This window comes from Ancylobacter defluvii (assembly GCF_018390605.1).
GTDB lineage: Bacteria > Pseudomonadota > Alphaproteobacteria > Rhizobiales > Xanthobacteraceae > Ancylobacter > Ancylobacter defluvii.
Map to the genome: position 1 here is coordinate 111,418 of NZ_JAHBGD010000028.1, position 40,511 is coordinate 151,928.

Sequence of the window (40,511 nt, forward strand, 5' to 3'; positions counted from 1 at the left end):
TCGGGGTGTTCGACGCCGCCATGCTGGTCGCGCTGCCGCAATTCGAGACCGAGCCGCTGCTCGGGGCGCTGCTGCTGCTGCGCCTGCTCTACTATGTCACGCCGTTCGCCATCGCATTGGTCACCATGGGTGTTCGCGAACTGCTGGTCAGTCGTCGGCGACGCTTCGCGCCTCCGGCCTCGCTCGATGCGGCGCTGGCCGCCGCCGCGGTGCCGGCGCTCATCGAGGATGTGCAGCCGCAGTTGCGCGACGCCCCCCAGTTGGCCGCGGCGTCGGCCGATGGCGAGGCCGAGGCGCCGCGTCGCGCCGTCGGCTGACAACCGGCGGGGCGTTTCCGGTCGTATCCGGCAGACCGTCTTGGTGGAATAGCGCTCCGGGTGACGAGCCCGGGCGTGGGCGGCCCTGGCCGCCGTACTCAGCGGGTCAGGCTCGGCACCATGCTCTCGAGAGCGCCGGGCAGGCGGGTGACCTTCACCCCCTTGGGCAGCGCCACCGCGTCGGCGCCGAGCGGTGCGCGCGAAATCTCCACGGCCTCGAACATCACCTTCTTGCCGGTGTCGGTGTAGCTCAGCGAGCGCAACGGCACGCCGTCCAGGGTGATGCAGGCCTCGATCGGCGCCGAGCTGATGGGGTCGAGGCTGCGCCAGATGTCGCAGGGTTCGCCGGCCACCGTATCCGTGCCCCAGTACCGGCTGTCGGCCGGCATGTCGATCGCCACATATTCCTGCGGCAGCTTCATTTCCACCGCCACCCGGCCGAGGCCGGGAAGATTGGACAGCACCGCCAGCTTGCGCGTCTTCAGGTCGATGAAACCGGTTAGCGTCGTCGTCACCGCAGCGACGCGGACATCAACGCGCAGCCGTCCTTGACGATGCACGATGCGCACGTCGCCGCCTTCCGGCAGAGTGCGCCCGCGCAGCGTGAAGTCGACGGTGGGGCGCGGCGGCAGCGGTCCCAGCGCCGGCGGACCGAACGGCATGAGACCGAAGGGCGTGGGCGCGAAGGGCGGCGGCGTGAACGATTCCGATGGCGGGCCGGGCGGCGGACCGAAGGCGGGCGGCGGGGCCGGCGGCGACCGGTAGGGTGCGGGCTCCGTGGCCGCGGCCGCGCTCGCGCACAGGCCGAACAGGCCCGTGGTCAGCAAGCGCCGCATCGGCCGAAGGAAGATCATGGCTCGGTTACGGTCCTGGGTCGGACGGAATCGGGTCGGGTGGAAACGCGGTGCGGGTGTTGCCGCTGGCGTTCCAGGCACCGGACGGCACGGCATGGTATCTCGATCCGCCCGGCATTGGCCGGCCGTCCTGGTACCTGTCGTGCATCCGCCCCCTGTGACCGACGCAGCGTCATGCTCTTACGTCGATGAGCACTGGCAGGCAATCTGGGCGCCAGCGCGGCTCACGCATCGGTCCGATGCAGAAAGTTGCGCCCGCCGAGCACAATTTGCGGATCGGGCACGCCGATGACCCGGTCGTCGCGCTCGGCATAGGGAAGCTGGGCCAGTACCTCGCGGATCACGCCGAGCCGCGCCCGCATCTTGTCATTGGCGAGCACCGCCGTCCACGGCGCCGCCGGCTGGTCGGTGGCGGCGATCATCGCGTCGCGCGCCGCCGAGATCGCCTCCCAGCGGGAGGGGGCGGCGAGGTCGACGGGAGAGAGCTTCCAGTGCTTCAGCGGATCCTTCTTGCGGGCAAACAGCCGCTTCAGCTGCATTTCGCGGCCGATGTCGAGCCAGATCTTGAACAGGCGGATGCCGTCATCGGCCAGCATCTTCTCGAAGGTCGGCGCCTGTTCGAGGAAATGCGCCGTCTCCTGCGGCGTGCAGAAGCCCATGACAGGCTCGACCACGGCGCGGTTGTACCAGGAGCGATCGAACAGCACGATCTCGCCGCGGCGGGGCAGATGCGCGATGTAGCGCTGGAAATACCACTGGCCGGCCTCGGCTTCGGTCGGTTTGGTCAGCGCCACCACCCGCACCGAGCGCGGGTTGAGATGCTGCACCAGGCGGTGGATGGTGCCGCCCTTGCCGGCGGCGTCGCGGCCCTCGAACACGATGACGATGCGCTCTCCGGTGTCGCTCACCCAGCGCTGCAGCTTCAAAAGCTCGATCTGCAGCGCGCGGAGTTCCTTCTGGTAGTGCTTGCGCTTGGGCCGGTCGGCATAGGGATAGTTGCCGCTGCGATAGGCCCGCTCGTCGATGACCGCCGGCAGCGCCGGCAAATCCATCGAGAAGGTGGCGAGAGCCGCGGCGAGGCGGTCGGAACCTCCGCCGTTCTTGCGCGTGGAATCCTTGGCGGCGGCCTTCTTGCCGCCGGTGGCGCCCTTGCGGATGGCGGCGGGCGGAAGGGCGGCGTCCGGCCCATCCTGCGGGGCGCCGGTGGCGGCGGCCTGCGCCATGGTGGCGTCGGTAGCGGAAGATTTGGCCGCTGCGGGCTTGACCGTGGGTCGGTTCGGCTTCTTCGTCATATGGAAGCCTCTCGATGAGACCATAAGGAGACGGTGAATCGTTCCCTTGCCGCCGGACCTGATTCCGGCGAATCCATCCGGGAAGTCGAGGACAACATAGCGAATTTCGGGCGTACCGGGGAGGAAACCGCCATGAGCATCGACGAATCCGGCCCGTTCGCCCGCGAGACGCTCGGCGAGCGGCTCGCTGCGGCGCGCTGGATTTTGCTCGCCGGCGGTCTCGGCCTGGCGGTGGCGGTGGTGCAGGAGGTGCTCGCGGCCGGGCCGGCGCTGATCCTCGGCGCCGTCATCTTTGTCGCCGCCTGCCTGCCGGCGGGGCGCTGGCGGCTGCGCCGGCCGGTCGCCGCGGCGCTGTCGCGCTTCCGCGAGCCGCCGGCCCCGCCGCCGGATCGACTCGCCTCGCTGGTGGGGGCGCTGCCGGAGGCGGCGCTGCTGCTCGATCACCGCGGCACGGTGCGCGCCACCAACAGCCGCGCCTCCGGCATGCTCGCCGCCGTGCGGGTCGGCGATCCCGTCTCTTTCGCGGTACGGGTGCCCGAGGTGCTGGAGGCGATCCGCGCCGCCAGCGCCGATGGCCAGGCCCGCCGCGTCGAGTTCAGCCAGCGGGTGCCGGTGGATCGCTGGCTGCGCGCCGACATCGTCCCGGTGACCGGGCCGGGCGGCAATGGCGTCCGGACGGAGAGGGTGGAATCGCTGTTGCTCACCTTCACCGATCTCACACCGCAGCGCCGTGTCGAGCAGATGCGGGTCGATTTCATCGCCAATGCCAGCCACGAGCTGCGCACCCCGCTCGCCTCGCTCTCCGGCTTCATCGAGACCTTGCAGGGCCCGGCCCGCAACGACGTCACCGCCCGCGAGCGCTTCCTCAAGATCATGGCCGAGCAGGCCAAGCGGATGTCGCGGCTGATCGACGACCTGCTGTCGCTGTCGCGCATCGAGCTCAACGCACATCTGCGGCCGCAGTCGCGGATCGATCTCGTCGCGGTGGTCGGCCATGTGCGCGAGGCGCTCGCCCCGCTCGGCGCCGAGCGGCAGGTGGAGATCGTGTTCCAGCCCGCCGATGCCTCGGTGATGGTGCAGGGCGACCGCGACGAGCTGATCCGCGTCTTCGAGAACCTGGTCGAGAATGCCCTGAAATATGGGGCCTCCGGCGGGCAGGTGGACATCACCCTGTCGCGCGACGGCGACGACGCGCTGGTCGCGATACGCGATTACGGGCCCGGCATCGCCCCGGAGCACGTGCCGCGGCTTACCGAGCGATTCTACCGCGTCGATACCGCCCATTCGCGCGAGCAGGGAGGCACCGGGCTGGGGCTCGCCATCGTCAAGCACATCGTCGCCCGCCATCGCGGCCGGCTCGGCATAGACAGCACGCCGGGCGAGGGCTCGACATTCTCGGTACGTTTGGCGGCGCTCCCGGCCGAAGCGAGGAAAATGTCTGTTAAATCAGTAGCTTGAAGTGTCATGCAGATGTCATCGCATGGTCATAGAACGGTGGCGTCCGGTCGTTAAGAGTCCGGTGTGATCTCTTTCACCGCCTACGGGCAAACACCTCCGGCCCGGTTCGTGCGCCGCGCGGATCGCTGAAGCACTGGGAGAAGACCCTTGAAATTCAACCGCCTCCTCGGCGTCGCCGTGGTCTCGTTCGCCACCTTTACCGGCGCTGCTTTCGCCGCCGACATCAACGGCGCTGGCGCCTCGTTCCCCGCCCCGGTCTACCAGGCCTGGGCTGCGGCATATAAGGCGAAGTCCGGCACCGGCCTCAACTATCAGTCGATCGGCTCCGGCGGCGGTCAGAACCAGATCGTCAACCGCACCGTCGATTTCGGCGCCTCCGACGCGCCGATGAAGGACGACAAGCTCGAGCAGGCCAGCCTGCTGCAGTTCCCGACCGTGATCGGCTCGGTGGTCGCCATCGTCAACATCGACGGCATCGCCGATGGCCAACTGACCCTCGACGGCGCCACCCTGGCCGATATCTACCAGGGCAAGATCACCAAGTGGAACGACCCGAAGATCGCGGCGCTGAACAAGGGCGCGACCCTGCCGGATCTGGCCATCGTCCCGGTCTACCGTTCGGATTCGTCGGGCACCTCCTTCGTGTTCACTTCCTACCTCACCTCGGTGAGCGCGGACTGGAAGTCCAATGTCGGCGCCGCCACCTCGGTGCAGTGGCCGGCCGGCGCGGGCGCCAAGGGCAATGAAGGCATTGCCGGCACCGTGAAGAACACCAAGGGTGCGGTCGGCTATGTCGAGTTCGTCTATGCCGCGGCGAACTCGCTGACCTCGACCAACCTCGTCAACAAGGCCGGCAAGGTCGTGAAGCCCACCACCGAGGCCTTCATGGACGCCGCCGCCGCCGCCGACTGGAAGGGCGCGAAGAACTTCGCCGCCTCGATGATCAACACCCCCGGCGACAAGGCGTGGCCGATCACCAGCGCCACCTATATCCTGCTGCCGAAGAACCCCGCCAACGGCGCGCAGTCGGCCGAGGCGATCAAGTTCTTCGACTGGGCCTATGGCGCGGAAGGCGACGCCATCGCCGAGAAGCTGCACTACATCCCGCTGCCGGACGCGGTGGTGACCACCATCCGCGACGCCTGGAAGGCCGAGATCAAGGCTGACGGCAAGTCGGTCTGGACCAACTGAGCCTGGTAGTCCCGATCGGCGAGGGGGTGCCGCCACGCGGCCGCCCCCTCGCCTTTCGCTCGCCTGAACCTCCGTGCCGTGCCTTCCGCGTCCTGCCTGCCGCCTGGGAGCGCTAGCGTCTTTTACAGATGCGGCCCGCGACCGCCGGTGACAGGCTGATCCCGTTTCAAGCGCATCAGCGGCGACAGCGCTCAAGGAAATTCGACATGGCTGCCTCCATCAGCGGAACCGAGGCCGACACGGCCCTGATCGCCGCGCATAAGCCGACCGGGCGCATCAGCGATCCCATCTTCGTCGGCCTGCTCTGGGCCAGCGGCATTTTCGTGCTGGTTCTGCTCGGGCTCATCATCGCGATGCTGTTCGAGGGCGGGCTGCCGGCGCTGCGCGAATTCGGCATTTCCTTCCTCTGGTCCACCACCTGGAACCCGGTCACCGAGCGCTTCGGCGCCGGCGTCATGGTGTTCGGCACGGTGGCGAGCGCGGTGATCGCCGTCATCGTGGCGCTTCCGCTCTCCTTCGGCATTGCCTTCTTCCTCACCGAGATCGCCCCCGGTCCGCTACGCCGGCCGATCGGCGTCGCGGTCCAGTTGCTCGCCGCCATCCCGTCGATCATCTACGGCATGTGGGGCTTCTTCATCGTCGTGCCGCTGATCGCCGCCTATGTGCAGCCGCCGCTGATCGAGTGGCTCGGGCCGATCCCGCTGCTCGGGGCGCTGTTCCAGGGGCCGCCGCTGGGTGCCGGCATGCTCACCGCCGGCCTGATCCTGGCGCTGATGATCCTGCCCTTCATCACCGCCATGTTCGTCGAGGTGCTGGAATCGGTGCCGCCGATGATCAAGGAATCCGCCTATGGCGTCGGCGCCACCACCTACGAGGTCTACCGCAACGTCTCGGTGCCCTATGGCCGCACGGCGATGGTCGGCGCGGTGATGCTCGGCCTCGGCCGCGCGCTGGGCGAGACCATGGCGGTGACCTTCGTGATCGGCAACGCAACCCGCATGTCGGCCTCGCTGTTCGCGCCGGGCGCCACCATCGCCTCGACCATCGCTAACGAGTTTCCGGAGGCATCGATCGGCTCGCTGAAGCTGCAGGCACTGCTGCAACTCGGCTTCATCCTGTTCGTCATCTCCTTCATCGTGCTGGCGTTGTCCCGCCTGCTCGTCCGCTCGAAGCTCAAGGGCTGAGGGAGAGGAAACCATGTCATCGCTCGCCCGCCGTCGCACCACCGATTACGCCGTCAAGGCGATCTCGACCGGCTTCGCCGCCCTTTCGCTTGTCCTGCTCGCCTGGATCCTGTGGACGCTGCTCTCCCGCGGCCTGCCGGCGCTCGGTCCGCACGTCTTCACCAATATCACCGCGCCGCCTGGCGCCGGCGGCGGCCTGCTCAACGCCATTGTCGGCTCGCTGATCCAGATCGGCGTCGCGCTGGTGATCGGCACGCCGATCGGCCTGATGTGCGGTACCTTCCTCGCAGAAAACGGCCGCGGCACCCAGATCGGCAATGTGGTGCGCTTCGTCAACGACGTGCTGCTGTCGGCGCCGTCGATCCTGATCGGTCTGTTCGTCTACCAGCTGCTTGTGGTGCCGTTCGGCGGCTTCTCCGGCTGGGCGGGGTCGATCGCCCTGGCGATCCTGGTGATCCCGGTGGTGGTGCGCACCACCGAGGACATGCTGGCGCTGGTGCCGATCGGCCTGCGCGAAGCGGCCTTCGCGCTTGGCGCGCCGCAGTGGAAGGTTGTGACCTTCATCACCTGGCGCGCTGCCCGCGCCGGCATCGTCACCGGCATCCTGCTGGCGCTGGCGCGCGCCGCTGGCGAGACGGCGCCGCTGCTGTTCACCTCGCTTGGCAATAATGGCTGGTCGCTGAACATGTCGGCGCCCATGGCGTCGCTGCCGATCGCCATCTATCAATACGCCGCCAGCCCCTTCGAGGATTGGGTCGCCCTTGCCTGGGCCGGCGCCCTCATCATCACCGTCGGGGTGCTGACCCTGAACGTCCTGTCCCGCCTGGTTCTGGCGAAGATGAAGTGAGACGGCCATGAATTTCGCACCCGATACCTCCATCGACATCGCTTCCGCCGTCAACCGCGCCACCGCGCCGTCCGCACAGCCGAAGCTCAAGGTCGAGAAGCTGAATTTCTACTACGGCGACAATCATGCGCTGAAGAACATCAATTTCGAAATTCCCGAGAAGCGCGTCACCGCGATGATCGGGCCCTCGGGCTGCGGCAAGTCCACGCTGCTGCGCATCTTCAACCGCATGTACCAGCTCTATCCGGGCCAGCGCGCGGAAGGGAAGATCCTGTTCGACGGCGGCGACCTGCTGTCGAAGGATCTCGACTCCACCGTCGTGCGCTCGCGCATCGGCATGGTGTTCCAGAAGCCCACGCCGTTCCCGATGTCGATCTACGACAACATCGCCTTCGGCGTGAAGCTGCATGAGAGCCTCAGCAAGGCGCAGATGGACGAGCGGGTGGAGTGGTGCCTGCGCAAGGCCGCCATCTGGGAGGAGACCAAGGACCGCCTGCACACCTCGGCGCTCGGCATGTCCGGCGGCCAGCAGCAGCGCCTGTGCATCGCCCGCACCATCGCGGTACGTCCGGAGGTGATCCTGCTCGACGAGCCCACCTCGGCGCTCGATCCGATCTCGACCTCGAAGATCGAGGACCTGATCGACGAACTGAAGCAGGAATTCACCATCGTCATCGTGACGCACAACATGCAGCAGGCCGCCCGCTGCGCCGACATCACCTCGTTCTTCTATCTAGGCGAGCTGATCGAGGTGAATGCGTCCAACGAGATCTTCACCAATCCGCGCGAGGCGCGCACCCGCGACTACATCACCGGCCGCTTCGGCTGAGTGGCGACGGGAAAGAGGACCAGTCCATGCCCTCCGAACATATCGTCTCGTCCTTCGATACCGATCTCAAGGAGATCAGCCGCCGCGTGGTGGAGATGGGTGGCCAGGCCGAGCAGTTGGTCGCCGATTCCGTGCAGTCGCTGGTCAAGCGCGACACCGAGCTGGCGCAGAAGGTGATCGTGCTGGACGGGCCCATCGACCTGCTCCAGCGCGAGATCGAGGAAAAGTCGGTGCTCACCATCGCCCGTCGCCAGCCGCTGGCCGGCGATCTGCGCGAGATCGTGGCGGCGATGCGCGTCGCCAACGATCTGGAGCGCATCGGCGACCTCGCCAAGAATACCTCCAAGCGGGTGCTGGCGCTCACCGGCGAGTTCCATCCGCAGAAGCTGGTGCGCGGCGTCGAGCATATGTCGAGCATGGTGCTGGAGCAGCTGAAGGAGGTGCTCGACGCCTATGCCAGCCGCGAGGACGCCCGCGCCATCGAGGTGTGGAAGCGCGACGGCGAGATCGACGTGCTCTACACCTCGCTGTTCCGCGAACTCCTCACCTATATGATGGAGGATCCGCGCAACATCTCGCTGTGCACGCATCTGTTGTTCTGCGCCAAGAACATCGAACGCATCGGCGACCACGCCACCAATATCGCCGAGACCGTGCATTACCTCGCGACCGGCCAGTTGCTCACCGAAGAGCGGCCGAAGCAGGATACCACCAGCCTGACCACGGTTCCGTTCCCGTCCTGAGGCGGGCCGGATCGCGGTTACGGATCATTCGCACGGGAAAAGCGATGCCGACCAATATTCTCATCGTCGAGGACGAGGAGCCGCTCACCCTGTTGCTGCGCTACAACCTCGAATCCGAAGGCTATTCGGTGGAGAGCGTGGCGCGCGGCGACGAAGCGGAGACGCGGCTGCGCGAGAAGGTGCCGGATCTTCTGTTGCTCGACTGGATGCTTCCGGGCCTGTCCGGCATCGAGCTGTGCCGGCGCCTGCGGGCCCGGCCGGAAACCGAGCGCATGCCGATCCTCATGCTCACCGCCCGCGGCGAGGAGACCGAGCGCGTGCGCGGCCTCGCCACCGGGGCGGATGATTATGTGGTGAAGCCGTTCTCGGTGCCGGAGCTGGTCGCCCGCGTGCGCGCCCTGCTGCGCCGCGCCAAGCCGGACCACATCTCGACGCTGCTGCGGGCCGGCGACATCGAGCTGGACCGCGAGACCAAGCGGGTGCACCGCTCCGGCCGCGAGCTGCATCTCGGCCCCACCGAGTTCCGGCTGCTGGAATTCCTCATGCAGTCGCCGGGCCGGGTCTATTCGCGCGAGCAGTTGCTCGACGGCGTCTGGGGCCAGGACGTCTATATCGACGAGCGCACGGTGGACGTGCATGTCGGCCGGCTGCGCAAGGCGCTGAACCGCCCGCGCCAGCCCGATCCGATCCGCACCGTGCGCGGCTCCGGCTATTCCTTCAACGAGATGTTCGCCCGCACCCATTGAGGCGGCCCAGCCGCAGAGGGCACGGAGCGTGGAAAGAAATCCGCCGGCGCGTGAGCCGGCGGATTTTTCGTGTCACGGCTTCGGGTCTTGCCTCACGGCTTGGGAAACGCCAGCGGCGGCGGCGTCAGGTTCGGCTTCAGCGGCGCGGTGGCCAGCGTCTTGGCGTCGAGGTCGAAGCTCATCAGATCGACCCCGCGCAGCACCTGGTCATCATAGGTCTTCACGTAATAGCGCCGGTTCTTGAGATCGGCGACCGACGACCACTGGGTGTATTCCATGTCGGCGGTGTTGCCGGCTTCCGGCTTGATGAAGCCGACGGGGATGTCGAAATTGTTGAGGATGTGCTCGGCGACGCGCACGCTCTCCTCGCCGCTCGGCTTCTTCTCCGCCGACATCGCATAGCCGAGCGCGCGGATCAGCCGCGAGGGCGGCGTCGGGTCGCCGGGAATGCCGAGCAGTCCCGAGCCCTGGCCGAAGGAGGAGATGGCCTGGCCGTTCACCGTGATGTCCGGGGCGTTGACCGGCGAGATCTTCACATAGTTCTTCAGGTTGGTCAGGTGCCAGCTGAACTCCGGCGCATTGGTCATCACCCCGAACGGGTTGTCATAGACCTTGAGCACCCCGCCCACCGGCTCGATCACCAGCGAGGCGCCGGTCTCGTCGTGCAGCGTGTAGTGAAACGGCGGCGTGATGCCCATTTGCGGCTGGGCGACATCGACGATCGAAATGCCTGAGATCGCCGCCTTCACCTCGGCCACGGTGGCGAAATTGGTCAGCGCCCAGGTCAGGAAGTCCCACGGCGCCATCGCGGTCTTCGGGTCGGCCTTGGCCGGGTCGGCATAGCCGGCATAGTCCGGGAAATACAGGATGCCGCCCGCCAGCCCCTTCTCGTTCATGCCGTCGGTCAGCACCGGCAGGCCGAAGGCGTTGAGGCCGACGGCGGCGTATTTTGCCGTCCATTCGATGCCGGGCTTGCCGCCGGGGCCGGTGCCGGCCAGCGCGAATTGGCGGGGGATTACCATCATGTCGGAGGCGAGCTCGAAGCCGAATTCCATGGTGCGGCCATAGACATAGGCGCCATCGGAGGTGCCGAGCAGGAAGCTGGTGCAGGCCTGTGCCGGCGGGCCGAAAGCCAGCCCCAACGCAAGGGCAAGGGTGGCGCCAAGGCGGGCGGTCGGCGCGGAGCGGCGGCTTGCCGATGCTGAACGTTTTGATTTTGCCGCGAACATCGCCCGAATCCTTTGCTATATTTTGAGGGTTCCAGCCTAAGGCAGATTCGGCCGGCGGCAAGCGAAGTCGGGCAGGGGCGCACCGCATCGGCGTCTGCGCCGGGACCTGTAGCGGCGCCCGTTTTTTCACCGTGCCGCTTTTCTACTCCTGCGTCGTCGACACGCGCGCGGCGTGTCCGCATAATACGATCCTCTCGGCGCAGGGACGGATCGCTTCGGCATGGCAGGGCAGCACGACGACCACGATCACGATGATCATGCGCATCACGATCACCCGCATCACCATTTCCACCGCATCCATTCCGAGGCGGCCGACGCGCTGCTGATGTCGATCGCCGACATCGAGATCAGCGCCCGCGTCAAGGCATTGGAGGAACTGCTCACCCTGAAGGGGCTGGTCGATCCGGCCGCGCTCGATGCGGTGGTGGATCTCTATGAGAACCAGATCGGCCCGAAGAACGGCGCCCGGGTGATCGCCCGCGCCTGGAGCGATCCGGCCTACAAGAAGTGGCTGCTCGAGGATCCCAACGCCGCCATTGCCGATCTCGGCTTCACCGGCGCGCAGGGCGAGAACATGGTGGCGCTGGAGAACACCGACGGCGTGCACAATGTCGTCGTCTGCACCCTGTGCTCCTGCTATCCGTGGCCGGTGCTGGGCCTGCCGCCGGTCTGGTACAAGAGCATGCCCTACCGCACCCGCATCGTGCGCGATCCGCGCTCGGTGCTGGCCGAATTCGGCACCGTGCTGCCGGACACCACCGAAATCCGCGTCTGGGACAGCAATTCGGAAGTCCGCTACCTCGTCGTCCCCCGCCGCCCGGAGGGCACGCAGGGCATGGACGAGGCGGCGCTCGCCGGCCTCGTCACCCGCGACAGCATGATCGGCGTCACCGAGGCGCTCACACCGGAGCCGGCCGCAGAGGGTGCGCCATGAACTCGGTGCATGATTGCGGTGGTTTCGACGGATTCGGCCGGGTGGTGCCGGAGGACTATGACGGGCGCGAGCCGGTGTTCAAGGAGGAGTGGGAGCGACGCATGTGCGGGCTGTTCATGATCACCATCGGCGCGCACTACTCCGACGACGAATTCCGCCAGTCGCGCGAGCGGCTGGAGCCGGTGAAGTACCTCACCCGCCCCTATTACGAGCAATGGTGGTTCGCGGTGGCGCGGCTGATGATGGAGAAGGGCCTGCTGACGCCGGAGGAATTCGCCCGGCACCTTGCCGCCGGACGTGCCGCCGCCGGCAATGCCGATATTCTTGCCGGGGACGCCTGATGCTCAGCGCCGCCGACATTCTCGATCTGCTGAAGACCGGCGCCACCACCAGGGTCGACGACCCCTCGCGCCTCCCGGCCTTCGCCCCCGGCGATCCGGTCCTCACCCGCACGCTCAGCCCGCTCACGCATACGCGGCTGCCGCGCTATTGCCGCGGCAAGCGCGGCGTGGTGGTGAAGGTGCACGGCCTCTACGCCTTGCCGGACGTCCGCGCCATCGGCGACGAGGACACCCGCGAACATTGCTATGCCGTGCGCTTCTCCATGCGCGAATTATGGGGCCCGCAGGGGTCGCCGGCCGACAGCCTCACCATCGATCTGTGGGACAGCTACCTGCTGCCGGCCGGGGCGGAGGCGACGCCATGACCGAGTTGCTGCCCGATCTCGACCGGCCGAAGGCCTTTGCGGCGCCATGGGAGGCGCAGGCCTTCGCGCTGGTGCTGAAGCTGCACGAGCGTGGCCTGTTCGAATGGCCGGAATTCGCCGCCCGCCTCAGCGCCGAGATCCACGCCCACCCGGACCAGCCCTATTACGTCTGCTGGCACGAGGCGGCGGTGGAGCTGCTGGTCGCCAAGGGGTTGGTGGAGGCATCGGCCTTCCTCGACCAGGCCCGCGCCGTGGTGCGGTTTCGCGCCTCCGACCATCACCACGTCGCCCACACCACCCCGATCGCCGTCGATCCGGCGCGGGGCGGCTGAGCGGGTCCGGCTCGGGCCGGCTGGTGCCGACGAGGTTGCCGAGGCCGGCCGCCATCTCCCTCTCCCCGAGGGGGAGAGGGGCGGGGTGAAGGGGGCGACGCGACTCGAAAGGGAGCGGGCAATCGCGGCACGCTCAGGTGCGGGTGATCGATAGCCCGCCATCCACCAGATGCGCGGTGCCGGAGACGAAGGACGAATCGTCCGAGGCGAGATAGAGCACCGAGCGCGCCAGTTCCTCCGGCTGCGCCACCCGCTTCAGCGCGTGCAGGCCGGTGACGAAGCTCTGCGCCTCCGGCGTGCCATTGGCCTCGCGGAACATCTCGGTTTCCACCGCGCCGGGCAGCACCGCGTTCACCCTTATTCCCTTCGGCCCATATTCGGCGGCCAGCGCCTGGGTCAGGCCGATCAGCCCGGATTTCGAGGCGGCATAGGCGGCAAGGCCGGGAAACGCCGTCGAATAGCCGACAAAGGTCGAGGTGAAGATCACCGAGCCGCCGCCGGTCTTCAGCATCGCGGCGATCTGGTGCTTGGCGCCGAGAAAGGCGCCGGTGAGGTTCACCGCCAGCGTGTCGGCCCAGCCCTGCGCTGATATCTCGGTGCTGGGGCCGCTGGCGCCGAGCGTGCCGGCATTGTTGAAGGCGATATCGAGCCGGCCGAAGCGCTCCACCGCCAGCGCCACCAGCGCGCTCGCATAATCCTCGTCCTTCACGTCGCCGGCCAGTGCCGCCGCCGCGCCGCCGGCTTGGGCGATCTCGGCCACCAGCGTGTCGAGCTCGGCCTGCCGGCGGGCACCGACCACCACCTTCGCGCCTTCGCGGGCGAACAATTCGGCGGTGGCGCGGCCGATGCCGGCGCTGGCGCCGGTGATCAGCGCGACTTTTCCATCCAGACGTCCCATCGATATTCTCCTGGGTCTGCCGGCCGCCGCGCATTCCGGGGCGGCCATGGCTGTGTGACAACGTGGTTGTCGTCCTGTTGCCGGGAAGTATGGCGATGCCGGCGCGTTCGGATTAGCCTGCGATCGGTGGAACTCATGTCCGGAAAATCCGAACGATGAAGCTCGACGGCATCGCCGCCTTCGTCGCCATCGCCGAGGCGGGCTCGATCAGCGAGGCCGCCCGGCGGCTGCGGCTGTCGAAATCGGTGGTCAGCGACCGGCTCAGGGAGCTGGAGCACCGGCTCGGCGCCAGCCTGATTCACCGCTCCACCCGCAAATTGTCGCTGACCGAGGATGGCCTGGCGTTCCTGGAGCGGGCGTCGGGGGCGCTGCGCGAGCTCGATGCCGCCGCCGCCGCGCTGGCCGAGCGGCGCAGCACCCTGGCCGGGCCGCTGCGGCTGTCGGCGCCGGTCACCTTCAGCCGGCTGCATCTCGGCCCGGCGCTCTATCCCTTCCTGGCCCGTCATCCGCAGATCGAGCTCACCCTCGATCTCGACGACCGCCGCATCGACGCCCATTCGGAAGGCTATGACGGGGTGGTCCGGCACGGGCCGCTCACCGATAGCCGGCTCATCGCCTGGCGGCTCGCCCGCAGCCGGCGGGTGCTGGTCGCCTCGCCGGATTATCTCGCCCGCCACGGCACCCCGTCGGGCCTTGCCGAGCTGGAGGCCCATCGCGGCATCCTCTACACCGGCCGCGGCATTGCCGATTGGCGCTTCCTCACCGAAGGCGGCGCGGTGCAGCTGCGCGCCCCGGCGGCGCTGCGGGTGAACAATGGCGAGCTGATGCGCGACGCTGCCATTGCCGGCCTCGGCATCGCGCTGCTGCCCCTGTTCATCGCCGGCCCGCCGCTCAAGGCGGGCACGCTGGTCGCCATCGAGGTCGGCGCCGCCACCGAGCCGGAATTCATCTATGTCGCGCATCCGGAGGGCCGCCGCCCGTCGGCGAAGCTGCGGGCGCTGACCGACTGGCTGCGCCAGGCCTTCGGCGATCCGCCCTATTGGGAGCCCTGATCCGCCGACGCCGGGCGCGATATCTCCCGCGGCCGCCCGGATTGACTTTTCTGCCGTTGCGTCACACCTCTCGCGCCGCAAGAAGGCCAAAAGTAAACAAGGCCACGAGAACAGGCCGTCCGGGGGGAACGCCATGCAACGCCTGTCGACCGAGGACGTGCCGCGGCACGAGCGCCTCGCCTTCGTCCATGATGTGGTCGGCCGTCATGCCGCCGGCATGTGCTTCCGTCCGGTCGATGCCGAGGCGTTCCGCGCCCGCTTCTCCATCCTGCCGCTCGACGGGGTGCTGGTCGGCGATGCCTGCTACGACGCCTTCACCGCGGCAAGAACGCGCGAACTGCTCGCCGATGGCCGCGAGGACTACCAGCTGCTGATCAACCCGACCGGCTACGAGACCGAGATCGATGGCGGCCGCACGCTCACGGTCGGCGCCGGCGAGTTGCTGGCCTTCGACCAGGCGGCCCGCTTCGTCACCCGCGCCCCGGCCAGCTGCTATGAGGTGCTGGTGCTGCCGCGCCGCACGCTCGCCGGGCTGGTGCCGGGCCTCGGCGCCCGCGCCTTCCGCAAGGCGGGGCGCGGCGCGGCGGGGCTCGGCCTGCTGGTCGGCTATGCCCAGTTGCTGCGCCGCGAGCCGCCGGCGACGCCGGCCGCCGTCCGGCTGGCGGCCGACCATCTGGCGAAGCTGGCGGCGCTCACCCTCGCCGCCGATCCGGCGGAGCATGCGCGCGAGCATGGCTCGGCGCTGCGTAACGCCCGGCTCGCCTTGATCAAGAAGGAGATCGCGGCGCGGCTCGACGATCCGGCGCTCGATATCGCCCTGGTCGCTCGCCGCCACGGCATCTCGCCGCGCTATGTGCAGCTCTTGTTCGCGCAGGAGGACACCAGCTTCTCCGATTTCCTGCGCGAGGCCCGGCTGGACCGCGCCTTCCGCCAGCTCGGCGATGCCACCAATCGCGAGAGCGTGGCCGGCATCGCCTTCGACGCCGGCTTCACCGACCTGTCGACCTTCAACCGGGCGTTCCGTCGCCGCTATGGCTGCACGCCCTCCGATGTACGGGCACGGGCGGTCAGGACGCGACGCAACTGAAGGCGGCTGCGCGTCACGCCCAGTTGCTGCGCGCCATGCCGAGACCGGACCGGATGGTCCGTTTAGCAAGACGCTCGCGTTTCACCAGCGAGTGCCATCCATGTCTCTCCTGCCCTTGCGCCTGTCGTCCCTGCGCTTCTCGTGCCTGCGCCTGTCGTCCCTGCGGCTGCGGACGCGTGCGGCCATCGTCACGCTGGCGCTCGTCATGCTTGCCGGCCTCGTCACCCACGCCGCCGCCTTGACCGCCACCGACGCCACCAAGGTGGTCGCCCTCATCGAGACGCTCGAGCCCGAGCTCGGCCCGCTCGCCTATGATGAGGAGACCGCCGAGGAATGGTTCGCCCGCGACGAGGTGCGCGACAGGCTCATCGTCAAGGCCGGCTTCACCCGCGAGAGCTGGCGCGACGCCTTCGACGCCACCCTGTGCGGCTATCTCGCCAATCTGCCGAAGGGGCCGATCGATGCGCGCTTCGCCCAGATGCGCAAGCGCCTCGCGCACGCCCCGCGCATGACGCCGGAGCAGCGGGCGACCGCCATTGCCTTCGTCGACGAGCATGAACAGCGGCTGGCGCAGCTGCGGGCCGCCGGCCGGCCGAATGCCGGGATCGTGCATCCGCTGATGCCGCGTCTCGACCGGCTGATGCCGCAGGACGTCGCCAGCGAGTAGTCGCCGGCGCGTGACCTCCGCCGGTGCCCGCATCCGCGGTGGCCGGTTGCCGCCCGCGGTTCGCCGGGGGGCGTGCGGTGCCGGCGGAGGATCGTCGATTTCAGCAGGGAGACGGGCGCGGGCGGCAGGTTCTTCGCGGCCGCCACGTCGGGCCCATGGGGTACCGGAACGCTCGTCGGAGCATATTGCCTGGGCGGCGGCTCCCAAAATCCCGCCCGGGAACATCAATTGCGACTGACGGCGCGAGCCGGACAGGCGGGGCGGGCCACATGGCCGGCCCCGCCATTTTCAGCTTCTCAGCTTTTCAGGTGTTCGGCTCGCCGGCGTCGTCCGGCGCGGCGGCGGCCTTGGCCTCTCCCGCCGGCGCCGGCTGGTTGTGCCCCTTGGTCGGCCAGTTGTGGCTCAAGACGAAGTCGGAGATACGCGGAGCGATCTCGGCGCGGAAGCGCGAGCCGTTGAACACACCATAATGGCCGACGGTCGGCTGCAGGTAATGCGCCCGCTTGTCGTCGGGCAGGTTGGTGCACAATTTGTGCGCCGCCTGGGTCTGGCCGACGCCGGAAATGTCGTCGTTCTCGCCTTCCACGGTGAGCAGCGCGACGTTGCGGATGGCGCCGGGATCGACCGGCTCGCCGTGATGGGTGAAGGTGCCGTTGGGCAGCGCATGGTCGATGAACACCGCCTGCAGCGTCTGCAGGTAGTATTCCGCCGGCAGGTCCATCACCGAGAGATATTCGTCATAGAATTCGCGGTGCTTGGCGGCGGAATCGCCGTCGCCCTTCACCAGGTGGCGGAACATGTCGGCATGCGCCTGCAGGTGCCGCTCCAGATTCATGCTCATGAAGCCGTGCAATTGCAGGAAGCCCGGATAGACCTGCCGCATCACCCCCGGATGCGGCCAGGGCACGGTGGTGATGACGTTGCGGCGGAACCAGTCGAGCCCGCGCGCCTGCGCGAAATCATTCACCGCCGTCGGGCTTTCGCGGGTGTCGATCGGCCCGCCCATCAGCACCATGGAGGCCGGCACGTCGGGATCGCCCTTGGCCTCCATCACCGCGACGGCGGCCAGCACCGGCACCGCCGGCTGGCACACGGCGAGCGCATGCACCCCGCCGCCGAGGAAGTGGAAGATCTCGATCAGGTAGTCGATATAGTCGTCGAGGCCGAACCGCCCGGCGCTCAGCGGCACCTCGCGGGCATCCGCCCAATCGGTGATGTAGATGTCGTGGTTGGGCAGCAGCGTCTCCACCGTGCCGCGCAACAGCGTCGCGTAATGGCCGGACAGCGGCGCGACGATCAGCATGCGCGGCTGCGGCCGGCGCGGCGGTCGTGCGAACGCCCGCTCGAAATGCAGGAGCCGGCAGAACGGCTTTTCCCACACCGTCTCGATGCGCACCGGCACCTTGGTGCCGCCCACCGTGGTGTGCTCGATCCGCCAGTCCGGCTTGCCGTAGCGCCGTGTGGTGCGCTCGAACATCTCGAAGCCGGCCAGCAGCGTGCGGCCGAAATCGGTATGGGAGAGCGGATTGGCCGGATGGCGGTAATAGATCCGCCCGGCATCCGCCATCGCCCGCAACGGGTCGAGCGCCGCCTGGCCCATCTCGAACATCCAGTAGAGCGGCTTGGAGAAGACCGAGGCCGCCTCCAGCATGTCGGTCGGCGTCCCTGCGGTCGCCTCCGCATCGGGCACGGTCCCGAAAACCCCGATCGCCATACGCGCCTCCGATTTGAAAACCACGGTCCTGAACTCGCCTGTACCGCTGTCGCCACGGGTTTCCGCCGGCGACGCGTCACGGGGCAGGTCGGCAATTCCCCCGGCAATTCCCGAGGTCCCGCCCGGGTTCCTGCGACAGCGAAGAGATCGGCGGGATCATTGTGCAGCGCAACACATAGTCGCTTTCGGCCGCACGTCAACGAATCAGCGCATTCCCGCCGCGCCGCGCTTACCTGTATAGAGGGCGCGCAAGGGGGAACCAAATGCCACTTTCGCTGGATCATCCGATCGGCGAGCGCTTCTTCGGCCTCAGGCTCGATACGCTCATCCGCCTGCGCTGGCTGGCGATTTCCGGCCAGACCGCCGCCATCGTGGTGGTGCAGTGGCTGCTCGGCTTCACGGTGCCGATCGGCGCCTGCCTGGCGGTAGTGGCGCTTTCCGCGTGGCTGAATCTCGCCTTGCGCCTGCGCAGCCCCGGCGCCAGGCGGCTCTCCAACACCGAGGCGACCTGGCTGCTCGCCTATGACATCCTTCAGCTTGCCGCCCTGCTGTTCCTCACCGGCGGCCTCGCCAATCCCTTCGCGGTGCTGTTCCTTGCCCCGGTGCTGATCTCGGCCACCGCGCTGTCGCCGCGCTCCACTTTGCTGCTCGGCCTGCTCGCCGGCGGCCTCGCGGCGCTGGTCGGGCTATGGCAGATGCCGCTGCCGTGGCGGCACAGCGAGGCGCTCGGCGCCGGGCCGCTGCTGCCGCCGCTCTATCTCGCCGCCATCTGGAGCGCGCTGGCGGTGGCGATCGCCTTCATCGGCAGCCATGCCTGGCGCGTCGCCGAGGAAACGCGCGAGCTCTCCGAGGCGCTCGCCGCCACCGAGCTGGTGCTGGCCCGCGAGCAGCATCTCTCTGCGCTGGACGGGCTCGCCGCCGCCGCCGCCCATGAACTCGGCACCCCGCTCGCCACCATCACCGTGGTGGCCAAGGAGCTGGCCCGCGGCCTGTCGCCCGACAGCCCGATCGCCGACGACATCCGCCTGCTCGGCGAACAGTCCGAACGCTGCCGGGCCATCTTGCGCCGCCTCACCACCCTCGATGCCGGCGAAGCGCCGTTCGACCGCATGAAGGTCACGCATCTGCTGGAGGATGTGGCGTCGCCGCACCGCAATTTCGGCATCGACGTCGACGTCACCACCGCGACCCGCATCGGCGAGCCGGTGATCGCCCGCAATCCCGGCCTGATCTACGGCCTCGGCAACATCGTCGAGAACGCCGTCGATTTTGCCGCCGGCCGGGTGGAGATCGCCGCCAACTGGACCGATCGCGATCTGGTGGTCACCGTCACCGATGATGGGCCGGGCTTCCCGGCCGAGCTCATCGACAGCATCGGCGCGCCCTATCTCACCAGCCGCGGCCGCCAGCGCTGGCGGCGCGAGGAGACCGGCGAGGGAGAGGATGGCGAGCAGGGGCTCGGCCTCGGCCTGTTCATCGCCAAGACGCTGCTGGAGCGTTCCGGCGCCGAGCTCGCTTATGCGAACGTGCCGGCGCCCCGGCACGGCGCCCGCGTCACCGTGCGCTGGCCGCGCCGCCTTGTCGACATTTCCGACCGCGAGGCCGGCGAGGGCGAGCCGAAATGACAAGCGCCGCCGCTGCGTTATAATGCCACGGTGCTGTGCATCGCCAGCCCTGCGGTGTAGCCTCACGCAAAATACGAAAGGCCGCCGCGACGCATGGCGGCCGTCAGGGAGCCCTCGCCGGAAAACGCCATGCTCGACACAACCGCCGATACAATCGACCGTTCGCTGCTGATCGTCGACGACGACCGGCCCTTTCTTCAGCGTCTGGCCCGCGCCATGGAAACGCGCGGCTTCGCGGTGACGACGGCGGAATCGGTCGCCGATGGCCTCGCCCGCGTCGAAGGCGGCGCCCCGGCCTATGCGGTGGTCGACATGCGGCTCGGCGACGGCAACGGCCTCGACGTCATCTCGGCGCTGAAGCGCCGCCGCCCGGAAGCGCGCGGCGTCATCCTCACCGGCTACGGCAACATCGCCACCGCGGTGAACGCGGTGAAGATGGGCGCGGTCGATTACCTCGCCAAGCCCGCCGATGCCGACGACATCTGCGCCGCCCTGAACGCGCAGGCGGACTACAAGCCGCAGCTGCCGGAAAACCCGATGTCGGCCGACCGGGTGCGCTGGGAGCACATTCAGCGGGTGTACGAACTGTGCGGGCGCAACGTGTCGGAGACGGCGCGCCGTCTCTCCATGCACCGCCGCACGCTCCAGCGCATCCTCGCCAAGCGCGCCCCGCGCTGAGACTGTCCTGAGGACATTGGGCGAGCGGTGCGATGACGTGGCCACGTAGAAGTGAGCCACCGAGGCATTGGAGCGCGCGCTTGGGGAATATTGACTTGCGGCGCGCCCCAATGCTGTGGGCGACCACTCGGAACAATCTCGGCAATGCTTTTCAGACGATCGGCGCCCCCCATGACGATGCGGAGGCGTTGCGGGGCGCGGCCACGGCCTACAGGCTGAGCCTCGAAGAGCGCAAGGCTAATCGTGCTCCGCACAACCATGTGCAGACCGAACAAAGCCTTGCGGTCATGTTGTTCAATCTGGTCGAGCTCGAACAGAATCTCGCGATCGCGGAGGAGGCGCTGGGTCACGCCATTGAAGGCCGCGCAGCCGCCGAGCAATTACGCGACCTCCGGCTGCAACAGGAAAAGACGTCTCCTGCCCGCGAATCCGGTCGCTGATCGTCAGCCTCCGCAATCGCCAGCCTCCCCCACCTCCTGACCGCGCCAGCCGCCACGGCCGGCCATTCCCCTCACCCCTCCGGCGTTGGCCGGAAGGCCAGTACCGCGGTCATCTCGATCACATCGTGGAAGCGTCCGTCGGGGGCGATGCGCGCCAGTTCGTCCCGCAGCTCGCGCTCGAAGGCCGGCTGCGCGTCGCCCAGCGCCGCCGGCGAGGTCAGCGAGCGCGAATAGGCCAGGCCGACCACCTCCTCGATGCTGCGCTCGCGCGGCTGGATGCGGCCGATCCGCTCGACGACGGCGAAGGGCGAGGCGATGAGCACCGCCTCATGCGGCACCCAGTCCGGCTGCCGGCGCACCCGCCGGTCGGCATAGCGCTGCGGCGCGTGCCGCTCGGCCAGCCGGTCGAGCACCGCATGCCAGTCCGGGGTGCCGTGCAGGCGGCGGTCGCCCATCAGCACCACCGCGCCGCCGGGCTCGATCAGCGCGTCGAGCGCCCGCAGCGTCGCCGCCCGGTCCATCCAGTGGAACGAGCGGCCCATCACCACCGCGCCGAACCGCCCGAGCTTCGGCGACAGGTCGTAGGACGAGCCCTGCACCAGCTCGAGCCGAACCCTGGCCGCCTCCGCCTCGGCCCGTGCCGCCGCCAGCATCGAGGGCTCGGGATCCATGCCGGTGACATCGAGGCCCAGCCGGGCGAAGCCGATCGCCAGCGGCGCCGGCCCGCAGCCGAGGTCGAGCAGCCGGTCGCCGGCCTCCAGTCCGATCCGCGCCGCCACCGCGGCGATCAGCTCCGGTGGATAGGGCTGGCGGTAGCGGCCGTAGAATTCCGCCGTCGAGCGGAAACGCGCGGCATCATAGGGGATGGGCGGGGTTTCGAGATGGACGACGCTCATGGGGGCGCACCTGTGCCGAGACGCTCCGGCGCCCGGCGAAGGCGGAGCTTCGCCGGCAATCGTGACGAAGTTGCGTCGCCGCCCCGTCGGGGGCCGTACCCCGTGCCCCGTGCTCTATGTCGCCTGCCCCGGCGCTGCCGGTATCGACCGGGGAGTCACACCCGCAGGCCGTTCTCCTGCGCCAGCTGCTTCAGCTGGCGCTCGGGGCGGGCGCCCATGTGGCTGATCACCTCCGCCGCGCACAGCGCCCCGAGCCGCAGCGATTCCTCCGGCGCGAAGCCGCGTGCGAAGCCGTGCAGGAAGCCGGCGGCGAACAGGTCGCCGGCGCCGGTGGTATCGACCACCTGCTCGACCGGGTAGGCCGGCACCGCGACGCGTTCGTTCCCGGACAGCCACAGCGCCCCCTGCTCGGAGCGCGTCACCACCGCCCGGCGCACATCGGCGGCGAGCTGGGCGAGGGCGGTGTCGAAATCGGCGGTCTCGTAGAGCGACTTGAGCTCGCTCTCATTGGCGAAGACGAGGTCGACCGTGCCCTCGCGCATCAGATTGAGGAACTCGGCCCGGTAGCGGTCGACGCAGAAGGCGTCGGAAAGCGTCAGCGCCACGCTGCGCCCGGCCGCGTGGGCGATGCCGGCGGCCTTGAGGAAGGCCTGCTTGGCCGGCGGCGGGTCCCAGAGATAGCCCTCGAGATAGGTGACGGTGGCCGCCGCCACCATCTCGGCGGCGACGTCGTCCGGCGTCAGGTCCTGCGCCGCGCCGAGATAGGTGTTCATGGTGCGCTCGCCATCCGGCGTCACCAGGATCAGGCAGCGGGCGGTGGCGGCGCCGGCCGTTGCGGCCGGGGTGCGGTAGGCGACGCCGGCGGCGCCGATGTCATGGGCGAAGATGGCGCCGAGCGCATCGTCCCTCACCTTGCCGACGAAGCCGGCGCGCCCGCCGAGCTCGGCGATGCCGGCCATGGTGTTGGCCGCCGAGCCGCCGGAGATCTCGATGCCGGAGCCCATCGCGGCGTAGACCGTCTCGGCCCGCTCCTCGTCGATCAGCGTCATGCCGCCCTTGCGCATGCCGTGCGTGGCAAGGAAGTCGTCCTCGGCGCGGGCGAGCACGTCGACGATGGCATTGCCGAAACCGATCACATCGAGGGTTGGCGCGGTCACATGCGGGCCTTTCGAATGGGGAAACGATGTCTGGCGGTAGCAGAGCCGGCGCGCGGCTGCAATCTCGGTCGGTCCGGCGGATGGCGGTCACGCCGTCGCGCCGCCGGTGGCTGCCCGGTGTCGGTATTGCCGGCCCGCGCGGGAGGACGGAGCGCGAAGACGGCCGCCGGGTGCAGGCAGTCTGCCCCACCTCCGGCGACATCCCGCCGAGATCGCCGTCCCGGCCGCTGTCGCCCCGGCCCGCGCGCCTGCCACCTTCGCCGGCCGCCATGTAGAGCTTCCCGCCGCGCGGCGCGGCCGGAGCTTTCGCCGCGCGGTGCGAGCGGCTATTGCTGGCACGGTCCCAATCGCCGGCGCCTTGATGTCCCTGCTGCGGCATGCCTCCACCGTCGTCTCGCTGACGCTGCTCTCGCGGGTGCTCGGCTTTGCCCGCGATGCCGCGGTGGCGGCGCTGTTCGGCACCGGCGCGGTGGCCGATGCCTCCGTCGCCGGCCTCGCCATTCCCCAGCTGGCCCGCCGGCTGCTCGGGGAGGGGGCGCTGAACGCCGCTATCCTGCCGCGGCTGCTGCCGGCCTCGCCCGCCGGCCCCGCTCCCCGCCTCGCCGGGGCGCTGATCCTGGTCTTCACCCTTGCGGCGGTCCTCATCGCCGCGCTGCTGGCGCTGTTGATGCCGCAGGTGACGGCTCTGCTGGCGCCGGGCTTCCTTGATGACCCGGCGCGCGCCGAAGGGGCGGTGCTGGCCGGGCGCATCGCCATGGTGGCGCTGCCGCTCGCCGCCGGCGCCGGCGTGCTGGCGGCGCTGGTGTACGCCGCCGGCCGGGTGACCCGCCCGGCCTTCGCGCCCGCCGCCGGCAATCTCGCCGTGCTGGCGGTGATCGGCGCCTTCGCCTTTCTCCATGCCGGCACCGCTGAAGGCTTCGGCCCCCGCGCGCTCGCCTTCCTCGCCATGGCGACGGTGGCCGGCGCGCTCGCCCAGCTGATGGTGATCGGCGCCGCGCTGCCGCACCGGGCCGGCGCTCTCCTGCCCGACCGCGCGGCGCTGAAGGCGGCGCTGCCGGTGCTGGTCGCCGCCGGCCCGACGCTGTTCGCCGCCGCGCTGCCGCAGCTGCGCATCCTCGTCGCCAATGCCAGCGCCTCGGGGCTGGAGGGCGGCGTCTCGGCGCTGTTCTATGCCACCCGCCTCGTCGAATTGCCGCTCGGCCTCGTCGGGGCCAGCGCCGGGGCGGTGCTGCTGCCGGCGCTGGCCGCCCGCGGAGGGGCGGAGAATCCGACCGGCCAAAACCTGCGGGGCCAAAATCTGCTGGGCCACGCCCTCGTCGCCGCGCTGGCGCTCACCGCGCCGGCGGCGGCCGGCCTTGCCTTGCTGGCCGAGCCGATCGTGCGGGTGCTGTTCCAGCGCGGCGCCTTCGATGCCGCCGCCAGCGCGCTCACCGTCGAGGCGCTGGCGATGCTGGCGCTCAGCCTGCCCTTGCAGGCGATGGAGCGCATCCTGTCGACCGCCGCCTTCGCCCAGGGGCTCGGGCGCCTCGTCACCCGCACCAGCGTCGCGGCGCTGCTGGCGGGCGGGGTGATCGGCTTCGCCGCTGCCGGCCCGCTCGGGCTCGCCGGCCCGGCGCTCGGCGTCGTCGCCTCCAGCCTGGTGGCCTTGATCGGCCTGTGGGGCGGCCTCGCCCGTGCCGGCCTGCTGCGCCTCGGCGGCGGGGAGTGGCGCCGGCTCACCGGCTGCCTGCTCGCCACCCTGGCGATGGCGGTCATGGTCGGGCTCGGCGCGCACCTCCTCGCCGGGCCGCTGGCCGCCGGCGGGCTGCCTGGCGCGCTGAGGCTTGGCCTGCTGGTGCTCGCCGGTATCGCCGTTTACGGCCTTGCCGCCCGCAGCCTCGGGCTGCTGCCGCGCCGCTGAGGCGACACCGCCCCCCGCTTGCCCCCGCCCTTGCGCCGTCAGGCCGTGCGTGCCATGACGCGGGCCCAGATTCATCCGCCCGGCCGACAACGCCGCGCGGTCCCGTGTCTTCGAGGAAGCCAGCCTTTTCGAGGGTGTAATGAACGTCCAGCAGCGCGTGTTTTCCGGCGTGCAGCCGACCGGCAACCTGCATCTCGGCAATTATCTCGGCGCCATCAAGCGTTTCGCCGAGCTGCAGGACAGCTTCGACTGCCTCTATTGCGTGGTGGATATGCACGCCATCACCCCGGACATGCGGGTGTGGGGCGGGCCGGCCGAGCTGTCGCGCAATATCCGCGAGGTCACCGCCGCCTATCTCGCCGCCGGCATCGATCCGCAGAAGAACATCATCTTCAACCAGAGCCAGGTCTCCGGCCATGCCGAGCTCGCCTGGGTGTTCAACTGCGTCGCCCGCCTCGGCTGGCTGAACCGCATGACCCAGTTCAAGGAGAAGGCCGGCAAGGACCGCGAGAACGCCTCGGTCGGCCTTTACGCCTACCCGAACCTGATGGCGGCCGACATCCTGCTCTACCACGCCACCCATGTGCCGGTGGGCGAGGACCAGAAGCAGCATATCGAGCTTACCCGCGACATCGCGCAGAAGTTCAACAACGACTTCGCCGAATCGATCGCCTCCAACGGCTTCGGCGAAAGCTACTTCCCGCTCACCGAGCCGCTGATCGGCGGGCCGGCGGCGCGGGTGATGAGCCTGCGCGACGGCTCGAAGAAGATGTCGAAGTCGGACCCATCCGACCTGTCGCGCATCAACCTCACCGACGATGCCGACGCCGTCGCCTCCAAGATCCGCAAGGCCAAGACCGATCCCGAGCCGCTGCCCACCGAGCTCGACGGCCTGAAGGGCCGGCCCGAGGCGGAGAACCTGGTCGGCATCTATGCCGCGCTGTCCGGCGCCAGCAAGGAAGAGGTGCTGGAGAGCTATGGCGGCGGCCAGTTCTCCACCTTCAAGGGCGCCCTGGTCGAGCTCGCCGTCGAGCGCCTCGGCCCGATCGGCAACGAGATGAAGCGCCTCGTCGCCGATCCCGGCCATATCGACGCGGTGCTGCGCGACGGCGCCGCCCGCGCCCGCGCCATCGCCGAGGTGACCATGGCGCAGGTGAAGGACATCGTCGGCTTCGTGCGCTGAGCCTGCGACGGCGCGGCGGCGCTTCCGTCCTCCGGCGCTGCCGGGCGCCGACCAAGGCGCGCTTCTATCGCGGCGCGGCCAGGCTCGTCGCCATGTGCACGGACCGGACCGCAAGTCCCATCCGGCGATAGAAGTGTCGCGCGGCCATGTTGGCCGCGGACACGTTGAGGCTGAGCGCCTCCACGCCCTCCTCCTCCAGCCCGGCGCGCATCGCCGCGAACAGCGCGGCGCCATATCCCCGGCGGCGATGCGAGGCGTTGACGCCGAACGCCATGAGGAAGGCCGCCCTGGAACCGGGCACGTCGGGACGTCCGGAAAAATCCAGTAGCCGGACCGCGCACATGCCGATCACGGCACCCTCCCGTTCCATCACCAGCGTCCGGCACTGGTCGATCACCTGCAGCAGCCGCTCGTCGCTGCATGTCGGGCCGTAATCCGGCTCGCCGGCCTCGGCGGCGATCTGGCGGAGCAGGCCGATGATCGCGGTGTCGTCGGCCGGTGTCGCGGGTCGGACAAGCATGGCGGCAATCGCTCGATCGTGGCGTGGAACAGGGGGCTTTCGCAATCCCGCAGCTTTGACGCATGCCTTCGCCAGGGCAATGGCGATGACCGGCGGCCGCGCGCCGGCATCGCCGCTGCGTCAGCCTTTTCAGGCCGGTCGGGAACGCGAAAACCGCGCCTGATCGCGGCTGAAAAGTAAAACAGTATGACTATTCAAGCGTTCCAAACCGTGCCATAAAACGCCAGCTCGCAAGCGCCCGGAAGTGGCGCGCAGCTCTGCACCACGGGAGAAACGCCATGTCTTTCAAAGCCTTGATGCTCGCTACCGCCATGTTCGGCGCCACCTCCGGCGCCCTGTTCGCCACCGGCGCCCGCGCGGGCGATCTCACCATCGGCTTCTCGCAGATCGGCTCGGAATCGGGCTGGCGCGCCGCGGAGACCACCGTCTCCAAGGCGGAGGCGAAAAAGCGCGACATCACTTTCAAGATCGCCGACGCCCAGCAGAAGCAGGAGAACCAGATCAAGGCGATCCGCTCCTTCATCGCCCAGGGCGTCGACGCCATCTTCCTCGCCCCCGTGGTCTCCACCGGCTGGGACACGGTGCTGAAGGAGGCGCAGGAGGCCAAGATCCCGGTCGTGCTGCTCGACCGCGACATCGATCCCGCCGGCAAGAGCCTCTACCTCACCGCCGTCACCTCGGATTCGGTGCATGAGGGCAAGGTCGCCGGCGAATGGCTGGTGAAGACCGTGGGCGGCAAGCCGTGCAGCGTCGTCGAGCTGCAGGGCACGGTGGGCGCCAGCGTCGCCGCCAACCGCAAGAAGGGCTTCGAGGACGGCATTGCCGGCGCCTCCAACGTCAAGATCGTCCGCTCGCAGACCGGCGACTTCACCCGCGCCAAGGGCAAGGAAGTCATGGAAAGCTTCATCAAGGCCGAGGGCGGCGGCAAGAACATCTGCGCCGTCTACGCCCATAATGACGACATGATGGTCGGCGCCATCCAGGCGATGAAGGAAGCCGGGCTGAAGCCGGGCACGCAGGTGCTCACCGTCTCCATCGACGCGGTGCCGGACATCTTCAAGGCGATGGCGGCCGGCGAGGCCAACGCCACTGTCGAGCTGACCCCCAACATGGCCGGCCCGGCCTTCGACGCCATCGTCGCCTTCAAGGACAAGGGCACGATGCCGCCGAAATGGATCCAGACCGAGTCCAAGCTCTACACCCAGGCCGACAACCCGAAGGCGATCTACGACCAGAAGAAGGACCTGGGGTACTAGGCGGCCCCGAAGCGGAGCCCGCCGGGGTAAGGAGCGACACTCCCACCTCACTCCCCGCACTGAATTCGGTTATTGCCGGGTGGCATAGAGCGGCACTCGGTCAGTTGAGTGGCTCCCTCTCCCCGAGGGGGAGAGGGGTGGGGTGAGGGGGCGCGCCGCTTCAAGGCTCCTCACAGCCGCGTTCCCCCTCACTGACCCGCTTCGCGGGCCACCTCTCCGTCGAAACCGGATGTTTCCGGTTTCGACCTTGCCGGAACCGAACGCGGCAACAGCCGCGTTCGGGCGGGGAGAGGATGAGAAGGAAAGCGGAACTGCGCAGGCCCAACACGAAGCTCTTAGGCTCCCGCATCCCGCGTCGCCCGGCACCGCCAGGCCCTCGACGGGACGCACACCCCGCCGCCTGACGGACCCTTCCGGCCCGTCGGCATCGCCCACAGCATCTCCCCGTGGACAAGGGCGATCCGTCCACCGCCTTCTCCACAGGGTTGTCCCCAGCCCGACCGTCGCCGGCGAGACCGCATATGGTACCCATAAGTTCCCCGCATGACGACGCGCCCGCCGCCCCGCCTTCCGGCGCTCCCCTGCTTGAGCTCACCGGCTTCTCCAAGTCCTTTGCCGGCTTCAAGGCGCTGGATCAGGTCGAGCTGACGCTGCGCGCCGGCGAGGCGCATGCGCTCCTGGGCGAGAACGGCGCCGGCAAGTCGACGCTGATCAAATGCATGACCGGCGTCGTCCACCGCGACGCCGGCCGGCTCAGCCTCGATGGCGTCGAGATCGCGCCGCGCTCGGCGGAGGAGGCGGTGAAGGCCGGCATCGCCACCGTCTATCAGGAGGTCAATCTCGCCCCCAACCTCTCGGTGGCGCAGAACCTGTTCCTCGGCCGCCAGCCGACCCGGTTCGGCCTGGTGCGCGAGGGCGAGATGCGCCGGCGCGCCACGGCGGTGCTGGCCGAGTTCGATCTCGATCTCGACGTCGCCGCGCCGCTGGAGCGCTATTCGGTCGCGGTGCAGCACATCGTCGCCATCGCCCGCGCGGTCGATCAGTCGGCACGGGTGCTGATCCTCGACGAGCCGACCGCCAGCCTCGACGCCCATGAGGTCGAGATCCTGTTCGCGGTGCTGCGCAAGCTGAAGGCGCGCGGCATCGGCATCGTCTTCGTCACCCATTTCCTCGATCAGGTCTATGCGATCTGCGAGCGCATCACCGTGCTGCGCAATGGCCGCCTGGCCGGCAGCGCCACCACCGCCGAGCTGCCCCGCCTCGATCTGGTGCGGATGATGCTCGGCCGCGAACTCGCCCAGGCGACCGCCCCCGCCGAGCGCGCGCCGCTCGCCGCCCGCGAGGTGGCCGGCGCGCGCGAGGCCGCCTTCGCCACCTTCGAGAATTACGGCAAGGCCGGCTATGTCGCGCCCTTCGACCTTGCCTTGCGCCCCGGCCATGTGGTCGGCCTCGCCGGCCTGCTCGGCTCCGGCCGCACCGAGACCACCCGCCTCATCTTCGGCGCCGCCCATGCCGACAGCGGCACCGCCACGGTGGACGGCGCCAGGGTGGCGCTCGCCAGCCCCGCCGAGGCGCTGCATCTCGGCTTCGGCTATTGCCCGGAGGAGCGCAAGACCGAGGGCATCGTCGCCGAGCTCACCGTGCGCGAGAACATCGTGCTGGCCCTGCAGGCCCGGCGCGGCGTCACCCGGCCGCTGTCGCGCCGCGAGCAGGACGAGATCGCCGCGAAGTTCATCCGCCTGCTCGACATCCGCCCGCCGGATCCGGAGCGGCCGATCGGCCTGCTGTCGGGCGGCAACCAGCAAAAGGCGCTGCTGGCCCGCTGGCTGGCGACGCAGCCGCGCCTGCTCATCCTCGACGAGCCGACCCGCGGCATCGATGTCGGCGCCCATGCCGAGATCATCGCGCTGATCCGCCGGCTCTGCGCGCAGGGCATGGCGCTGCTGGTGGTCTCCTCCGAGCTGGAGGAGATCGTCACCTATGCCGACGAGGTGATCGTGCTGCGCGACCGCGCCCATGTCGCCCGGCTCACCGGCGACGACATCACCGTGCCCGGCATCCTTGCCGCCATCGCCGAAGCCGATCCGGCGCAGCCCCCGCCGGCCGCCGCCGGCCGGGCCGCGTGAGGGAGGGGATCATGTCGCTCCGCCTTCCCCGTATCGGCACCTCGCAAGTGGTGGCACTGCTCGCGATCCTGGCGATCAACTGGGTGGTGTCGCCGCAATTCTTCGACATCCGCCTGCAGGATGGCCGGCTGTTCGGCAGCCTCATCGACGTGCTCAATCGCGGCGCGCCGGTGGCGATCCTGTCGCTCGGCATGGTGCTGGTCATCGCCATGCGCGGCATCGATTTGTCGGTCGGCGCGGTGATGGCGATCTGCGGCGCCATCGCCGCCAGCCTTGCCGACAGTCACTCGCTGCCGGTGGTGCTGGCCGCCGCGCTCGGCGCCGGCCTTCTCTGCGGGTTGTGGAACGGCTTCCTGGTGGCGGTGCTCGGCATCCAGCCCATCGTCGCCACGCTGATCCTGATGGTGGCCGGGCGCGGCATCGCGCAATTGATCACCGAGGGACGCATCGTCACCTTCACCTCGCCGGAACTGGCCTTTCTCGGCGGCGGCTCGGTGCTGGGCCTGCCGACGCCGATCGTCATCACCCTCGCCTTGCTGGCGCTGACGGTCCTCATCGTGCGTGGTACCGCGCTCGGCCTGTTGATCGAGGCGACCGGCGGCAATGCCCGCGCCGCCGCGCTCGCCGGCGTCGGCACCCGGCTGATCACGCTGGCCGTCTATGCCTGGTGCGGCCTGTGCGCCGCCATTGCCGGCGTGGTGGCCGCCGCCGACATTCTCGGCGCCGATGCCAACAATGCCGGGCTGTGGCTGGAGCTCGACGCCATCCTGGCGGTGGTGATCGGCGGCACCTCCTTGTTCGGCGGCCGGTTCTCCCTGGTGCTGGCGGTGGTCGGCGCCCTCATCATCCAGGCGATGAACACCGGCATCCTGCTCTCCGGCTTCCCGCCCGAGACCAATCTGGTGGTCAAGGCGGTCGTGGTGCTGGCGGTGCTGCTGGCCCAGTCGCCGCGGCTGAAGGGTCTTGGCTCCAGCCTGTTCGGGAGGCGCGCATGAACGCCGCCAGTCGCCTCATGCCGGTCGCCGCCACCACCGCGGTGTTCCTGCTCGGCTTCCTCGTCTGCTCGCTCACCTTCCCCAATTTCGCTTCGCTGCGGGTGGTGATGAACCTGTTCACCGACAACGCCTTTCTCGGCATCGTCGCGGTGGGCATGACCTTCGTCATCATCTCCGGCGGCATCGATCTGTCGGTCGGCTCGGTGATCGGCTTCACCACCGTGTTCCTCGCCATCGCCATCGAGCGCTGGGGCGTGCCGCCGCTCGTCGCCTTCGCGCTGGTGCTGGTCATCTGCGCGCTGTTCGGCGCCGCCATGGGCGCGGCCATCGAATATTTCGAGCTGCCGCCGTTCATCGTGACGCTCGCCGGCATGTTCCTCGCCCGCGGCGCCAGCTTCCTGATGTCGACGGAATCGATCCCGATCACCGCCGATCTGTATTCCCACCTCGCCGACCACGCGCTGCGGCTGCCCGGCGGCGCCCGTCTCACCGTGCCGGCGATGATCATGATCCTCGTCGTCCTGGGTGGCATGGTGCTGCTGCACCTCACCCGCTTCGGCGCCAATGTATATGCGCTCGGCGGCTCGCGGGTCTCCACCGCACTGATGGGGGTGAACGTCACCCGCACCACCATCCGCATCTACATGCTGTCGGCGGGCCTCGCCGGCCTGTCGGGCATCGTGTTCTCGCTCTACACCTCGTCCGGCTATTCGCTGTCCGGCGTCGGGGTGGAGCTCGATGCCATCGCCGCGGTGGTGATCGGCGGCACGCTGCTGTCCGGCGGCTATGGCTTCGTGTTCGGCACTTTCGTCGGCGTGCTGATCCAGGGGCTGATCCAGACCTACATCTCCTTCGACGGCTCGCTGTCGAGCTGGTGGGCGAAGATCGCCACCGGCCTGCTTCTGTTTGCCTTTATCGGCTTCCAGCAGGCTACGTTGCGGCTGGCGCGGCGTTCGCGCCGTCACGCGACCGGAGGCGCGCACGCATGAATTCGCGGATCATCGTCATCCCCGCCCGCCGCGGCCATTCCAACCATGCCGAGGTGGCGCGCACCATCGGCATCGACATCATCGCCGGCCGCTATGGCGAGGGCGAGAAGCTCCCCGGCGACGCCGAGATGATTCTGCTGTTCGGCGTCTCCCGCCCGGTGCTGCGCGAGAGCGTCAAGACCCTGGTCGCCAAGGGGCTGCTCTCCACCAAGGCCCGCGTCGGCACCGTGGTTCGCGAGCGGGCGGCGTGGAACATGTTCGACCCGGACGTGCTGGCCTGGCATCTCGACGCCGGCATCGACCGCCGCTTCCTGCGCGATCTGGCCGAGATCCGGCTGGCGGTGGAGCCGCGCGCCGCCGCGCTCGCCGCCGAGCGCCGCAACGAGGCCGATCTGGTGCTGATGCGCACCGCCGTCGCCCATATGGGCGAGGAACCCGGCGCGTCGGAAGGCTTCGCCGAGGGCGACCTCGCCTTGCACATCGCCATCGCCAACGCCTCCGGCAATCCGTTCATGCGCTCCATCGGCGCGGTGATCGAGGCGGCGCTGCGCGCCTCCTTCGTGCTCTCCGCCCCGGTGGATGCGCGCGAGCGCGACATCGCGGTGGCCGCGCATGAGCGCATCGTCGAGGCCATCGCCGACAAGGACGCCGAGGCGGCCAGCGTGGCGATGACCAATGTGATCTTCAACGGCCTGCGCCGCCACGGCGCGGCGGGCTGAACAGGTGCCGAGATGAGCGACGACCCGTCCAACGACAACAAGAAGCGGCCCGGCGGCGTGAAGCCGTTGCGGAGCCAGGCCTGGTTCGGCCGGCAGGACAAGATGGGCTTCTACTATCGCTCGTTCCTGAAGAACTCCGGCACGCCGCAGGACCAGTTCGACGGCCGCCCGGTCATCGGCATCTGCAACACCTGGTCCGAGCTGACCCCCTGCAACATCCATTTCCGCGACCTCGCCGAGCATGTGCGGCGCGGCGTGCTGGATGCCGGCGGCTACCCGCTGGAATTCCCGGTCTCCTCGCTCGGCGAGGTGACCATGCGCCCCACCGCCATGCTGTTCCGCAACCTCGCCTCGATGGATGTCGAGGAGGCGATCCGCGCCCATCCGCTCGATGGCGTGGTGCTGCTGATGGGCTGCGACAAGACCACCCCGGCGCTGCTGATGGGCGCTGCCTCCGCCGACCTGCCGGCCATCGGCGTCTCCGGCGGTCCGCAATTGCGCGGCGTCTATCGCGGCCAGATCATCGGCTCCGGCACCAACATCATCTCGATGAGCGAGCAGTTGCGCGCCGGCGAGGTGACGCTGGAGGAGTTCCACGCCGCCGAGGCCGGCATGAACCGCTCGGCCGGCTCCTGCATGACCATGGGCACCGCCTCCACCATGGCCTCGATGGTGGAGGCGCTCGGCATCGGCCTGCCGGAGAACGCCGCCATCCCCGCCGCCGATGCCCGCCGCGCCCTGCTCGCCCGCATGGCCGGCCGCCGCATCGTCGGCATGGTGCATGAGGACCTGAAACCCTCCGATATCCTCACCCGCGACGCCTTCGAGAACGCCATCCGCACCCTGGCCGCCATTGGCGGCTCCACCAATGCGGTGGTGCACCTGCTGGCCATCGCCGGCCGCATCGGCGTCGATCTCACGCTGGAGGATTTCGACCGGCTCGGCCGCGACATCCACTGCCTGGTCGACCTGATGCCGTCCGGTCGCTTCCTGATGGAGGATTTCTACTATGCCGGCGGCCTGCCGGCGGTGCTGCGCGCGCTCGGCGAGCGCGGCCTCATCCACAGGGACGCCCGCACCGCCAATGGCCGCACGCTGTGGGAGAATGTCGAGAACGCGCCGAACTGGAACGCAGAGGTCATCACCCCGTTCGAGGCGCCGTTCAAGCAGGAGGCCGGCATCGCCATCCTCACCGGCAACCTCGCCCCGGACGGCGCCGTCATCAAGCCGTCGGCGGCCTCGCCGGAACTGATGGTCCATACCGGCCGCGCCGTGGTGTTCGAGAGCGTCGAGGAGATGCACCACGCGGTCAATGACGAGGACCTCGACATCGATGCCTCCTGCATCATGGTGCTGAAACATTGCGGGCCCAAGGGCTATCCCGGCATGGCCGAGGTCGGCAACATGCCTTTGCCGGCTAAGCTGCTGCGCGAGGGGGTGCGCGACATGATCCGCATTTCCGATGCCCGCATGTCCGGCACCGCCTATGGCACCGTGGTGCTGCATGTGGCGCCGGAGGCCACCGCCGGCGGACCGCTGGCGCTGGTGAAGAACGGCGACCTGATCACGCTCGACGTGCCGGCCCGCGCGCTGCATTTGCATGTGAGCGAGGCGGAGCTGGCGGAGCGCCGCGCCGCGTGGGTGGCGCCGGAGCCGCATGCCGTGCGCGGCTACCAGCGGCTGTATATTGACCATGTGCTGCAGGCCGATCGCGGCGCCGATTTCGATTTTCTCGTCGGCCGCACCGGATCGCCGGTGCCGCGCGACAACCACTAAGGGTGCATTGATGACTATTTCCCCCGCCGCCCGGCCCTATAAAGGCGTGTTCCCGGTTGCCCCCACGGTGTTCGACGCCGAAGGCCGGCTCGATCTCGACGGCCAGAAGCGCGCCATTGACTGCATGATCGACGCCGGCTCCAACGGCCTGTGCATCCTCGCCAATTTCTCCGAGCAGTTCGTGCTCACCGATGACGAGCGCGATCTCGTCATGGTGACGGTGCTGGAGCATGTCGCCGGCCGGGTGCCGGTCATCGTCACCACGACCCACTTCTCCACCTTCGTCTGCGCCGAGCGCTCGAAGCGGGCGCAGGATATGGGGGCGGCGATGGTGATGGTGATGCCGCCCTATCACGGCGCCAGCTTCCGGGTGCCGGAAGCGGCGATCTATGATTTCTATCGCGGCGTGTCGGATGCGGTATCGATCCCGATCATGGTGCAGGACGCGCCCGTCGCTGGCACGCCGCTCTCGGTGCCCTTCCTCGCCCGCATGGCGAAGGAGATCGACAACCTCGCCTATTTCAAGATCGAGGTGCCGCAGGCCGCCGCCAAGCTGCGGGCGCTGATCGAGGCCGGCGGCGACGCCATCGAAGGCCCGTGGGACGGCGAGGAAGCCATCACCCTGATGGCCGATCTCGATGCCGGGGCCACCGGCGCCATGACCGGCGGCGGCTATCCCGACGGCATCCGTGAGATCGTCGACCCGTATTTCGCGGGCGACCGTGAGGCAGCGATGCAGGCCTATCAGCGCTGGCTGCCGCTGATCAATTACGAGAACCGCCAGACCGGCCTGGCGGCGTGCAAGATCCTGATGAAGGAAGGCGGCGTCATCGCCCATGACACGCTGCGCGCGCCGCTGCCCGCCATCCACCCGGCCATCCGCGCCGGGCTCATCGAGATTGCCCGCCGGCTGAACCCGGTCGTGCTGAACTGGGGCAAATGAACATGACCACCGGCGGAATGATTACAGGCGCCTTGCTCATCGGCTCCCGCGACGTGATGGAAGGGCCGGAATTCCGCGCCGTAGATCCCACGCGTGGCACCACCATCGAGCCCGCCTTTACCGAGGCCGGCCCCGCCGACGTGGCGCAGGCCGCCGCTCTGGCCGCTGCGGCCTTCCCCGCCTATCGCGCCACCACGCCGGAGCAGCGCGCGGGCTTTCTGGAGGCCATCGCCACCGAGATCGAGGCGATCGGTGACGCGCTGATCGAGCGGGCGGCGCAGGAAACCGGCCTGCCGCCGGCCCGGCTCACCGGCGAGCGCGGCCGCACGACCGGCCAACTCCGGCTGTTCGCGAGCTGGGTGCGCGCGGGCGGCGCCGATGAGCCGCGCCTCGATTCACCGCTGCCCGAGCGCAAGCCGCTGCCGCGTTCCGATCTGCGCCTGCGCCATATCGGCATCGGCCCGGTGGCGGTGTTCGGCGCCTCGAATTTCCCGCTCGCCTTCTCGGTGGCCGGCGGCGACACCGCCGCCGCGCTGGCCGCCGGCTGCCCGGTGGTGGTGAAGGGCCATCCCGCCCATCCCGGCACCTCGGAACTGGTCGGCCGCGCCATCCGCAAGGCGGTTGCCGATGCCGGACTGCCGGAAGGCGTGTTCTCGCTGCTGTCGGGCACGTCGCATGGGCTCGGCGGCGCGCTGGTGGCGGATCCGCGCATCGCGGCGGTGGGCTTTACCGGCTCCCGCGCCGGCGGCCTCGCACTGGTGAATATCGCCAATAGCCGCCCGGTGCCGATCCCGGTCTATGCCGAGATGAGCAGCATCAACCCGGTATTTTTGCTGCCCGCCGCGCTGGCCGCCCGCGCCGAGGCGCTCGGCACCGGCTTTATCGGCTCGCTCACCATGGGCGCCGGCCAGTTCTGCACCAATCCCGGCCTGGTCATCGCCATTGAGGGTGAAGGCCTCGACCGCTTCCTCGCCAGCGCTGGCGCGGCGGTGCAAGCGGCGCAAGCCGCCACCATGCTCACCCCCGGCATCGCCGGCGCCTATGCCAGGGGCGTCACCGCGTTGGCGCAGACCGGCGCCACCGAGATCGCCCGCGGCGGCGCCGAGGCCGGCCCGAACGCCTGCCGCCCGGCGCTGTTCGTCACCGACGCCGCGGCATTCCTCGCTGAGCCGGCTTTGTCGCATGAGGTGTTCGGCGCCTCCTCCCTCGTGATCCGCTGCCGCGACGAAGCCGAGATGGTCGACGTCGCCCGCGCGGTGGAGGGCCAGCTCACCGCTACCCTGCATCTGGAGGCCGCCGACCACCCGCTGGCGGCGCAGCTTCTGCCGGTGCTGGAGGAGAAGGCCGGGCGCATCCTCGCCAATGGCTGGCCGACCGGCGTCGAGGTCTGCCATGCCATGGTGCATGGCGGCCCGTTCCCCGCGACCAGCGACCCGCGCTCGACCTCGGTGGGCACGCTGGCGATCCGCCGCTTCCTCCGTCCGGTCTGCTACCAGGACCTGCCCGAGGCGCTGCTGCCGGCGGCGGTCAAAAGAGGTAATCCGCTCCACCTGCCGCGTCTCCTCGACGGTAAGATCGTGTCGACCCCCGAGCCGGAGGCGGTGAAATGACCTCACTGCACAGCCCGGCCGCGAAATCGGCCGCACCGTACACCTCACTGCACTCGATTCTGCACGCACTGGACATGCCGTCATGATCCGTCTCGCCATTGTCGGCCTCGGCAAGATCGCCCGCGACCAGCACCTCCCCGCGATCGAAAAGACCGAGGGCATAGAGCTGGTGGCCATCGCCAGCCGCAACGCCACGCTGGAGGGCGTCGCCCATTTCACCAGCCTCGACGAGCTGCTGGCCAGCGACGTGGCGGTGGACGCGGTGGCGCTCTGCACCCCGCCGCAGGTGCGCCGCGAACAGGCGGCTCTGGCGCTAAGCCACGGAAAACACGTGCTTCTTGAGAAGCCGCCCGGCGCCACGGTGAGCGAACTCGCCCCGCTCGTCGCCGCCGCGCAGGCCTCCGGCAAGACCTTGTTCGCCACCTGGCATTCCCGCTTCGCCCCGGCGGTGGAGCCCGCCCGCGCCTTCCTCGCCGAGCACGCCCCGCGCGCGGTTATGGTGGAATGGAAGGAGGATGTCCGCGTCTGGCATCCCGGCCAGGACTGGATCTTCGAGCCCGGCGGTCTCGGGGTTTTCGATCCTGGAATCAATGCCTTATCGATCCTGACCCGCATCCTTCCGAACCCGTTCTTCCTCACCAAGGCGTCTCTCGGCTTCCCGGCGAACCGCGATGCGCCCATTGAAGCGGCACTCGATTTCGCTGACAGCACCGGTGTGCCCATCCGCGCCGAGCTCGATTTCCTGCAAACCGGGCCGCAGACCTGGGACATCCATGTGGAAACCGGGGCCGGCCGGCTCACCCTGTCGCTCGGCGGCTCCAGGCTGTTCCTCGACGGCAAGGCGCTGATCGAGGCCCCGGAAGCGGAATATCCCGGCATCTACAAGCACTTCGTCGATCTGGTCGCGCGCGGCGCCGGCGATGTCGACCTCGCGCCCCTGCAGCACGTCGCCGATGCATTCCTGCTCGGTCGGCGTATCGTGGTCGCACCGTTCGAAGGCTGAGGAGAGCATCATGCACGGCAAAGCCCCCAAATCCGACCGCCAGCTTCGCTCCCGCGCCTGGTTCGACAACCCGCATAATATCGACATGACCGCGCTCTATCTCGAGCGCTACCTGAACTTCGGCCTGTCGCAGGAGGAGCTGCAGAGCGGGCGTCCGATCATCGGCATCGCCCAGACCGGATCCGACCTATCCCCTTGCAATCGCCACCATATCGAGCTTGCCAAGCGCACGCGCGAGGGCATCCGCGAGGCCGGCGGCATCGCCATCGAGTTCCCGGTCCACCCGATCCAGGAGACCGGCAAGCGCCCCACCGCCGGTCTCGACCGCAACCTCGCCTATCTCGGCCTCGTCGAAGTCCTCTATGGCTACCCGCTGGACGGCGTGGTGCTCACCATCGGCTGCGACAAGACCACCCCGGCGCTGCTGATGGCCGCCGCCACCGTCAACATCCCCGCCATAGCGCTCTCCGTCGGGCCGATGCTGAACGGCTGGTACAAGGGCCAGCGCACCGGCTCCGGCACCATCGTGTGGAAGGCGCGCGAACTCTTGGCGGCCGGCGAGATCGACTATGCCGGCTTCGTCAAGCTGGTGGCTTCTTCAGCGCCGTCAACGGGTTACTGCAACACCATGGGCACGGCGACGACGATGAACTCACTCGCCGAGGCGCTGGGCATGCAGCTTCCCGGCTCGGCCGCCATCCCCGCGCCTTATCGTGACCGACAGGAGGTCGCCTACCGCACCGGCCTGCGCATCGTCGAGATGGTGCATGAGGACCTGAAGCCTTCCGACATCCTCACCCGCGACGCCTTCCTCAACGCCATCCGGGTGAACTCGGCGATCGGCGGCTCCACCAACGCGCCGATCCACCTCAATGCGCTGGCCCGCCATGTCGGGGTGGAACTCTCCATCGACGATTGGCAGACCTATGGCGAGGAGGTGCCGCTGCTGGTGAACCTCCAGCCGGCCGGCGAATATCTCGGCGAGGACTATTACCATGCCGGAGGTGTGCCGGCAGTGGTGAAGCAGCTTATGAATCAAGGGCTTATCGCCGAAGAGACCATGACCGCCAATGGCCGGACCCTCGGCGACAACTGCCGCGCGGCGAGCATCGAGGACGAGAACGTCATCCGCCCCTATGACAGGCCGCTGAAACCGAAGGCCGGCTTCCGGGTGTTGCGCGGCAACCTGTTCTCCTCGGCGATCATGAAGACCAGCGTGATCTCGCCGGAGTTCCGCGACCGCTATCTCTCCAATCCCGACGATCCCGAGGCCTTCGAGGGCCGCGCCGTGGTGTTCGACGGGCCGGAGGACTACCACGCCCGCATCGACGACCCGTCGCTGGCCATCGACGAGACCACCGTGCTGTTCATGCGCGGCGCCGGCCCGGTCGGCTATCCCGGTGCGGCGGAAGTGGTGAACATGCGAGCGCCGGACTACCTCATCAAGGCAGGCGTCCACGCCCTGCCCTGCATCGGCGATGGACGCCAATCCGGCACCTCCGGTTCGCCCTCGATCCTAAACGCCTCCCCGGAAGCGGCGGTGGGCGGCGGCCTCGCGCTGCTGCGCACCGGCGACCGGGTGCGCATCGATCTGAAGCGCAACAGCGCCAACATGCTGATTCCGGATGAGGAACTGGAAAAGCGCCGGCAGGAGCTGGCGGCGAATGGCGGCTATCACTACCCGGCCCACCAGACGCCCTGGCAGGAGATCCAGCGCAGCTTTGTCGGCCAGCTGGAGACCGGCGCGGTACTGGAGCCGGCGGTGCGCTACCAGCGCATCGCCCAGACCATGGGGATGCCGCGTGACAACCACTAGCGCGCTTTCGGCCCCGGCGTCGGCCGCCGCGACCCTGTTCTGCGCCGAGCGCTGCCATCTCGGAGAAGGGCCAAGCTATGATGCCGCCACCGACACGGCATGGTGGTTCGATATCGTCGAGAAGCGGCTCTACCAGCAGAGCCCGTCCGGCGGCGAACATCGCGTGCATGAGTTGCCGGTAATGGCGAGCGCCCTCGCCACCGTCGACGACCGCCGGCAGTTGCTCTCCACCGAGCACGGGCTGATGCTGCGCGATTTCGCCAGCGGCGGCCTCACCTCGGTGGCGGAGATCGAGGCCGACGACCCGGCGACCCGCTCCAATGACGGGCGGGTGCATCCCTCCGGCACTTTCTGGGTATCGACCATGGGCAGGCGCGCCGAGCTGGGCGCCGGCGCCATCTATGCCTTCCGTGCCGGCGCCTTGCTGCGGCTGTTCTCCGGCATCTCCATCCCCAATGCCATCTGCTTTTCACCAGATGGTTCAACCGGTTACTTTGCCGATACCCGAGAGAACACGCTCTATCGCGTCGAGCTCGACCCGCTGACCGGCCTGCCGGATGGGGAGCCGCAGGCGCTGCATCGCCACCCGGCGGCCGGCGGTCTCGACGGCGCGGTGACCGATGCGGAAGGCCGCATCTGGTGCGCCATTTGGGGCGGGGCGCGGGTCAACGCCTATTCGCCGGTCGGCGAGCTCCTCCGCAGCATCGACGTGCCGGCGTTGCAGACGAGTTGTCCGGTCTTCGTCGGCCGCGATTTCGACCGGCTGCTCGTCACCTCCGCCTATGAGGGGATGGATGAG

General features: G+C 69.1%; 39 protein-coding genes (1 of these 39 running past the window's edge). 31 read left to right on the plus strand and 8 right to left on the minus strand.

Annotated features, from left to right (window positions below; genetic code table 11):
• Positions 1-317, plus strand: the end of a protein-coding gene (locus tag KHC24_RS23910) for a putative bifunctional lysylphosphatidylglycerol flippase/synthetase (protein WP_213366773.1). It extends 811 nt beyond the left edge of the window; the window shows 317 of its 1,128 coding nt (coding positions 812-1,128); its start codon lies off the left edge, out of view; it ends in the stop codon at positions 315-317.
• Between the two features lie 98 nt (positions 318-415).
• Here KHC24_RS23910 and KHC24_RS23915 read toward each other — a convergent pair whose 3' ends face one another.
• The gene (locus KHC24_RS23915) at positions 416-979 is read right to left on the minus strand and encodes a hypothetical protein (RefSeq protein ID WP_213366775.1); all 564 of its coding nucleotides are present in this window, start codon (positions 977-979) and stop codon (positions 416-418) included.
• 416 nt (positions 980-1,395) lie between these two features.
• On the minus strand, positions 1,396-2,463 hold the full coding sequence (gene ppk2, locus KHC24_RS23920; protein ID WP_246547626.1) for a polyphosphate kinase 2: 1,068 nt from the start codon (positions 2,461-2,463) through the stop codon (positions 1,396-1,398).
• A gap of 132 nt (positions 2,464-2,595) precedes the next feature.
• Here ppk2 and KHC24_RS23925 point away from each other — a divergent pair, with 132 nt between their 5' ends.
• From KHC24_RS23925 to phoB, 7 genes are all read left to right on the plus strand, one after another.
• Positions 2,596-3,921, plus strand: a complete 1,326-nt coding sequence (locus KHC24_RS23925) for an ATP-binding protein (RefSeq protein ID WP_213366777.1) — start codon at positions 2,596-2,598, stop codon at positions 3,919-3,921.
• Positions 3,922-4,068: 147 nt separating this feature from the next.
• Entirely contained in the window at positions 4,069-5,112 is a 1,044-nt protein-coding gene (pstS, locus tag KHC24_RS23930) for a phosphate ABC transporter substrate-binding protein PstS (RefSeq protein WP_213366779.1), read from the plus strand.
• Between the two features lie 206 nt (positions 5,113-5,318).
• Positions 5,319-6,296 carry a phosphate ABC transporter permease subunit PstC gene (pstC, locus tag KHC24_RS23935; RefSeq protein WP_213366781.1) on the plus strand — a complete coding sequence of 326 codons (978 nt, stop codon included), beginning with the start codon at positions 5,319-5,321 and terminating at the stop codon, positions 6,294-6,296.
• Positions 6,297-6,309: 13 nt separating this feature from the next.
• Positions 6,310-7,143, plus strand: coding sequence for a phosphate ABC transporter permease PstA (gene pstA, locus KHC24_RS23940; RefSeq protein WP_213366783.1), 834 nt, complete (start codon positions 6,310-6,312; stop codon positions 7,141-7,143).
• A gap of 7 nt (positions 7,144-7,150) precedes the next feature.
• Positions 7,151-7,972, plus strand: a complete 822-nt coding sequence (gene pstB, locus KHC24_RS23945) for a phosphate ABC transporter ATP-binding protein PstB (protein WP_213366785.1) — start codon at positions 7,151-7,153, stop codon at positions 7,970-7,972.
• 26 nt (positions 7,973-7,998) lie between these two features.
• Positions 7,999-8,715 carry a phosphate signaling complex protein PhoU gene (gene phoU, locus KHC24_RS23950; RefSeq protein ID WP_213366787.1) on the plus strand — a complete coding sequence of 239 codons (717 nt, stop codon included), beginning with the start codon at positions 7,999-8,001 and terminating at the stop codon, positions 8,713-8,715.
• 44 nt (positions 8,716-8,759) lie between these two features.
• On the plus strand, positions 8,760-9,461 hold the full coding sequence (gene phoB / locus KHC24_RS23955; RefSeq protein WP_213366789.1) for a phosphate regulon transcriptional regulator PhoB: 702 nt from the start codon (positions 8,760-8,762) through the stop codon (positions 9,459-9,461).
• A gap of 92 nt (positions 9,462-9,553) precedes the next feature.
• Here phoB and KHC24_RS23960 read toward each other — a convergent pair whose 3' ends face one another.
• Positions 9,554-10,690 carry a linear amide C-N hydrolase gene (locus KHC24_RS23960; protein ID WP_213366791.1) on the minus strand — a complete coding sequence of 379 codons (1,137 nt, stop codon included), beginning with the start codon at positions 10,688-10,690 and terminating at the stop codon, positions 9,554-9,556.
• A gap of 220 nt (positions 10,691-10,910) precedes the next feature.
• Between KHC24_RS23960 and nthA the strand changes: the two genes are divergently transcribed.
• The 4 genes from nthA to KHC24_RS23980 are packed head-to-tail and all read left to right on the plus strand — an operon-like array spanning position 10,911 to position 12,662.
• On the plus strand, positions 10,911-11,624 hold the full coding sequence (nthA, locus tag KHC24_RS23965; protein ID WP_213366793.1) for a nitrile hydratase subunit alpha: 714 nt from the start codon (positions 10,911-10,913) through the stop codon (positions 11,622-11,624).
• A complete protein-coding gene (locus tag KHC24_RS25490) occupies positions 11,621-11,965 on the plus strand; it encodes an SH3-like domain-containing protein (protein WP_213366795.1) in 345 nt (114 codons plus the stop codon). The genes nthA and KHC24_RS25490 overlap by 4 nt, the downstream gene beginning before the upstream one ends.
• The gene (locus KHC24_RS25495) at positions 11,965-12,330 is read left to right on the plus strand and encodes an SH3-like domain-containing protein (protein WP_213366797.1); all 366 of its coding nucleotides are present in this window, start codon (positions 11,965-11,967) and stop codon (positions 12,328-12,330) included. Before KHC24_RS25490 ends, KHC24_RS25495 begins: the two co-directional genes overlap by 1 nt.
• Positions 12,327-12,662, plus strand: a complete 336-nt coding sequence (locus tag KHC24_RS23980; protein ID WP_213366799.1) for a nitrile hydratase accessory protein — start codon at positions 12,327-12,329, stop codon at positions 12,660-12,662. The genes KHC24_RS25495 and KHC24_RS23980 overlap by 4 nt, the downstream gene beginning before the upstream one ends.
• A 133-nt stretch (positions 12,663-12,795) precedes the next feature.
• Here the strand turns inward: KHC24_RS23980 and KHC24_RS23985 are convergent, their stop codons facing one another.
• A complete protein-coding gene (locus tag KHC24_RS23985; RefSeq protein ID WP_213366801.1) occupies positions 12,796-13,560 on the minus strand; it encodes an SDR family oxidoreductase in 765 nt (254 codons plus the stop codon).
• A 155-nt stretch (positions 13,561-13,715) separates the two neighbouring features.
• On the opposite strand from KHC24_RS23985, the gene KHC24_RS23990 reads away from it, so the two are divergent.
• The 3 genes from KHC24_RS23990 (at position 13,716) to KHC24_RS24000 (ending at position 16,366) form a co-directional block, all read left to right on the plus strand.
• Positions 13,716-14,612 (plus strand): LysR family transcriptional regulator, encoded by an 897-nt coding sequence (locus KHC24_RS23990; RefSeq protein ID WP_213366803.1) that lies wholly within the window; start codon positions 13,716-13,718, stop codon positions 14,610-14,612.
• 133 nt (positions 14,613-14,745) lie between these two features.
• The gene (locus KHC24_RS23995; RefSeq protein WP_213366805.1) at positions 14,746-15,699 is read left to right on the plus strand and encodes an AraC family transcriptional regulator; all 954 of its coding nucleotides are present in this window, start codon (positions 14,746-14,748) and stop codon (positions 15,697-15,699) included.
• A gap of 100 nt (positions 15,700-15,799) precedes the next feature.
• Entirely contained in the window at positions 15,800-16,366 is a 567-nt protein-coding gene (locus KHC24_RS24000) for a hypothetical protein (RefSeq protein WP_213366807.1), read from the plus strand.
• Positions 16,367-16,670: 304 nt separating this feature from the next.
• Here the strand turns inward: KHC24_RS24000 and KHC24_RS24005 are convergent, their stop codons facing one another.
• Complete coding sequence (locus KHC24_RS24005) at positions 16,671-18,080, minus strand: polyhydroxyalkanoate depolymerase (RefSeq protein WP_213366809.1); 1,410 nt, start codon at positions 18,078-18,080, stop codon at positions 16,671-16,673.
• A 263-nt stretch (positions 18,081-18,343) separates the two neighbouring features.
• Between KHC24_RS24005 and KHC24_RS24010 the strand changes: the two genes are divergently transcribed.
• The 3 genes from KHC24_RS24010 (at position 18,344) to KHC24_RS24020 (ending at position 20,823) form a co-directional block, all read left to right on the plus strand.
• Positions 18,344-19,705 (plus strand): ActS/PrrB/RegB family redox-sensitive histidine kinase, encoded by a 1,362-nt coding sequence (locus KHC24_RS24010; protein ID WP_213366811.1) that lies wholly within the window; start codon positions 18,344-18,346, stop codon positions 19,703-19,705.
• A gap of 129 nt (positions 19,706-19,834) precedes the next feature.
• On the plus strand, positions 19,835-20,383 hold the full coding sequence (locus KHC24_RS24015) for an ActR/PrrA/RegA family redox response regulator transcription factor (RefSeq protein WP_213366813.1): 549 nt from the start codon (positions 19,835-19,837) through the stop codon (positions 20,381-20,383).
• A 110-nt stretch (positions 20,384-20,493) separates the two neighbouring features.
• On the plus strand, positions 20,494-20,823 hold the full coding sequence (locus KHC24_RS24020) for a hypothetical protein (RefSeq protein WP_213366815.1): 330 nt from the start codon (positions 20,494-20,496) through the stop codon (positions 20,821-20,823).
• 71 nt (positions 20,824-20,894) lie between these two features.
• Here the strand turns inward: KHC24_RS24020 and KHC24_RS24025 are convergent, their stop codons facing one another.
• On the minus strand, positions 20,895-21,719 hold the full coding sequence (locus KHC24_RS24025; protein ID WP_213366817.1) for a class I SAM-dependent methyltransferase: 825 nt from the start codon (positions 21,717-21,719) through the stop codon (positions 20,895-20,897).
• 155 nt (positions 21,720-21,874) lie between these two features.
• Positions 21,875-22,876 carry an adenosine kinase gene (locus KHC24_RS24030; RefSeq protein ID WP_213366818.1) on the minus strand — a complete coding sequence of 334 codons (1,002 nt, stop codon included), beginning with the start codon at positions 22,874-22,876 and terminating at the stop codon, positions 21,875-21,877.
• A 361-nt stretch (positions 22,877-23,237) separates the two neighbouring features.
• On the opposite strand from KHC24_RS24030, the gene murJ reads away from it, so the two are divergent.
• Together murJ and trpS are read left to right on the plus strand one after the other, a co-directional pair.
• Positions 23,238-24,776, plus strand: coding sequence for a murein biosynthesis integral membrane protein MurJ (gene murJ / locus KHC24_RS24035; RefSeq protein ID WP_213366820.1), 1,539 nt, complete (start codon positions 23,238-23,240; stop codon positions 24,774-24,776).
• Positions 24,777-24,915: 139 nt separating this feature from the next.
• A complete protein-coding gene (gene trpS, locus KHC24_RS24040; RefSeq protein WP_213366822.1) occupies positions 24,916-25,959 on the plus strand; it encodes a tryptophan--tRNA ligase in 1,044 nt (347 codons plus the stop codon).
• Between the two features lie 64 nt (positions 25,960-26,023).
• On the opposite strand, the gene KHC24_RS24045 is transcribed toward trpS, so the two are convergent.
• The gene (locus KHC24_RS24045) at positions 26,024-26,479 is read right to left on the minus strand and encodes a GNAT family N-acetyltransferase (RefSeq protein WP_213366824.1); all 456 of its coding nucleotides are present in this window, start codon (positions 26,477-26,479) and stop codon (positions 26,024-26,026) included.
• 278 nt (positions 26,480-26,757) lie between these two features.
• Between KHC24_RS24045 and ytfQ the strand changes: the two genes are divergently transcribed.
• The 11 genes from ytfQ to KHC24_RS24100 all read left to right on the plus strand — a co-directional run.
• Positions 26,758-27,735, plus strand: coding sequence for a galactofuranose ABC transporter, galactofuranose-binding protein YtfQ (ytfQ, locus tag KHC24_RS24050; protein WP_213366827.1), 978 nt, complete (start codon positions 26,758-26,760; stop codon positions 27,733-27,735).
• A 521-nt stretch (positions 27,736-28,256) separates the two neighbouring features.
• On the plus strand, positions 28,257-29,861 hold the full coding sequence (locus KHC24_RS24055; protein WP_213366828.1) for a sugar ABC transporter ATP-binding protein: 1,605 nt from the start codon (positions 28,257-28,259) through the stop codon (positions 29,859-29,861).
• An 11-nt stretch (positions 29,862-29,872) separates the two neighbouring features.
• On the plus strand, positions 29,873-30,856 hold the full coding sequence (locus KHC24_RS24060) for an ABC transporter permease (protein ID WP_213366830.1): 984 nt from the start codon (positions 29,873-29,875) through the stop codon (positions 30,854-30,856).
• Entirely contained in the window at positions 30,853-31,845 is a 993-nt protein-coding gene (gene yjfF / locus KHC24_RS24065) for a galactofuranose ABC transporter, permease protein YjfF (protein WP_213366832.1), read from the plus strand. Before KHC24_RS24060 ends, yjfF begins: the two co-directional genes overlap by 4 nt.
• Positions 31,842-32,564 carry a FadR/GntR family transcriptional regulator gene (locus KHC24_RS24070; protein WP_213366834.1) on the plus strand — a complete coding sequence of 241 codons (723 nt, stop codon included), beginning with the start codon at positions 31,842-31,844 and terminating at the stop codon, positions 32,562-32,564. Before yjfF ends, KHC24_RS24070 begins: the two co-directional genes overlap by 4 nt.
• Positions 32,565-32,576: 12 nt before the next feature.
• Positions 32,577-34,340, plus strand: a complete 1,764-nt coding sequence (locus KHC24_RS24075) for an IlvD/Edd family dehydratase (RefSeq protein WP_213366836.1) — start codon at positions 32,577-32,579, stop codon at positions 34,338-34,340.
• Positions 34,341-34,350: 10 nt separating this feature from the next.
• Positions 34,351-35,283, plus strand: a complete 933-nt coding sequence (locus tag KHC24_RS24080; protein ID WP_213366838.1) for a dihydrodipicolinate synthase family protein — start codon at positions 34,351-34,353, stop codon at positions 35,281-35,283.
• A 2-nt stretch (positions 35,284-35,285) separates the two neighbouring features.
• The gene (locus KHC24_RS24085; protein WP_213367108.1) at positions 35,286-36,893 is read left to right on the plus strand and encodes an aldehyde dehydrogenase (NADP(+)); all 1,608 of its coding nucleotides are present in this window, start codon (positions 35,286-35,288) and stop codon (positions 36,891-36,893) included.
• An 82-nt stretch (positions 36,894-36,975) separates the two neighbouring features.
• Positions 36,976-37,896 carry a Gfo/Idh/MocA family protein gene (locus KHC24_RS24090; RefSeq protein ID WP_213366840.1) on the plus strand — a complete coding sequence of 307 codons (921 nt, stop codon included), beginning with the start codon at positions 36,976-36,978 and terminating at the stop codon, positions 37,894-37,896.
• A gap of 10 nt (positions 37,897-37,906) precedes the next feature.
• Complete coding sequence (locus KHC24_RS24095) at positions 37,907-39,712, plus strand: IlvD/Edd family dehydratase (RefSeq protein WP_213366842.1); 1,806 nt, start codon at positions 37,907-37,909, stop codon at positions 39,710-39,712.
• Positions 39,699-40,511, plus strand: an 813-nt coding sequence (locus KHC24_RS24100) for an SMP-30/gluconolactonase/LRE family protein (RefSeq protein ID WP_271180538.1), incomplete at its 3' end; no start/stop codon positions are given. The genes KHC24_RS24095 and KHC24_RS24100, both read left to right, overlap by 14 nt.

Bases quoted from the DNA above. Each gene is read 5' to 3' on its own strand.
- KHC24_RS23915 (WP_213366775.1), bottom strand. From the start codon at position 979: ATGCCGTTCGGTCCGCCGGCGCTGGGACCGCTGCCGCCGCGCCCCACC.
- ppk2 (WP_246547626.1), bottom strand. From the start codon at position 2,463: ATGACGAAGAAGCCGAACCGACCCACGGTCAAGCCCGCAGCGGCCAAA.
- KHC24_RS23925 (WP_213366777.1), top strand. From the start codon at position 2,596: ATGAGCATCGACGAATCCGGCCCGTTCGCCCGCGAGACGCTCGGCGAG.
- pstC (WP_213366781.1), top strand. From the start codon at position 5,319: ATGGCTGCCTCCATCAGCGGAACCGAGGCCGACACGGCCCTGATCGCC.
- pstA (WP_213366783.1), top strand. From the start codon at position 6,310: ATGTCATCGCTCGCCCGCCGTCGCACCACCGATTACGCCGTCAAGGCG.
- pstB (WP_213366785.1), top strand. From the start codon at position 7,151: ATGAATTTCGCACCCGATACCTCCATCGACATCGCTTCCGCCGTCAAC.
- phoU (WP_213366787.1), top strand. From the start codon at position 7,999: ATGCCCTCCGAACATATCGTCTCGTCCTTCGATACCGATCTCAAGGAG.
- phoB (WP_213366789.1), top strand. From the start codon at position 8,760: ATGCCGACCAATATTCTCATCGTCGAGGACGAGGAGCCGCTCACCCTG.
- KHC24_RS23960 (WP_213366791.1), bottom strand. From the start codon at position 10,690: ATGTTCGCGGCAAAATCAAAACGTTCAGCATCGGCAAGCCGCCGCTCC.
- nthA (WP_213366793.1), top strand. From the start codon at position 10,911: ATGGCAGGGCAGCACGACGACCACGATCACGATGATCATGCGCATCAC.
- KHC24_RS25490 (WP_213366795.1), top strand. From the start codon at position 11,621: ATGAACTCGGTGCATGATTGCGGTGGTTTCGACGGATTCGGCCGGGTG.
- KHC24_RS25495 (WP_213366797.1), top strand. From the start codon at position 11,965: ATGCTCAGCGCCGCCGACATTCTCGATCTGCTGAAGACCGGCGCCACC.
- KHC24_RS23980 (WP_213366799.1), top strand. From the start codon at position 12,327: ATGACCGAGTTGCTGCCCGATCTCGACCGGCCGAAGGCCTTTGCGGCG.
- KHC24_RS23985 (WP_213366801.1), bottom strand. From the start codon at position 13,560: ATGGGACGTCTGGATGGAAAAGTCGCGCTGATCACCGGCGCCAGCGCC.
- KHC24_RS23990 (WP_213366803.1), top strand. From the start codon at position 13,716: ATGAAGCTCGACGGCATCGCCGCCTTCGTCGCCATCGCCGAGGCGGGC.
- KHC24_RS23995 (WP_213366805.1), top strand. From the start codon at position 14,746: ATGCAACGCCTGTCGACCGAGGACGTGCCGCGGCACGAGCGCCTCGCC.
- KHC24_RS24000 (WP_213366807.1), top strand. From the start codon at position 15,800: ATGTCTCTCCTGCCCTTGCGCCTGTCGTCCCTGCGCTTCTCGTGCCTG.
- KHC24_RS24005 (WP_213366809.1), bottom strand. From the start codon at position 18,080: ATGGCGATCGGGGTTTTCGGGACCGTGCCCGATGCGGAGGCGACCGCA.
- KHC24_RS24010 (WP_213366811.1), top strand. From the start codon at position 18,344: ATGCCACTTTCGCTGGATCATCCGATCGGCGAGCGCTTCTTCGGCCTC.
- KHC24_RS24015 (WP_213366813.1), top strand. From the start codon at position 19,835: ATGCTCGACACAACCGCCGATACAATCGACCGTTCGCTGCTGATCGTC.
- KHC24_RS24020 (WP_213366815.1), top strand. From the start codon at position 20,494: ATGCTGTGGGCGACCACTCGGAACAATCTCGGCAATGCTTTTCAGACG.
- KHC24_RS24025 (WP_213366817.1), bottom strand. From the start codon at position 21,719: ATGAGCGTCGTCCATCTCGAAACCCCGCCCATCCCCTATGATGCCGCG.
- murJ (WP_213366820.1), top strand. From the start codon at position 23,238: ATGTCCCTGCTGCGGCATGCCTCCACCGTCGTCTCGCTGACGCTGCTC.
- trpS (WP_213366822.1), top strand. From the start codon at position 24,916: ATGAACGTCCAGCAGCGCGTGTTTTCCGGCGTGCAGCCGACCGGCAAC.
- KHC24_RS24045 (WP_213366824.1), bottom strand. From the start codon at position 26,479: ATGCTTGTCCGACCCGCGACACCGGCCGACGACACCGCGATCATCGGC.
- ytfQ (WP_213366827.1), top strand. From the start codon at position 26,758: ATGTCTTTCAAAGCCTTGATGCTCGCTACCGCCATGTTCGGCGCCACC.
- KHC24_RS24055 (WP_213366828.1), top strand. From the start codon at position 28,257: ATGGTACCCATAAGTTCCCCGCATGACGACGCGCCCGCCGCCCCGCCT.
- KHC24_RS24060 (WP_213366830.1), top strand. From the start codon at position 29,873: ATGTCGCTCCGCCTTCCCCGTATCGGCACCTCGCAAGTGGTGGCACTG.
- yjfF (WP_213366832.1), top strand. From the start codon at position 30,853: ATGAACGCCGCCAGTCGCCTCATGCCGGTCGCCGCCACCACCGCGGTG.
- KHC24_RS24070 (WP_213366834.1), top strand. From the start codon at position 31,842: ATGAATTCGCGGATCATCGTCATCCCCGCCCGCCGCGGCCATTCCAAC.
- KHC24_RS24075 (WP_213366836.1), top strand. From the start codon at position 32,577: ATGAGCGACGACCCGTCCAACGACAACAAGAAGCGGCCCGGCGGCGTG.
- KHC24_RS24080 (WP_213366838.1), top strand. From the start codon at position 34,351: ATGACTATTTCCCCCGCCGCCCGGCCCTATAAAGGCGTGTTCCCGGTT.
- KHC24_RS24085 (WP_213367108.1), top strand. From the start codon at position 35,286: ATGACCACCGGCGGAATGATTACAGGCGCCTTGCTCATCGGCTCCCGC.
- KHC24_RS24090 (WP_213366840.1), top strand. From the start codon at position 36,976: ATGATCCGTCTCGCCATTGTCGGCCTCGGCAAGATCGCCCGCGACCAG.
- KHC24_RS24095 (WP_213366842.1), top strand. From the start codon at position 37,907: ATGCACGGCAAAGCCCCCAAATCCGACCGCCAGCTTCGCTCCCGCGCC.